Annotated in this window: 44 protein-coding genes and 2 pseudogenes; 17 read left to right on the top strand and 29 right to left on the bottom strand. The window is 58.1% G+C overall.

Annotated elements, in window-relative coordinates; all coding sequences use genetic code 11:
• Positions 1-20: 20 nt before the first annotated feature.
• The 9 genes from NDI89_RS19805 to NDI89_RS19765 all read right to left on the bottom strand — a co-directional run bounded on the left by NDI89_RS19805 (position 21) and on the right by NDI89_RS19765 (position 11972).
• Positions 21-398 (bottom strand): metal-sulfur cluster assembly factor, encoded by a 378-nt coding sequence (locus NDI89_RS19805; RefSeq protein WP_277524160.1) that lies wholly within the window; start codon positions 396-398, stop codon positions 21-23.
• Complete coding sequence (locus NDI89_RS19800; protein WP_277524158.1) at positions 398-1489, bottom strand: amidohydrolase family protein; 1092 nt, start codon at positions 1487-1489, stop codon at positions 398-400. The genes NDI89_RS19805 and NDI89_RS19800 overlap by 1 nt, the downstream gene beginning before the upstream one ends.
• 352 nt (positions 1490-1841) lie before the next feature.
• Complete coding sequence (locus NDI89_RS19795; protein WP_277524155.1) at positions 1842-2990, bottom strand: thiolase family protein; 1149 nt, start codon at positions 2988-2990, stop codon at positions 1842-1844.
• A 490-nt stretch (positions 2991-3480) separates the two neighbouring features.
• Positions 3481-5157, bottom strand: a complete 1677-nt coding sequence (locus tag NDI89_RS19790) for an acetate--CoA ligase (protein WP_277524153.1) — start codon at positions 5155-5157, stop codon at positions 3481-3483.
• Positions 5158-5384: 227 nt separating this feature from the next.
• On the bottom strand, positions 5385-7013 hold the full coding sequence (locus NDI89_RS19785; protein ID WP_277524149.1) for an acetate--CoA ligase: 1629 nt from the start codon (positions 7011-7013) through the stop codon (positions 5385-5387).
• 104 nt (positions 7014-7117) lie between these two features.
• On the bottom strand, positions 7118-8284 hold the full coding sequence (locus tag NDI89_RS19780) for an acyl-CoA dehydrogenase family protein (RefSeq protein ID WP_277524147.1): 1167 nt from the start codon (positions 8282-8284) through the stop codon (positions 7118-7120).
• 116 nt (positions 8285-8400) lie between these two features.
• A complete protein-coding gene (locus NDI89_RS19775; protein WP_277524145.1) occupies positions 8401-9390 on the bottom strand; it encodes an MBL fold metallo-hydrolase in 990 nt (329 codons plus the stop codon).
• A gap of 192 nt (positions 9391-9582) precedes the next feature.
• The gene (locus NDI89_RS19770) at positions 9583-10809 is read right to left on the bottom strand and encodes an acyl-CoA dehydrogenase family protein (RefSeq protein ID WP_277524143.1); all 1227 of its coding nucleotides are present in this window, start codon (positions 10807-10809) and stop codon (positions 9583-9585) included.
• A 164-nt stretch (positions 10810-10973) separates the two neighbouring features.
• A complete protein-coding gene (locus tag NDI89_RS19765) occupies positions 10974-11972 on the bottom strand; it encodes a TIGR04024 family LLM class F420-dependent oxidoreductase (protein ID WP_277524141.1) in 999 nt (332 codons plus the stop codon).
• 65 nt (positions 11973-12037) lie between these two features.
• Here NDI89_RS19765 and NDI89_RS19760 point away from each other — a divergent pair, with 65 nt between their 5' ends.
• The 5 genes from NDI89_RS19760 to NDI89_RS19745 all read left to right on the top strand — a co-directional run bounded on the left by NDI89_RS19760 (position 12038) and on the right by NDI89_RS19745 (position 16403).
• Positions 12038-12205 carry a hypothetical protein gene (locus NDI89_RS19760; RefSeq protein WP_277524140.1) on the top strand — a complete coding sequence of 56 codons (168 nt, stop codon included), beginning with the start codon at positions 12038-12040 and terminating at the stop codon, positions 12203-12205.
• Positions 12206-12370: 165 nt separating this feature from the next.
• Positions 12371-13180 carry an enoyl-CoA hydratase/isomerase family protein gene (locus NDI89_RS19755; protein ID WP_277524139.1) on the top strand — a complete coding sequence of 270 codons (810 nt, stop codon included), beginning with the start codon at positions 12371-12373 and terminating at the stop codon, positions 13178-13180.
• A 133-nt stretch (positions 13181-13313) separates the two neighbouring features.
• Positions 13314-14114 (top strand): enoyl-CoA hydratase/isomerase family protein, encoded by an 801-nt coding sequence (locus NDI89_RS19750; protein ID WP_277524136.1) that lies wholly within the window; start codon positions 13314-13316, stop codon positions 14112-14114.
• A gap of 114 nt (positions 14115-14228) precedes the next feature.
• Positions 14229-14456 carry a DUF7979 domain-containing protein gene (locus NDI89_RS24150; RefSeq protein ID WP_486641768.1) on the top strand — a complete coding sequence of 76 codons (228 nt, stop codon included), beginning with the start codon at positions 14229-14231 and terminating at the stop codon, positions 14454-14456.
• 417 nt (positions 14457-14873) lie between these two features.
• Positions 14874-16403, top strand: coding sequence for a class I adenylate-forming enzyme family protein (locus NDI89_RS19745; RefSeq protein WP_277524134.1), 1530 nt, complete (start codon positions 14874-14876; stop codon positions 16401-16403).
• A 159-nt stretch (positions 16404-16562) separates the two neighbouring features.
• Here NDI89_RS19745 and NDI89_RS19740 read toward each other — a convergent pair whose 3' ends face one another.
• The 3 genes from NDI89_RS19740 to NDI89_RS19730 all read right to left on the bottom strand — a co-directional run bounded on the left by NDI89_RS19740 (position 16563) and on the right by NDI89_RS19730 (position 19098).
• A complete protein-coding gene (locus NDI89_RS19740) occupies positions 16563-17450 on the bottom strand; it encodes a 3-hydroxyacyl-CoA dehydrogenase family protein (protein WP_277524132.1) in 888 nt (295 codons plus the stop codon).
• Positions 17451-17557: 107 nt separating this feature from the next.
• A complete protein-coding gene (locus tag NDI89_RS19735) occupies positions 17558-17935 on the bottom strand; it encodes a Zn-ribbon domain-containing OB-fold protein (RefSeq protein ID WP_277524129.1) in 378 nt (125 codons plus the stop codon).
• The gene (locus NDI89_RS19730; protein ID WP_277524127.1) at positions 17932-19098 is read right to left on the bottom strand and encodes a thiolase domain-containing protein; all 1167 of its coding nucleotides are present in this window, start codon (positions 19096-19098) and stop codon (positions 17932-17934) included. Before NDI89_RS19730 ends, NDI89_RS19735 begins: the two co-directional genes overlap by 4 nt.
• Before the next feature lie 168 nt (positions 19099-19266).
• On the opposite strand from NDI89_RS19730, the gene NDI89_RS19725 reads away from it, so the two are divergent.
• From NDI89_RS19725 to NDI89_RS19715, 3 genes are all read left to right on the top strand, one after another.
• Positions 19267-20490, top strand: a complete 1224-nt coding sequence (locus NDI89_RS19725) for an acyl-CoA dehydrogenase family protein (RefSeq protein ID WP_277524124.1) — start codon at positions 19267-19269, stop codon at positions 20488-20490.
• Positions 20491-20602: 112 nt separating this feature from the next.
• Positions 20603-21601, top strand: a complete 999-nt coding sequence (locus NDI89_RS19720) for a TIGR04024 family LLM class F420-dependent oxidoreductase (RefSeq protein WP_277524123.1) — start codon at positions 20603-20605, stop codon at positions 21599-21601.
• A 146-nt stretch (positions 21602-21747) separates the two neighbouring features.
• The gene (locus NDI89_RS19715) at positions 21748-22233 is read left to right on the top strand and encodes an Lrp/AsnC family transcriptional regulator (RefSeq protein WP_277524119.1); all 486 of its coding nucleotides are present in this window, start codon (positions 21748-21750) and stop codon (positions 22231-22233) included.
• 89 nt (positions 22234-22322) lie between these two features.
• Here the strand turns inward: NDI89_RS19715 and NDI89_RS19710 are convergent, their stop codons facing one another.
• The 4 genes and pseudogenes from NDI89_RS19710 to NDI89_RS19700 form a co-directional block, all read right to left on the bottom strand.
• Positions 22323-24176, bottom strand: coding sequence for an archaea-specific SMC-related protein (locus tag NDI89_RS19710; protein WP_277524117.1), 1854 nt, complete (start codon positions 24174-24176; stop codon positions 22323-22325).
• Between the two features lie 2 nt (positions 24177-24178).
• On the bottom strand, positions 24179-24763 hold the full coding sequence (gene rdfA, locus NDI89_RS24090) for a rod-determining factor RdfA (RefSeq protein WP_425607770.1): 585 nt from the start codon (positions 24761-24763) through the stop codon (positions 24179-24181).
• A 189-nt stretch (positions 24764-24952) separates the two neighbouring features.
• Positions 24953-25333 (bottom strand): annotated as a pseudogene (locus tag NDI89_RS19705) (PaaI family thioesterase); the annotation flags it as partial.
• 314 nt (positions 25334-25647) lie between these two features.
• A complete protein-coding gene (locus NDI89_RS19700) occupies positions 25648-26787 on the bottom strand; it encodes a tyrosine-type recombinase/integrase (RefSeq protein ID WP_277524111.1) in 1140 nt (379 codons plus the stop codon).
• 726 nt (positions 26788-27513) lie between these two features.
• Between NDI89_RS19700 and NDI89_RS19695 the strand changes: the two genes are divergently transcribed.
• Entirely contained in the window at positions 27514-27852 is a 339-nt protein-coding gene (locus NDI89_RS19695) for a hypothetical protein (RefSeq protein WP_277524109.1), read from the top strand.
• Positions 27853-27888: 36 nt separating this feature from the next.
• Here NDI89_RS19695 and NDI89_RS19690 read toward each other — a convergent pair whose 3' ends face one another.
• Both NDI89_RS19690 and NDI89_RS19685 read right to left on the bottom strand, forming a co-directional pair.
• A complete protein-coding gene (locus NDI89_RS19690; protein WP_345781979.1) occupies positions 27889-28347 on the bottom strand; it encodes a hypothetical protein in 459 nt (152 codons plus the stop codon).
• 3 nt (positions 28348-28350) lie between these two features.
• Complete coding sequence (locus NDI89_RS19685; RefSeq protein WP_277524105.1) at positions 28351-28890, bottom strand: DUF7342 family protein; 540 nt, start codon at positions 28888-28890, stop codon at positions 28351-28353.
• A 503-nt stretch (positions 28891-29393) separates the two neighbouring features.
• Between NDI89_RS19685 and NDI89_RS19680 the strand changes: the two genes are divergently transcribed.
• Together NDI89_RS19680 and NDI89_RS19675 are read left to right on the top strand one after the other, a co-directional pair.
• The gene (locus tag NDI89_RS19680; RefSeq protein WP_277524104.1) at positions 29394-30596 is read left to right on the top strand and encodes a hypothetical protein; all 1203 of its coding nucleotides are present in this window, start codon (positions 29394-29396) and stop codon (positions 30594-30596) included.
• A gap of 6 nt (positions 30597-30602) precedes the next feature.
• Positions 30603-31781, top strand: a complete 1179-nt coding sequence (locus tag NDI89_RS19675) for a PQQ-binding-like beta-propeller repeat protein (protein ID WP_277524102.1) — start codon at positions 30603-30605, stop codon at positions 31779-31781.
• 323 nt (positions 31782-32104) lie between these two features.
• Here the strand turns inward: NDI89_RS19675 and NDI89_RS19670 are convergent, their stop codons facing one another.
• Together NDI89_RS19670 and NDI89_RS19665 are read right to left on the bottom strand one after the other, a co-directional pair.
• The gene (locus NDI89_RS19670; protein WP_277524100.1) at positions 32105-32530 is read right to left on the bottom strand and encodes a DUF7970 domain-containing protein; all 426 of its coding nucleotides are present in this window, start codon (positions 32528-32530) and stop codon (positions 32105-32107) included.
• On the bottom strand, positions 32527-33396 hold the full coding sequence (locus tag NDI89_RS19665; protein WP_277524098.1) for a ParA family protein: 870 nt from the start codon (positions 33394-33396) through the stop codon (positions 32527-32529). Before NDI89_RS19665 ends, NDI89_RS19670 begins: the two co-directional genes overlap by 4 nt.
• Positions 33397-34172: 776 nt before the next feature.
• On the opposite strand from NDI89_RS19665, the gene NDI89_RS19660 reads away from it, so the two are divergent.
• Positions 34173-35114, top strand: coding sequence for a metallophosphoesterase family protein (locus NDI89_RS19660; RefSeq protein ID WP_277524096.1), 942 nt, complete (start codon positions 34173-34175; stop codon positions 35112-35114).
• A gap of 150 nt (positions 35115-35264) precedes the next feature.
• Positions 35265-35903, top strand: a complete 639-nt coding sequence (locus NDI89_RS19655; protein WP_277524094.1) for a metallophosphoesterase family protein — start codon at positions 35265-35267, stop codon at positions 35901-35903.
• A 29-nt stretch (positions 35904-35932) separates the two neighbouring features.
• Here NDI89_RS19655 and NDI89_RS19650 read toward each other — a convergent pair whose 3' ends face one another.
• Entirely contained in the window at positions 35933-36535 is a 603-nt protein-coding gene (locus NDI89_RS19650) for an IS6 family transposase (protein ID WP_277524090.1), read from the bottom strand.
• 496 nt (positions 36536-37031) lie between these two features.
• Between NDI89_RS19650 and NDI89_RS19645 the strand changes: the two genes are divergently transcribed.
• Positions 37032-37682 (top strand): hypothetical protein, encoded by a 651-nt coding sequence (locus tag NDI89_RS19645; RefSeq protein ID WP_277524088.1) that lies wholly within the window; start codon positions 37032-37034, stop codon positions 37680-37682.
• A gap of 3 nt (positions 37683-37685) precedes the next feature.
• On the opposite strand, the gene NDI89_RS19640 is transcribed toward NDI89_RS19645, so the two are convergent.
• From NDI89_RS19640 to NDI89_RS19630, 3 genes are all read right to left on the bottom strand, one after another.
• Positions 37686-41483 (bottom strand): carboxypeptidase regulatory-like domain-containing protein, encoded by a 3798-nt coding sequence (locus tag NDI89_RS19640; RefSeq protein ID WP_277524086.1) that lies wholly within the window; start codon positions 41481-41483, stop codon positions 37686-37688.
• Between the two features lie 2920 nt (positions 41484-44403).
• A complete protein-coding gene (locus NDI89_RS19635) occupies positions 44404-45831 on the bottom strand; it encodes an orc1/cdc6 family replication initiation protein (RefSeq protein ID WP_277524084.1) in 1428 nt (475 codons plus the stop codon).
• 896 nt (positions 45832-46727) lie between these two features.
• Positions 46728-47051 carry a DUF6788 family protein gene (locus tag NDI89_RS19630; RefSeq protein WP_277524082.1) on the bottom strand — a complete coding sequence of 108 codons (324 nt, stop codon included), beginning with the start codon at positions 47049-47051 and terminating at the stop codon, positions 46728-46730.
• Positions 47052-47224: 173 nt separating this feature from the next.
• Between NDI89_RS19630 and NDI89_RS19625 the strand changes: the two genes are divergently transcribed.
• Positions 47225-48127, top strand: coding sequence for an ADP-ribosylglycohydrolase family protein (locus NDI89_RS19625; RefSeq protein ID WP_277524081.1), 903 nt, complete (start codon positions 47225-47227; stop codon positions 48125-48127).
• Positions 48128-48406: 279 nt separating this feature from the next.
• On the opposite strand, the gene NDI89_RS19620 is transcribed toward NDI89_RS19625, so the two are convergent.
• A complete protein-coding gene (locus tag NDI89_RS19620) occupies positions 48407-49219 on the bottom strand; it encodes an ABC transporter permease (protein WP_277524078.1) in 813 nt (270 codons plus the stop codon).
• On the bottom strand, positions 49216-50241 hold the full coding sequence (locus tag NDI89_RS19615) for an ABC transporter ATP-binding protein (protein ID WP_425607769.1): 1026 nt from the start codon (positions 50239-50241) through the stop codon (positions 49216-49218). Before NDI89_RS19615 ends, NDI89_RS19620 begins: the two co-directional genes overlap by 4 nt.
• A gap of 343 nt (positions 50242-50584) precedes the next feature.
• Here NDI89_RS19615 and NDI89_RS19610 point away from each other — a divergent pair, with 343 nt between their 5' ends.
• Positions 50585-51292, top strand: a complete 708-nt coding sequence (locus NDI89_RS19610) for a class I SAM-dependent methyltransferase (RefSeq protein WP_277524076.1) — start codon at positions 50585-50587, stop codon at positions 51290-51292.
• A gap of 101 nt (positions 51293-51393) precedes the next feature.
• Here the strand turns inward: NDI89_RS19610 and NDI89_RS19605 are convergent, their stop codons facing one another.
• The 3 genes from NDI89_RS19605 to NDI89_RS19595 all read right to left on the bottom strand — a co-directional run bounded on the left by NDI89_RS19605 (position 51394) and on the right by NDI89_RS19595 (position 57454).
• Positions 51394-54603, bottom strand: coding sequence for a PAS domain-containing sensor histidine kinase (locus tag NDI89_RS19605; protein WP_277524074.1), 3210 nt, complete (start codon positions 54601-54603; stop codon positions 51394-51396).
• Positions 54604-54935: 332 nt separating this feature from the next.
• Entirely contained in the window at positions 54936-56447 is a 1512-nt protein-coding gene (locus NDI89_RS19600) for a class I adenylate-forming enzyme family protein (protein ID WP_277524071.1), read from the bottom strand.
• A gap of 230 nt (positions 56448-56677) precedes the next feature.
• The gene (locus NDI89_RS19595) at positions 56678-57454 is read right to left on the bottom strand and encodes an IclR family transcriptional regulator (protein WP_277524069.1); all 777 of its coding nucleotides are present in this window, start codon (positions 57452-57454) and stop codon (positions 56678-56680) included.
• A 149-nt stretch (positions 57455-57603) separates the two neighbouring features.
• Here NDI89_RS19595 and NDI89_RS24085 point away from each other — a divergent pair.
• Positions 57604-57671, top strand: a pseudogene (locus NDI89_RS24085) (IS6 family transposase); the annotation flags it as partial.

Here is a 57671-nt window from a genome sequence, read left to right as displayed (position 1 = left end):
CTCCGCCGACCCTGCCCCCGTCAATCGTCAGCTTGGACGTCCTCTGCTGTCTCGTCGAAGTACTCCGCTTCGCGGGCAGCTTTGCGTTCCCGTCGCTGTTTCTGTGCCTCCTCGGACATCATCCCCGTGTGCCAGTCGACGCCCTCGTCGGTCTCGAGTCTAACGGACGTCACCTCGTCGATAGCGCCGATCCGGTCGTCGATCTCTTCGACGAAGTAGGGGAGTTGCATGCAGAAGGGAGTGGTGAGTCGCATCGAAACGGTGACGTGGCCCTCATCGACGTCTATCTCGTCGAGGAGGCCCATATCGATGATACTGAGGTTCGTTCCGTTGGCCGCACTACACGGATCGATGACCTCGTCCAACCGCTCGCGAATTCGGTTCTCGAGGGAGGACATCACGCCACCTCGGCGTTCGTCGTCGAGTACGGGTCTGCGAGTTCCCTGTCCACCCGCGCATTACTGAATTCGTCGTCCTCGATACGCGTACGGGCCTCGTCGATATCGAGATCGATGAGCGTCGCGTAGTTCTCCCCGAGGATCTTCCGCTTGTGGTCGTCGGTGATCTGGGGGAGTTCGCCCATCATACTGGTGTTCTTGCGGACCGTCTCGGAGAACTCGAAATCACGGAACGCTTCGAGTTGCGGCCGGGGGTGGACGGACATCGCTCCCGAACTCCAGAACAGCCGGTCCATTCCGTCCTCTCCGAGGAAACTGATCAACTCGGCGAGCAACTCGCCGAACCGCCGTTCGTTACCGAGCAGAATCGCCGGCAGTCCCTCCAGATTCACGTAGACGTTCGGGAAGCGAGCGAGCTGCCAGGCGGTCTCCTCGGTGAACGAATAGCCGCCGTGGACGATACTGAACGTGAGATCGGGGAAGCTCTCGGCCGCCTCGTCGACATCACCGGGGTGATACGGGCCCCGCGGGACGGGCCCGAAGGGGATGGCTTTGTGGATGTCGATGAGTTCGATGCCGAGGTCGTGCGCCTTCTCGAAGACGGGAAACGCGACCTCCGGATCACCCATACTCCAGCCTTCGTGATGATCCTCACTCCAGTGGGACGGATAGAGTTTGATCCCGAGCGGATCGAAGTCCCGAACTTGCGCTTCGAGTTCGTCCTCCCACTCGTCTCGGAGCGGATCCACGCAGGCGTAAGAACGGAACCGGTCGGGCCATCGATCCGCGACTTCCCCGGCTTTGTCGTTAGCGACCAGCCCGTCATGGAAGGCGTACATCGGTACTGGATGGAACGTCGCCATGTCCGTGTAACTCTCCTCGAACAGCATGGTCGCCGTCTCTTCGACGCCCCAATCCCGCACGAAGCCCTCCGGGGTGAGGGTGTACTCGTCGGAGACGACGCTCGACACGTTTCCGAAGAGCATCTCCGTGATTCCCTCGGCATGTTGTTTATTGCGGTAGTTCGACGGAGACATGTTGTACGAGTGCGTTACGGCATCGTACACGAACGTCTCCGCAAGGTCTAACATCGGCTCTCCTCCGTATCGTCCTCGAGTTCGCTGTTCACACGCGGACTGGACATGATAGTAACACGTGACACCATGCGAATACATCCTTCACGTGACAATATTAATACCTTTGGACGAGGTTCAGATCGTGATCCGGAAGCGAGTCACGAAGCGGCGAAGACAAGAACCGTGTCCGTCAGGGGAGTGTCCTAAAAACGAGTCATCTATCGACGAACCCATCGATATCGTGGCAGTCCGAACGGTAGTTCCGTTCGAACGAATGCGGTCCCTTGCGGTCACAGAGCCTACCTCAGGCGCACGGCCGTCGCGGTGTGAAAATTCGATGCGAGCTGATGAGCCGGACGGGTAGCAGCTAGACCCGCTCGAGGATCGTCGCGATGCCCTGTCCGAAACCGATACACATCGCAGAGAGAGCGGTATCCTGGTCGGTGCGCTCGAGTTCGTGGGCCAGTTTCGTTAGCAACGCCGCCCCGGTCGCGCCCAATGGGTGACCGTGGGCGATCGCGCCGCCGTTGACGTTGACGTCTTCCCACGACGCACCGGTCTCCTCGAGCCAAGCGGCGACGACCGATGCGAACGCTTCGTTGACTTCGAAGAGGTCGATGTCACTGACCGTCATGTCCGCCTTCTCGAGGACGCCCTCGGTGGCCGGGATGGGTCCTTTCAGCATCGTAACCGGATCGACACCGACGACTTCCGTCTGACGGATGCGGGCCATCGGTTCCCAACCGTGTGCTTCGGCAGTCTCCTCGCTCGCGATAAGCAATGCGGACGAGCCGTCGACGATTCCCGAGGAGTTGCCCGGATGGTGGAACCCTTCACCCTCGTCGCGGAAGGATAGCGGGAGCTCCGAGAGGGTATCCATGTCGGTTCCGGGACGGGGGTGTTCGTCCTGCTCGACGACGACTTCCTCACCGTCGACTTCAGTCTCGACCGGCGTGATCTGATCGTCGTAGCGACCGTCGTCCCAGGCGCGTTTCCAGCGCTGTTGAGAATCGACGGCGATCTCGTCGAGTTCTTCGCGCGTAAAGTCATACTCCTCGGCGATGCGCTCGGCACCCTCGCCCTGATGAGTCCGCTCGTCGAAGTGTTCGAAGTACGTGTCCGTTAGCCCGCCAGCGTCGGAACCCATCGGAACGCGGGTCATGTGTTCGACGCCGCCCGCGATAAGGACATCGTGCTGGCCGGCCATAACGTTCGATGCAGCGAAATTAGCCGCCTGTTGTCCCGAACCGCACATCCGATTGAGTTGCACGCCCGGGACGATATCGCCCCAGCCGGCGACCATCGGTGCGAGTCTGGCGATATTGAGTCCCTGTTCGTCCATCGGCGTCACACAGCCATAGATGACGTCTTCGATCGTCTCCGGCTCGAATCCGTTGCGCTCGCGCAGCGCCTCGAGCGGTTCCGCCGCGAGGTCTTGCGGATGCGTGTCACGGAACGAGCCATCTCGTTTTCCGAACGGGGTACGCACTGCGTCGACGATAACTGCGTTTCTCATGGTACGTGTCTTGGTAACTACGGTGGTGCTAATAGGCTTTGGCCCTGTTCCGGTATATGTAAGTTGTTTTACTTTAGTCGAATGGATACCTTTGTTAGCTCCGTAGGTGAGGGATCTGTGCCACGTGTGCTATCCGGTAACTCCCAACGATCTCGTTGCTTCTCCGGCGAACGGAACCGAAATCTCCGATAGTTAATAACGCCCTTAGTGTGTTATTGCTTTGGTCGCTGTTGGGAATCCAAATGCCTAATATTGTTTAAATACTTATTACATTCGGCGGTCGGGGACGCTTTCTCGGCCGTGACAGAGAGGGTTAGCAACACACCGGGCGTGATAATTACGAGACGACGGGACGTCGAACCTATCGCTCACCCTCCACAGTACCCCTTTAAGAAGAGAAAAGGAGCGACATCATCGGTGAATCGCCTCGGAGCCGCGTGGTTCGAGTGGTCCTCACTCCCGTCTCGTCGGTCCGATCGCGAGCAATCTCTCACGAATCCGCGATGCCGTCCCGCTCGCGGAGGGACTGCCGTCGGACTTTGCCGGTAGATGTCGTCGGCAGCTCGTCGAGAAATTCGATCGTCCTCGGGTATTCGTAGCGGGCGAGACGATCCGCAACGCGATTTTCGAGTTTCTCTTTCAATTCGGGAGTCCGCCATTCATCGTCACTAGTGACCACGAACGCTTTCGGGACGCTCCCCCGATCTTCGTCGGGAACGCCGATCACCGCGGCATCCGTGACGGCGACGTGGCTCGCGATCACTTCCTCGATTTCCTCGGGACTCACTCGATAGCCCGACGTGATGATCACATCGTCCTTGCGGCCTTCGAACGAGAAGAAGCCGTCCTCATCGACCGTTCCGAAATCCTCGGTCAGCAACCAACCATTGCGGACCTTTCGGTCGGTCCGGTCCGGTTTGTTCCAGTACTCTCGGAAGCAAACCGGATTCCCCTCGTATCGAACCGCTATCTCGCCGACCGCTCCCGGTTCGTCGATCGGTTCGGCCGTCTCCGGATCGACGATCGCTACATCGTGGCCCGGCGCTGCGAGACCCATCTTCCCCGGCCGAGGCTCCTTCAGCGAGTGACAGTCTCCGACGACGAGATTCGCCTCCGTCTGTCCATACACCTCTTCGATGGCCGCACCATCGAACGTCTCCCTCGCCCACCTGATAACGCTTTCACCGACCGCCTCACCGCCTGCGGCGACGTGCCGAATCGTCTCCAGTGCGTATCGATCCGCGGGATCGTCGACCTGCATCATCATCCGCAGTGCCGTCGTCGGTGCCCCGAGGTTCGTTATCCCGTATCGCTCGATGAGGCCGAACGCCGATTCGGCGTCGAACCGATCGGTATCGTACGCGACGACCGGCTGGCCGTAGTATAGCGTCGGCATCACGACCGAAAACAGCGATCCGATCCACGACCATTCGACGGGGGTCCAGAACACGCTTTCGTCCGCCGTTCCCGTCTCCATGAAATTCTCGGCAAACATCGGTAAGTGACCGAGCAACAGCCGATGTGCGTGACGCACACCTTTTGGCTCGCCGGTCGTGCCGCTCGTATAGATGATGATCGCGTCGTCGTCGGCGTTCGTTTCCTCCGTTTCGAACTGCTGCGGAGATCGACGCTCGACTGCGTCCCAGGTCGTTTCCGTTGGCACCGGGTCCGCCCCGATGGTCAGCACCGTCTCCAGCGCCTCGAGATCACTACGAATCGACCGGAGGGTATCCACACTGGACCCGTCGACAATACAAGCGACGGCGCGACAGTCGTCGAGTCGGTATGCGAGCGCGTCGTCCCCGAATTGCGTACTGAGCGGGACGGAGACGGCGCCCAGTTTCCACACCGCGATATGGCCGACGGCGGCCTCCGGGCGCTGCCCGAGACAGATCCCAACTCTGTCGCCCGGCGTCACTCCCGCCTCCGAGAGGTAGTTCGCGATGCGATTCGCCTCGATCTGTACATCGCGAAAGGTGAGCGTCCGACGGTCCCCCGCTTCGTCCTCCGCGAAGAACGCGACGCGCCCGCGATTACGGCTCCATCGATCACAGACGTACTCCGCCATATTGAACTGGTCGGGAATCTCCCATTCGAAGGATTCGCGGAGCTGTTCGTAGCTCTCCCAATCACGCTCGTAGAAATGGTATTGGTCGATGTGTGCCATCGTGTACCAAGGACACAAGACGGCCCGTATTAATAGTATCGCCCATCTGGTTACCGTTCTCGGCGCGAAGACAAGCAGCCGCGGCAGGACCTCGAGCGCGATTCATCGAACCGTCCAGTCGGAAATTTTTTCGCGACACTGAGAATTGGAGACTGCGCGTTCAGTGCCTCGGAATCCGTATCGTCGTCTCGAATCAAAAGCACTCGAATCGCTCGATTCCCAGCGACTCACCCCTCGAGAGCGGACCGCTTTATTTTCCCGCTGGCGGTCTTGGGGAGTTCGTCGAGGAATTCGAGCTCACGAGGGTACTCGTGTTTCGAAAGTTCGTCTCGGGCGAACTCCTGAAGTTCATCGGTCAGTCCCTCACTCGGGTCGTAGTCGTCGACGAGGGTAACGTACGCTTTGACGATTTCGCCGCGAGTCTCGTGATCCGTACCGACGACGGCCGCTTCCTCGACCGCGGGATGGTTGAGTAACGTTTCCTCGACCTCCGCCGGACCGATGCGATAGCCGGCGGAGATGATGACGTCGTCCGCGCGACTGACGTACCAGTAATATCCGTCCTCGTCTCGCCGCGCCAGATCGCCGGTTCTGAGCCAGCGGCCGGTGAACGTCTCGAGCGTCGCCTCTGGTCGGCCCCAGTACGATCCGTGCGCGTCCGCATCGCGTTTGACGGCGATTTCACCGACGTCGCCCTGTTCGACTTCGTCGCCGTCCCGGTCCAGTAACGCTACCTCGACCCCTGGGAGGACTTTCCCCATGCTCCCGGGCTTTACCTCCCAGTCGTCGAACGCGTAGTTACAGACCACCATACCGGCCTCCGTTAACCCGTAGGCGTCCTGCGGTGGTGCGCCCAGACCGTCTTCACACCATTCGACGGTATCCTCGTCGAGCGATTCGCCGGCCGAGAGGAGCACGCGGAGATCGATGTCGTACGCCTCGAGATCGATTCCGCCCGCTCGCGACTGCCGGAGGGCCGTGGGCGGTATCATCGCGTTGTCGACGTCCCACGCCTCGAGGGTTTCGAAGAACGCGTTGGGATCGAACTGCCCGCGATAGCAACCGATCGCGGTCCCTCGAATGCCCGACATGACCGTTCCCATGTTGAGCCCGTACGACCACGACGGTGACGCGGCGACCAGATAGACATCGTCGGGGCGAACGTCGGCGACGTATTCCGCGTACGCGTGAAGCTCGATTACCCCACCGTGACTGCTCAATACCCCTTTCGGCGGCCCGGTGGTCCCTGACGTGTACGTCAGCGTGTACGGGTCGTTCGGGTGCGTCTCGACAGGGTCGAACGTCTCGGACCGATCGCGGACCGCGTCGTAGTCGTCCACCGTCACGTCGCCGTCGATCGCTTCGCGTCCGTCGTCGACCGTGACGACGCGCTCGAGCGAGGGGAGACTCCCGTCGACGGTCTCGCAGCCGTCAGCCGTGGTGAACAACGTGGTCGCTCCCGAGTCCTCGAGGCGGTAGTTCAGCGCGTCCGGGCCGAACATCGGTGCGAGCGGGAGATAGATCCGGCCGGCCTTGATCGTCCCGAAGACGACGGCGTATAGCTCGAACTGCGTCGGGAGCATCGCGCCGATTCGGTCGCCGCGTTCGGTGTGTGCGTCCAGGTAATTGCTCACTCGATTCGCGGCGGCGTCGAGTTCAGCGAACGTGTACGTCTCGGTCTCGCCGCTCTCGAAGTCCCGGATTCGAAGCCCGATGTCCGCCGACGATGCGTGCCGACCGAGGGATTCGGTTGCGATATTGAGCGACTCTCTGTCCCCGACGTGGGCGTGTTCGTCCCAGCTCGCGTCCGTCTCGTACTGGTCATACACAGCCTCGTACACACTCTCGTATGTCATATGATACCACGTATACTGAAAGGAGGTATAGTTTTTTCGTCTGTCAGGAAGGACCAGCGCCCACGATCGGGGAACCCATCGGCCGTCCCTGCGGCCCAGTTGGATCAATACGAGCGGGGGAGTCCGAGGTGATGTTCCGCGATGTGGTTCTTCGCCATTTCGTTCGAAACGGGTACAGTTTCCGTCACGCGCGCATTCTGCCAGAGGTCGTAGACCTCGTATTCCTTCGTGAATCCGTTCCCCCCATGGGTCTGAATCGCCTGTGACGCGGCTTCGGTACTGAACTGGCTCGAGAGCAGTTTGGCCGCGTTCGTTTCCATGCTACAGTCCTCGCCACGGTCCCATTTCGCAGCGGCACTGTAGGTGATCTGGCGGGCGGCGAGGAGCTTGGCGTAGCTCTCGGCCAGCGGATGTTGGACCGACTGGTGGGCGCCGATCGGTTGCCCGAACACCTCGCGGTCGTTGGCATACTCGACTGCGAGGTCGACGGCCCGAAGTCCGTCACCGAGCGCACTCGCCGCACCGGCGATCCGTTCGGTATTGAGCGTATCGAACATGAGTCTGAACCCGTCGTCCTCGGTTCCGAGGATGTCGTCTTCATGAACGCGTAAGCCATCGATATTGACTCGATACTGTTCTTCGAACCACGGCACTGCCGTGTCGAGCGTCGACAGCGAGATCGCGTCGCGCTCGGCAGGATCGGAAACGAGGAAGAGTGTTCCGCCGCGAGTCGGATCCGAGGGATCGAGTTCGGAGGTACGCGCGACGAGTAACATCTCGTCGGCGGTTTCAACGCTGCTAATGAAGGTCTTCTCGCCGTGGATCACGAACTCGTCACCGTCCCGTTCGGCCGTCGTCTCGATCGAGAGCGTATTCGTCCCGGCGTTCGGTTCGGTCAACCCCATACAGAACCGGCAGTTTCCGTCGACGATCTCCGGGAGGTATTCGCGCTTTTGGACGTCGGTCCCGTGTCGTTGAATGCTGATACCGCCGAATACCGGCGTCAGAATGAAGATGATGCCCCCTTGTCCACCGGCGCGCGAGAGTTCCTCGATAACGATCGTCATCTCGTGCATTCCCATTCCCTCTCCACCGTACTCCTCGTCGATCGCGACGCCGAGCCAGCCGTTGTCCGCGAGGTCCTGCCAATACGATCCGGGAAAGCGCTTCTGATCGATGTGCTCGCGCCAGTAGTCGGCGTCGTACTCGGCGGCGAGCTCGCGCACCGACCTTCGGATCAAGTCGTGGACTTCCGTCTCGGAAACGGGCATACACTCACCTTCTCACGAGCTGTCATAAAACAAGGCATCGATCGGCACTACCGACGGACCTCTCTCCGTAAGACGGTCTATCTGGTCCGCTGATCACACGGGAGTACGCGAACCGGTCAGGTACTCTCGTAGAATCGAACGCCGTCCTCGAGAACGCTCCGGACATCCCCTCGGTCCTCGAGATATCCGACGAGCCCGACGGTCTCCGCGAAGATTCGACCGATTCCGTGCTCCGTGCCCGCCCTCTCCGTCGCGATCTGAAACGCCGTCGTCCGGTCCGATTCGATCCGCTCGAGGCACCGCTCGAGTTTAGACTCCAGATCGGCGATGGATCGGTCGAGACACGCCTCGTACCGATCGTGTACCGGACCGTGGCCCGGGAACACCCGCTCGAACCGATACGTCTTGAGACGATCTAACGTCGCTCGAAACCGTCGCACGCTGTCCTCGACACCGTCGTCGAAGTTGACGAGTAGCGACGGTGCGCGGAACGGTTCCATCGCCATATCGCCCGAGAAAACGACTCTGTCACCGTCGAGCGTCGTCCCGAAACAGAAGTGACTGAGATGATGTCCCGGAGAATAGATCGGTTCGATTTCGCGCGTCCCGACGGTAAACGACGCATCATCGATCCAGACGTCGACCGCGTCCTCGGGAAGCGACGCGCGCACGGTGCGGTGAGCGGAAAGCAAGCGTTCGCTGGCGGAGTCGAGGTACTCGGGTTCGAGGCCCGCTTCGAGTAGATTCGCTCGGGTCCTCTCGGCGACCGTTTCCATCTCTCGCTCGTATCGATCCCGGAGCTGTCTCGGCGCGTAGACGGTCGGCGACCCGGCCTCGAGCAGCGTCGGCGTCTGGCCGACGTGATCCGTGTGACCGTGCGTGAGCAAGACGTGTTCGATGTCCGACGGACCGTACCCGTGCTCGCTCAGTTCGGCGCGTAGTTCCTCGGAGCCGCGCTCCCCGGGCGTGCCTGCGTCGATGAGAATCGGTTCGTCACCCGAAATCACGTACGCCGCCGCGTGACCCGGCGGCCAATCGACGGTGAACTCCAGCCGGTGGACCGTCGCATCGAGATCGGTCTCAGCGATTCGATTCGGTTCGCTCATGCCAATAGATACGGTGATCCACGATGGATAAGGTTCGATTAGCGGCAAAACCATCCCGTAGAAGCGCCGCCGTACGGCGAGAGGGATCCTGGTCCCGTTTCGGAGATCGCGAGCCGGACGACCGGAGCCGATACGTATCGGCGGGGTCGCGTCCGGGTCAGCACGCTCGAGTTCCTCGCTCCGTCTCCCGGCTTACATTTCCACGCCGTACTGTTTGGCGATCGTGTTGAGCTGAATCTCGTCGGTTCCCTCGACGACCCGTTGGATCCGGGCGCGGTGGAGGCGGTCCATGAATGGGTTTTCCTCGGCGAGGCCGTTGGCTCCGTGAATCTGGACGACGTCGTCGGCGATCTCCCAGAACGCGTTGCTCGCGAACCACTTGAGGATCGATGACTCGGCGATCGCCGGCTCGCCCTGATCGAGTAGCCAGGCGCATTTGAGCCCGACGGTGTCGGCCGCCAGCGCGTTCGCGCGTCCGCGAGCGATCTTGTGCGATATCGCCTGATACTGGCCGATCTGCTCGCCGAACGCTTCGCGTTCGTTCGCGTAGTTCGTGGCCTCGTCGAGCAGCCACTCAGCGTGACCGACCGCCGTCGCACCGATCTCGACGCGACCGAGTCCGAGGAACGACATCGCGTCGTAGAACGCGTTGTCGACGCTCCCGAGGACGCGATCGTCCGAGAGCCGGACGTCGTCGAAGTGGACCTCCGCCTGCATGCCGGTCGCGCCGACGGCGTTGTTCAGGCTCCCGATCTCGTACTCGTCGGACTCGACGATGAAACACGTGATTCCGCCGTGTCGGCCCGCCTCTTCCTGCGGCGTCGTCCTCGCAAAGACCTGAATGAAATCGGCGTACGGCGCGTTCGTGATCCACTGCTTCTGCCCGTTGAGTACCCACTCGTCGCCGTCTCTCTCGGCCCGCGTCTCCATGTTCGGCGAGTCCGACCCCACGCCGGGTTCCGTCTGTCCGAACGCGGTCGTCTTCTCCGCGCGCATCGCCGGCTCGAGATACCGCTCGACTTGTTCGCCCTCCGCCTGAGCGAGGAGCGGCTTCGGACCGCCGGGACCGGCGAGGACGTTCGAAGCCAACGGCACGTCCTGCTTCGCGAGGTGCTTGTTCGCCCGGTACCACGTGACGGCCGACACGTCCTCGCCGCCGACGGCCTCGGGCATATTCATCGCGTAAAAGCCGGCCTCAGCGCTCTTCCGTCGCACCTCACGTCTCGCCTCGAGCACCTCGTCGGTCAGCCGACCGTTCGGTTCGTGTCCGAGCCGGGGGTTCGTCAGCGTCTCACCGAGGTCATCGGCTATCGGTTTCACTTCCTGCTCGACGAACTCCTCGAGGCTCTGGAGGATGAGTTCCGTCTCGTCGTCCGTCCCGAAGGAAACGCCGGGGCTAGTCTCGGCTGATTGTGCCATGTGTACATAGAACAGTATTGGAATATACATATAAATCCCGGCGTTCACATACGCATTCTGATGTGAGAGACATCGGTTCGAAGCAATCAGCTCCGATCGGGACGACACTCCGACGCTGAGTGGGAACACACAGTCCACCGCTTCGGAGGATCGAGACCGATAGACTACGGCGCCATCGCGGTCATGGTCTCGTGTATCTCGTCCGGTTCGGCTCCTCGCGGGAACGAAATATAGATCGCATCGACGCCGTCGATGGACTCGAACCGTTCCAGTTGCATGCAGGCCTCGTCCGGCGTGCCGGCAGCGCCCATCTGATCGCGTAACTCCGCCCGCACGCGATCCGTGGCATAGTCGCGCTCCCCTCGCTGCCACGCGTCGTGGATCTCGTGCGCAAGTTCGTCGTACCCCTGACGAGCGAGGTTATCGCGGTAAAACGTTCCCATCCCGCCGATATAGAAGGCGATGTGTTGGGCGACGAGTTCGCGGGCGCGCTCACCGTCTTCGAGGGCACAGCAGCTCACGGAGAGCGTGACGCGGAGATCATCGCGATCCCTGTCTCCCAGTTCGACGCCGCGTCGGAGGTCCTCGAGGCGATCGGCGATTCCGCCCCTCGTGTAGTTGACGGCGTGCCAGCCGTCGGCGAAACGACCGGCGAGCTCGACGGCTTTCGGACCGAGTCCGGCAGTGTCGATAGGTGGCGCCGGCTCCGGTGGATCACAGCGCAGCCGAAAGCCGTCCAGCGAGAAGTACTCGCCGTCGTAGGTGACGGTCTCACCGTCCACTACCTGCCGAGCGATTTCGATCGCCTCTCGGGTTCGACGCAGCGGATTGCCGAACTCCATCCCGTGCCAGTTCTCGACGACGAGCGGGCCGCTCGGTCCGAGTCCGAGTCGGAAGCGGCCATCGCTGGCCTCCTGCAGCGTGGCCGCCGTCTGTCCGAGCAGCGCCGGTGATCTGGAGTAGACGTTGGCGATGCTCGTTCCGAGGCCGATTCGATCCGTTCGCTCGGCAGCGGTCGCGAGCGCCGTCACGGCGTCTCGACCCCACGATTCGGGGAACCAGGCGCGATCGTATCCGAGTTCCTCCGCGGCAACCGCCTGATCGACGAGCTGATCGAGCGTCGGCTGTGCACCGACCGGGAGGAATACGTCACGGTCTGTCATACGGTGTTCCGTTAGCCATTCGACGTGATAAAGCTATACCAGGTTCGGTACGCGGTATTCAGTAGGTGACTGCGAACGGCCACGACGATACGGGTCTCGAGCGCTTCGAAGCCGTCGCTTTCGGTTCGGGGATCAAGGAGTCTGGCAACATCGAACCACAGACCGGCCTGCGAGAGGGACGAGAATACGATCGACGGCTGGTCGAACGACTGCTGGAGACGGAGGATTACTAAGAGGAGCGGGGACGTTCGCCGAAGACGACTACAAACGGAGTTCGGGGACGATAGCGGCTGCACTGGTATACTCAGAACCGACCACTCGACGAACGACGGTTCGAATAGCGGGAGTGTACGTCATCCGGGCGGTACAATTAAGGTCGATCTGGTTGACCGTTTGGTATGCGAGAAATTGGCACTGGTCACGTGATCGTAGACATCGACGGCCACCGCGCCGACGTCATATTGAACCGCCCGGACAAGCGAAACGCACTGAACGAGGACGTTCTCTCCGACCTGAAGCAGGCATTCGAGGAGGTCGATGCGAACGAAGAGGTCCGCGCCATCGCACTGCTCGGGGAGGGCCCCGTCTTCTGTGCGGGGATGGACCTCGAGATGATGCGTGATCGCGGCGAACGGGCCCAGCAGGGCGAGTCCCGCGGCGCCGAGAGCGGAGGAAGTCTCCTCGGTGACGTCATCGAGACCATCGATACCGCGCGCGTTCCGACCGTCGTCGGCATCAAGCGCGCCGCACCCGCGGGCGCGTTCGAGCTGTCGCTTCCCGCAGACTTCCGGATTATCTCCGAAGACGCAAAATACGGCGTCATCGAGGTACAGCTCGGTACCTTCCCCCACGGCGGGGCAACGCAACGACTCCCGCGCCTGATCGGGCTGGCGAAAGCGAAAGAACTCGTTCTGAGCGGCGAGTTCATCGACCCCGAAGAGGCGGAAGGAATCGGGCTCGTCAACGAGGTCTGCGACGCGGAAGCGGTCGACGAACGCGCTCGAGCGCTAGCGGACGATCTCGCTGAGAACGCACCGCTGGGGATGGAGCGAGCGCGGGAGGCACTTAACGCCGCTCTGGAGATGCCCCTCGACGACGGGCTCGCGTACGAACGGGCGCTCGGCGAACAGCTCGACGATACCCACGACTACACGGAGGGGTTCACTGCCCGCCTCGAGGGACGCGAGCCGGAGTTCGAGGGACGGTAACTGATCCGGCGACGGCGGGAACCGGCCACTGGTCGTCCGAATCGCCGCAAATCCTGTGTCCGACCGGAACTTCGTCGACCGGCGCTCGTTACTGGTCAGGAGAATTATAACGATGGGACGTATACGTGATACCATGGCACGATCACTGCCGGAGTGTGAGAACTTCGTTCTCGAACGAGACGACGGTATCGTCTCCATCACGATCGACAGTACGACGAAATTCAACTCGCTCAACGACACGATGGGCGACGAACTGCTCGAGATCGCATCGTTTCTCAACGCCGACGACAGCGCGCGATGTGCCGTCATGACGGGATCTGACGGCGTATTCTGTGCCGGCGCCGACGTCGAGAGCTTCGACGAAGACGGTCATCGATCCGATTCCGTGCGAGTCGGCGCATCGATTCTCCACGATGCGATCGTCCAGTTCCACCAGGCGGACGTCCCGCTCGTCACCGGCGTCAACGGCGTCGCGACCGGTGCCGGCCTCGGTATCGCCCTCCTCGGAGATCTCGTCCTGATCAGCGAGGACGCTCGCTTCGAATACGGCTATCCGCGCCTCGGGCTCCCGGGTGACGGCGGTGCGACGTTCCATCTCCCGCGGCTCGTCGGCCTCCGGAAGGCGAAAGACATCGCCTTACTCGACGAGCCGATCTCGCCGGAAGAAGCCGTCGAGTGGGGTCTGGCGACCGAATCCGTTCCGGATGACGAATTCGATGCGCGTCTCGACGAACTGACGCGGCAGCTCGCGGACGGGCCGACGCGAGCGTACGGTGCCGTGAAACAGCTTCTCACGAGGAGTTTCGATCGCTCGCTCGCGGAACAACTCGCCGCGGAGACGGACGCAATCGCGACGGCGGCGGAAACCGACGACCACGCGGAGGGCGTCAGCGCGTTCGTGGCGAACCGGGAGCCGGAGTTCAAAGGCCAGTGAGACCGTCGTCGGACGCTCGGTGAGCGCTGACCACAGTGACCGAATAGGCCACCGACCGCGACGTGCGTCCGTCACGGTCGTGTTCGAACAACCAACGACAATCGTATACGACAAATGACAATGTGGATCAGCCTTTCCCCAGTCGAACGAGTGCCGCATGACTCGCGCGTCTCCCACTACGACCAACTCGCCGACCAGGCGAAAAATCGTCTCTCTCGTTTGCTAGAGGAAGACGAAACCGTGTCTCGGACGCCGGACAGCGTCGGTGCCATGTTGGAGACGTACGAGATCGTAAAATACACCGACTACTATCGGGTCACGGTCACCGAGGAGCGTCCCTGACCCGGCCGGTTCTGTGACGAACTTCTTCGTGGGCGGATTGCACGACAGACAGTGCTTACACTACAATTCGTCCGAACAACGTTTTCGTCTGCACCCCAGCGCGCTCGAATCAGGTCTGCTGCTGTGCTATCGTGTAACAAACAAGCCCGTGGTTTGGCTGGACATATTACGGTTTTCGAAGGGGCCGTCTAATAACACACTTAGGTCGTTATTTACTTGTGCAGGTGATGGATCTCAAACGGGTGCACGAAGGTCTATAAATCGATTCGCTGAGGGTCAGTACTCGGGCGATCCGACGAAGAAAACCGCCCGCAACGATCGAGCTACTGGGGAACGCGGTGAACGTCGAAGTTTGAGGGGTTGAAGCGGTAGTCCATCCGTGAAAAATATTATAATGATACCAGCGAGACTGCGACTATGGACGGATTGACCCTCGGAGACATCGCTGTGACGAATGCGCGAAAATATCCCGAGGACGATTGCCTCGTGACCCTCACCGGCGGCGGTCGAGACGTGATCACGTTCCGCGAGTTCGACGACCGAGTGAACCGAATCGCACGGATGTTCTCGAACCGCGGCGTCTCGGAGGGAGACCGGGTCGCAGTCTACATGCAGAACCACCCGGAGACCATACAGACGTACTACGCCGCGATGAAACTCGGTGCTCTGCCGGTGCCGATCAACCATCGGTTCAAAGACGATGAAGTCAGTTACGTTCTCAGAGACAGCGACGCGGGGTTCTGCGTCTTCGACAGCGACGCGAAAGAGACGATCTCGGCGGTCGCTTCGCAGTCCGAGACGCAAATCGACGAGTACCTGTACCTCGGTGCGGACGTACCCGACTTCGCCGACGGGTTTCACGACGCCTGTGAAGACGTCTCCGACGACCGGGTCGAAGTAGTGCCGAACCGGCTCGACGACGCTGCACTCATGTACACCAGTGGGACGACGGGAAAGCCGAAAGGTTGCGTTCTCACACACGATAACGTCATTCAGAACTCGGTGAACACGGTATACAGCTGTAACTTCGGTGAAAATGAGGACAGGTTCCTCGTCGTCACACCGCTCTTCCATATCGCGGCGTTCGCGCTGTTCAACAACACCTTCTACTGCGGATCGACGACGTATTTGATGAACGATTTCGATCCAGTTCGGGTGATGGACGTCATCGACGCCGAAGCTATCACCGGATCGTTCTTCGTCCCGATGATGAGTCGCGCACTGCTGAACGTCAATGGGTTCGACGACTACGATATCAGTTCGTTCGAACATTACATGACTGGTGCGGCACCGTCCGGAGAGGAGCTCAAAGAGGAAATCATCGATTCGTTCGACGCGAACCTGTACGAGGTGTTCGGTCAGACCGAGATGTCTCCCGTTACCTGTCTACTCGACCCGCAGAACGCGCTCGAGAAGCCCGAGAGTATCGGAAAGCCGATCGTCAACGTCGCGGTCAAAGTGGTCGACGATGACGGCAAAGAGGTCGAACCCGGTGAAATCGGTCGGATCGCGTACCGCGGGCCGACTGCGTTCGAAAAGTACCTCGGAATGCCCGAAAAGACCCGGGAAGTATTCGACGATGAGGGCTATTTCGTCTCGTCAGATCTCGTACGACGGGACGAGGACGGGTTCCTGTATTTCGTCGGACGACACGATGATATGATCATTTCCGGTGGGGAAAACATCCATCCCGCGGAAATCGAGGAAGTGCTTCACGAACACGCGAGCATTTCCGAGGCAGCCGTCGTCGGCGTTCCAGACGAAGAGTGGACCGAACGGGTGAAGGCGGCCGTGGTCCTCCACGATGGAGAGACGATGGCCGCCGAGGGGGTTGCGGAATACGTCGGTAGTCGTATTGCTGATTTCAAAAAACCCCGCGAGGTAGAGTTTTACGAGGAGCTTCCACGAAATCCGACCGGGAAAATCATCAAAACGAATCTGAAATAGCGTTTACAGAGGTTCCGAGATTTGCGATGCCAAAGACGAAATCTAGGATCACATCTCCAACGGCGAGGGCTCGAATATGCCGGTTGGAAAACAAAAGGGCCCGGATCGACGAAAACGTCGACCGATCAGCGGAAGACGAGAATCCGTTTCTCGCGCCGACTATTCCGTGACGTCCCCTGTGTCACTAACGCCGACGATCTCTCCGTCTTCCCAAACGTAGAATCCCTCGCCAGTCTTCCGGCCGAGTTTTCCGGCCCGAAGCTTCCGTTTCAGCAACTGCGGCGGTTTGAACCGTTCGCCCAGTTCTTCCCGGAGGTACTCCATCACTTCGACGTTGACGTCGACACCAGTGTGGTCGACGAGCTCGATCGGTCCCATCGGGAGATTATACCCCAATCGCATCGTCTCGTCGATGTCCTCGATGCTGGCGACACCTTCCTGTGCCATTCGGATCGCCTCCAGACTGAACATCGCGCCAAGCCGGGACGAAGCGAAGCCGGGGACGTCGGTGACCGTCGTCGGCGTTTTCTCGATACTTTCGACGTAGTGATCTGCGAACTCCTTCGTGTCTCCGCTCGTCTGTTCCGCGACGACGATCTCCACGAGCGGCATGATGTGGGCGGGATTGAAGAAGTGAAGGCCAATACAGCGAGAGGGGTCCTCGAACACGCTGGCGATTTCCGTAACCGACAGCGACGAGGTGTTCGTGGCCATGATTGCGTCGCTGGGCGCGAATTCCTCGGCCTCCTCGAAGACGGCTCGCTTGATCTCGAGCTCTTCCGGAACGGCTTCGATGACGAGATCAGCGTCCTCGACGGCCGTCTCGAGCGAGACCGTTCCGGTGAGCCGCTCGATCGCGTCGTCTTTCTCCGCCGGGGTGATCTTCTCGCGTTCGACTCCGCCCTCGAGATTTTCCTCGATCTGTTCGAGACCGTTTTCGACGAGTTCCTGTTCGACATCGCGAACGATAACTGAGTGTCCACCGAGGGCGCTGACGTGGGCGATACCGTGACCCATAGCGCCAGCTCCCAGGACTGCAACATTCATGTTGTGTCAAACCTCACCACTACCATCCGGCCCCTCGGTAATATAATTACTGTCGCCGGTCGGACCGTCCGGGGATCGCGATACGGGTATCGCGACCGTCGTATAGGCTATCCGAAAAGCGGCGCCGGTGCGTCGTCTGCTTCGATCGATCCCTGGAGGCGAACCGTATCGCCAATCTCGACTGCGCCGTCTATATGCGCCATCACGCGCGCCTCGTCCAGTTCGACGATCGCCACCTGATAGGGATCGTCATCGCTGAACTGTCGCGGCGGGACGGTGATCGTGGTTTCGGAATAGATGGCTCCCGTAGTCGGCAGTTCGACCGTCTCGAGCTCGCGGGATCCACAGTGTGCGCACGCGGCCTTCGGTGCCGCGGTGGCGTGACGGCAATCGCGACACTTCTGTCCGAGGAGGTCACCGTCCCGGAGCGCTCGTTTCCAGGACGCGTACGTCAGATCGCCGTCGACCAGTTCGTCGTCGCTCATGCTCGCGCCTCCATGAGCGTTACGAGGGTCGTTCCGGCGTCGCCGCCGAGATTATGCGCGAGTCCCGTTTCAGCGTCGGTGATCTGTCGGTCGCCGGCCTCGCCTCGAAGCTGCGTTGTTAGTTCGACGATCTGTGCAGTGCCAGTGGCCCCGATGGGGTGGCCTTTCGCTTTCAACCCACCGCTGGGGTTGACCGGTATCTCACCGTCGAGAGCGGTTCGCCCCGCTTCGGCGGCGGGACCGCCCTCGCCGTCGTCAAAGAACCCGAGCGCTTCCGTTGCGAGTATCTCAGCGCCGGTGAAACAGTCGTGGACTTCGGCGAAGTCGACGTCGGCGGCGCTGCGACCGGATTGCTCGTATGCGGACGCCGCCGCATCGCGGGCCGGCTGGGTCGCGGTCAGTGACTCCTTGTCTGCGGCCGGAACGGTACCCGTGGCGTGACCGATCCCTTTGACATCGACCGGTGAATCGAACGAATCGGCCGCATCCGAACTGGTGACGACGACCGCGCTCGCTCCGTCCGAGAAGGGGCAGCAATCCATCAGTCGAAACGGGTCCGCGATCAGTGGCGACTCCAGAACCTCCTCGACGGTCGTTTCTTTCCCGAAGTGCGCGTGGGGATTGTGCTGCCCGTTGGCGTGGTTCTTCACCGCGACGCTGGCGAGTTGCTCCTCGGTCGTCCCGTACTCGTGCATGTGTCGGTTGGTCAGCAACGCGAACACGCCGGGGAAGGTAATTCCCGCAGGTTGCTCGTACTGTTTGTCCGACGCACTAGCGAATATCTCGGTCATCCGCGGCGTATCGAGTCCCGTCTCCGGTGTACATCGCTCCACTCCGCCGACGAGGACAACGTCATGGATTCCGTTCTCTACCGCCTGAACCGCGTGCTTGAACGCGTTCGAGGACGTCGCGCAGGCGTCCTCGAAGCGCTGTGCGGGCACGCCGGTGATCCCCACATGCGTCGCCAGTTTCGGCGCGAGATGGGTCTCGTTTTCGGTCATTCCGCCGAGCGTGTTCCCGAGATAGAACGCATCGATTCTATCGTTCGTCGCCCCTGCATCGTCTAGGGCCTTGAATGCGGCTTCGGCGAACAGTTCCGCAAGCGTCCGTTCGTGGGGGCCGAACGTCGTCATTCCGGCACCTACGACACTCGCTCGTGTCATCGACTCTCACTGTGTGGCGTATGCGTATAAACCCCACCACTGATCATCTCGGCAGGTACATCGTAGTCGACAGCGGCATCGAGTCATCTGATAGACTGATAGTCGGTACACAGCGTGGGGGTAACCCGAAGGTATTTCACTTCTGCAGTCTGTCCGATAATTACCAGTATGAGTTCACCGACTAGCGAAAGCGGAGTCGCTTTCGATACTGACGACGAAACCGAACTGATTCTCGAGAGTCTTGATGGCTTTATCGAACAGGAGATCGAACCGCTCGAAGCTGAGTACGAAGATATCCTGACGAACCCGAGAACCGGCCACGAGGAAGACGGTCTCCTCACGGACGAATATCTCGACGTCATCGAGACGGTTCGCAAGAAGTCCGCGGACGCGGGATTCTATGCAATGAATATGCCCGAAGACGTCGGCGGCTCTGACGTCTCGTACGTGACGTGGTATCGGGCAATCACACACGTTTTCGCCAACGGACGGGGATTGAACCAGCACGTTCTGGCGGGCCCCGAAGGGCCGAAGCCGTTGTTGTTGCTCGGCGACGAGGATCAGCGCGCCGAGTACGTCGAACCGGTAGTCAGGGGGGAGAAGTCAACGGCATTCGCACAGACCGAACCGACCGCAGGGTCGGACTCCCCGGCAATGCAGACGACCGCGGAGCGAGACGGTGACGAGTGGGTTCTCAACGGACAGAAGCAGTGGATTACGAACGCCCCGTACGCCGATTTCGCGCAGGTATTCGCGAGGACTTCGTCGCGAGACGAGGCCGGCCGGTACGGCGGGATCACCTGCTTCATCGTCGAATCGGACGAGTGGGAACTCGGTTCGCTCAACAATACCCCCGCCGAGATCGGTCAACAGGCGGAGCTTCGATTTGATGACGTTCGGTTGCCGGCGGATCGCGTCCTCGGTGATGTCGGACAGGCGTTTTACGAGGCGATGGACTTCCTCTCTATCGGACGATTAGAGCTCGGCGCACAGGCCGTTGGGCTCGCGGAGTACGTGCTGGAACGAGCCACCGAGTACGCCCGGGAACGCGAAGCGTTCGGCCAGCAGATCGGCAACTTCCAGCAAATCTCGTCGAAGGTCGCTCGAGGCCGTGCAAAACAGTATGCAGCCGATTCCGCGGGCCTCCGCTGTGCGTGGAAGCTAGATCGAGACGAGTCAGTTGTCGAGGACATCTCGATCTTCAATTGGTTCGCAACGCAGACCTACTGGGACGCCGCGGATTCCGCCGTCCAAATCCACGGCGGCAACGGCCTCAGCGAAGAGTATGGGTTCATGGATCACCTCAATTACGCACGCCTCCTCCGTATCGTCGAAGGGACCGACGAGCTACAACTCAACACGATCGCAAAGCAGAACGGACTGTTGGAATGAGCGAGGCGAACCCGTCACAGTGCGTTCAGTTGAAGCCATTTAGATTGCAATTGGCGAGCAACGTTCGAGTCCGTCGTGTACTTTTATTATTGATGGAAAACACGGGACAACCATGACCGATAGGGACGTCTTTCTGCCGGTCGGCGCACAGCCAACGCTCGAGGACATCGTCGATCAGGCGGTCGCCGCCGAGGAGTTGGGATACGACCGCGTCTGGTTCCCGGAAACCTGGGGGCGAGACGCCGTCACGGCGATGGCAACCACTGCTGAACGGACCGATGAAATCGGGATCGGATCGAGCATCGCGAATATCTACTCCAGATCGCCGGCGCTGCTCGGGCAGACGGCCGCGACGCTGCAGGAGGCCAGTGACGGTCGGTTTCGCCTCGGCGTCGGTCCGAGCGGGCCCCTCGTCGTCGAGAACTGGCACGGAATCGAATTCGGCAATCCGCTGCGTCGAACGCGAGAAACGATCGAGATCGTCCAGCGGGTTCTCTCCGGTGAGACGGTCTCCTACGACTGCGAGTACTTCTCGCTGGATGGCTTCCGACTCCGCTGTGACCCACCGGAGCCGGCGCCACCGGTCGACGCGGCGGGGCTCGGCCCGAAAGCCGTCGAACTCGCCGGACGATTTGCCGACGGCTGGCACGCCGTCAACTACACCAGAGACGGCCTCAGAGAGCGACTCGACGACCTCCGACGCGGAGCTGAGTTGAGTGGTAGAGACTCCAGCGACCTCCGGGTGACGCTCGCTGTGGGCTGCTGTGCTCTCGAGGACGGCGAACGCGCCCGCGAACTCGTCGCTCAACACATCGCCTTCTATATCGGCGGCATGGGGACGTTCTATCGCGACAACCTCGCACGGCAGGGGTACGAGGAGGTCGCCCACGAGATCTACGAGACCTGGCAGGAGGGGGAGAAAGAGCGTGCCACGACGCTCGTACGGAAGGAGTTGCGCGACCAGATGGGGGCCGCAGGAACGCCGGCGGAGGCTCGCGACCAACTGCAGGAATTCGTCGATCTCAACGGACTGGACGCCGTCAACGTCTCGTTCCCACGGGGTGCCGGACCTGAGGAAGTACGCGAGACGATGACCGCCTTAGCGCCGTAGCCGATACACCGGTCGATCGCGACTCTGGTTCTGCCAACCGATCCGTGGTGATCAACCGATCGGGTACCGCTTGGGACAACTCGGTAGGCGATATCGATCGGTGACCATCTAGAGATTTTAATAGTTGGTACACACAGTGTTCGACTATGGCGGATCACTCTGACGATGACCTCCTCGAAATAGACGAGATCGATCGACGGATCCTCGAAATACTCGCGAACGATCCACGGAGCCCGTATGCGGATATCGCTGATGAGTTAACCGAATACGATATCGATCTGAGCAGCGAAGGCGTCCGCCGGCGTGTGACATCGCTGCTCGAGAATATGACGAGTTTCTTTTTACCCCGGCCGGAACGCAACAGCTGGGAAATCGTCCTCGTCACAGCCAGAACCGCCGACGAGGCGAATTCGAAACGAGACGTCTTCGAGGAGATGTCGAACATGGACTTCTGGTTCGTCGCCGAAGGGTTCGGTACCGTCGACCTGTACGGAATCGCCACCGCGAAATCGAACGCCGAGATCGACGACCTCCTCGTCCAGATGCAGGCGCTCGACTCGGTGACTGAAATCGATCACTTCATCGAAACGGACCGCGCCGTGAATATCAGGAACTACCTGCCCGTTTACTGATACCGTCTTAGATTTCTAGCATTCGGGTTACACTGGCCAAAAGTTACCGGTATCGGAATAACGAAAGCGAGATAGTTTTAAATATCGAATCAATTTTGTACTGGTGGATTGAACGTCACGGTATCAAACGCGGTATCGACGGTCGATTCCGGATGAACCGTCGCGATCAGATACTCGGTTTCGTCGGCGAAGTAATCGACCAACCGGCGAGTCCGTTCCGCGTCGAACGCACCCAGTGAGTCTAGAACCAGTACCGGTGTCACCGCGTCGACATCGTACGTGACGAATCCGGCGAGTGCGAGGACGAGTCCGATCATTTCTCGCTCACTCTCAGCGAGATGTTCGATCGAGTCGGATCGTGTTCGGCCGTCGACTTCCCGAGCGATCACGAGTTCGAACTCGCCGTCGAGCCAGACACGTTCGATGCGTTCGAATTCGAGCGCGTCCAGCAGCTCGTCCATCGTCTCGTTGAACACGTCTCGGAGTTCGTCTTCAAGGTTTTCGATCCGGTCGGTTAAAGCGGTGATCTCGTCGGAGAGTTGGTCGATCTTCTCGCGTTTGCGTTCCAGTTCTTCGCGGGTTTCGCGGAGGGAATCGATGGTCTCCTCGAGTCGTGTGATCTCCCGTCGAAGCGTCTCTATTTCGACTCGTGTCTCTTCGATGTCGTCGGTGAGCTCCGACTGTTCAGAGCGCTGGTCGGCCGCCTGATCGGCGATTTCGTCGTCGAGTTCGGAGAGTCGATCCCGAATCGACTCTAGCTGGTCACGTCGTTCCTCGAGGGAGTCACGACGGTTCGTTAGCTTCTGCTCAACGTCCCGTTTCTCCGCTTCGAGCTGCTGTATTTCCGTTTTCGAGCGTTGAACTTCCTCGATCTGTTCGGTAAGCGCCTCGATCTCCGGTTCTCTTTCGCGCTTTCGGCGTTTGTCCTCCGTGACGAGTGTCGTCAGCTCCTCGAGCGTTTCCTCGAGTTCCTCGACCGGTGCTGATCGGCCACACGTCCAGCAGGTCACTTCGTCGCCCATCAATCCCGTTTCGCGGCCGAGTACGCCCGCAAACTCGGAATCGACCATTTCACGATTCGCGGTGAGGACCGACTGCAGTACGTCGAGACGCTTCGTCACATCGTCGAGTTCGGAGCGAGCGGACTCGCGTTGCTGTTTGAGGGATTCGATATCGTTCTCATCGACGGCGTCACGAGCCTCCTCGAGCTCGTCTTCGATCTCGTCGCGTCGCCCCTCGAGGCGATTGATAGCAGCTTCGAGCTGTTTTATTTGAGTTTCACACTCGGTTTCGTCCGATCGTAGATCGGCTCGTTCGTCTCGCAATTCCTGGACGACGTCGTCGGTGTCGGCATCGGTGGTGTCCTGCTCATCGTATAGTTCCTCAAGGGTCGACTCGAGTTCGTCGAGTCGGTTGCGCTTCTCCGTCAGTTCCCGTTCTCGGTCCCCGAGGCGCTCGTCGACGTCACCGGCCGACTCGATCTCCGTCGTGAGCTCCCGCTTTCGAGCCATCTTCGACGCTCGTTCCTCTTCGAGCGCTTCGATGTCCATCGGCTCTTTCAGGAGCGATTCGATGTCTTCGTTCCGAGCGACGGCGCTTCTGAGCGAATTCGTCTCCAACAGACCCGCGAACCGCTCGAGGAGCGTGATCTCCTCGGGATCCGTGATCCACGCCTCGCCTGCCGTCTCGATACCGGCGTCGGTCCGTCGAGCGGTTCGCTCGACGCGTTTATTCTCGGAGGAAAGCACCGCGCGAGCCTCGTCGGCCCCGCTTCGGATCGGAACCGTCGTACTTCCGAGTGCGAAGAGCAGTCCCTTGAGGAACGAGCTCTTGTTCGCGGCGTTTGGACCCTGAATGAACGTGGGGCCTGCAGTAATCGATAGCTCTTCGTGTTCGATGCCGCCGATATTCTCTAATTCGAGGTGAAGTGTTCGGTCAGTCATGGTTACTCATCGCAACGACAGATGTATTCGCGACGGATCGCCCGATCGAAAGGAACGCGGGCGTGACAGTTCTCGCATTCGAGTTCGACAGTAACTGAAATACTCACGTCGCCGCCGGCGGTGAGCCGTCCCTTGTTTCGGAGCGATCGGACTGCCTCTTCGATTTTCGTGGTCGCATGGTCCCGTGAGATCTCGATCGCATTCCGTTCCCAGTCCCCGCTCGACAGATCGACATCGGACTCGAGACACTCCTTCAGATGCGTTCGGATCACACCGTACGAAACGAAATCGTCCCGTAATGTATTAATCGGAATCCCTGCATTTTCTAATTCTGTTGCGACCTCCGCTGCGACCGCTTCGTCCGACTGCAACCGATCGTATTTGGACTCTGCTTCATCACCGAGCGTCGAAAGGCCCGCACGATCCATCTCGCGGCGCAACATGAGAGTATTGAACCACTCAGCGAGTTGTCGATATCCCTTCCGCTGAGAGGCGTCTGCTTGCCACTGCTCGAGTAGTTGCTCCTCGTAGCGCTCCATTCCGTACTCGTCTAATACTCGGCAGACTTTACATCCATACTCGCTCATCGAGCGTATATTTTCACGCGCTATAAATAAGAACGGTGGTTCAGATCCTTGAATGATTTTCGGTAATCCATGTCTCAACCGATAATATCGTCATAAAACTGCGCGCACAGGACTGATCTGGTTTCGTCACTCTCTTTCATCATGCCCTTTCGACCAGGGACTCTCATCGGTCGAATCTGTCGATGATCGCCCAACCTTGTAGACGCCACGAGCGGTCGCCACGTGGGTATCGTCCCCATCGTGAACATCGATATCAACCGTGGCAACCTGGCCTCCATTTCGAACGACCGTCGCGATCGCTTGGAGATCGCTGCGTGCCGGTGCTAGGTAATCGATGCGCATATCGACTGTTGGGCAGATTTCTTCGGCGGCAGAAACAATCGCCATCCCGCCAACATGGTCCGCCAGCGCGTAGGTCACACCGCCGTGTGCGATTTCGGTGTGGGGGTTCGACGAGAGTTCATCGCGAAACGGAAGTCGTGCTTCGGCATATCCCTCCTCCGCTTCGATCAATTCAATCCCAAGGAGTTGTGCGAACGGATTTGAGTCCGTAATTGTGAATGGATCCATCAGGTTCGATCTCAACGTTGAGATAAAAAGCATCTGGGTCAAAGAGAGGCGGTATTCAGGTCAGGAATGAACTACCCACCTACTTCGCTCGTCCTGCGGACTCGCTCGTTGAGGAGAGGTTTCTGAATTAAAACATTATGCGTGGGGTTTCTGAGCGTCAATGTCGAAAATCGCTAGCTTTAACGGTTGTATGGACCAGATCTAATTAGTCATTCATAGAGGTTAAACTGGTTACGAGAGTGAGTTCCTTGACCTACTGGGCCGAGGTAAAGCTTGATACCAGTACAGAGTGTTCCGTCTCCTACACCACCAGATCATGAATCGTGTTCAGTAAACGCATCACCTGCATCTTTGGCCATTTCTTTCGCTTCGATATGAGAGTAGGAGTCCCGGACTACCTCCTCACTATTGTCTAAGAGACGGGCAGCAGCAGTAAAACCGCGTTGTCGAACCATCACCTCACCGGCACCACGTCGGCCACCGTGTGGGGCGAGATACCCGTGTTTCCCCTCGAGTTCGAGATCTGCGTCCTCACAGAGCCGTCGCATGATCCGACGAGCGCCATCAGTGTTGATCGAGGGAGGTGCCAGTTCGTACTCCCGAAGGGCCTCAAACACCTCGAGCTGGCCGGTGAGATCGTCGACGACCGGCTCGATTCTTTCTTCTGACCATCCGTGTTCGTTCCGGAGTCCAGTCCGAAGGGTCTCGTAGAGCGTCGGAAGGTGAAACGTCGGAAATACGGGCCAGTCATCGGCAGCGGGATCGAGCAAATCTTTGTATCGTCGCATAGGATTTATGGCCTGCTCAGTCAGCGAACGATCGGACCAGTCTTGTTTCTTCGAGAGGACGGTCATCTTCCGGTCCTCGAAAGAAACATCATCCCACCGAAGCCCAGTACGGCGATCGTCTTTCGGGTCTGCGAAAATTTCGCCCCCGCGAACACCGGAGTAGCACAGGACGTAGACGAGCGCCCGGTCGCGGAACTCTCTAATCGCATCCAGCCCTTTTTCCTCGGCAGCATCGTGAGCACGTGCATCGACGTGACGTGTGATCAACAGTCGATGTTCATCGGTCCAGGCCTGCTGATCCCCGGATCGACGTCCGTCGTTCTCCGGAAGCGGTTCCTTTGCGACGTTGCGCTGTGCGTAATTCGCTTCGAGGAGCCCTTCCCGAACGCACCAGCCGACGTAGGCGCTGACCTGTGCGTAATACGTCTGAACCGTTCCCGGCGCGAGATCCCGTCCCGTGAGCTCACGGGCGTACCGTCGGAACGTTCGTTCGTCCAAGTCGTCGAACGTTTCCCCCGACTGAGAATCTTCCTCGAGCCACTCGAGGAAGTCCTCGACGCAGCGCTCGAGGTTTCGTCGGTAGTTCCCACTTCTCTCGCCACCTTTCGATTTCGATCGAAGGAACTCCTCGAGCGGGTCGGCGACCGCCGCCGAATCGGAATTCACGGCCGATCACCCTCGAGAGCCGATTTCTTGCTGGATTCCATCGTTCGTGATTCACAGAGGGAGTGGACACTCATAAAACCACACTTGATTATTGAGCTAATCAAGTGTGATTGGGTATCGGGCCTATTGTAACAATAACACCGGATAGAAGCCACAAAACGGCCGAATTCTAATCAATAAACTAAATATCGCTATACAAAATTGTGGGGCGGGGTTGAGACTACAGCAGGTATAGCGAGGCTGTAATGCGCGGTTTCAGCCGAACCGGGGAGCGGAAACTGCTTCAGACGCTCTCCAAACGGGCGTTCTTGTTGGTTTGGTAACTGACTCGGAGATTTCTGAGAGCCCGGATAGTGTAGCCACTCAGACGCCGCGCTACCACGATATAGTTCCCCCACTACCTGATTCCTGTTTCCTTTTTCGGCAGCGTGTTATCAGCCCCAGAGATCTCGAGTAGTTGTGACAGTGCAATCAATCACCACGCTATTTTGATTTAGCACCGAAAATACCAATATGGCCAGCGTATTTGTAGGGATACCACTAATGGAGCGAGATGACTTCGATGAGGCAGCTCCCTGTGAAATCGTGCCCAAGACGACACCGAAGGGAACATATTCGGCATTCCTGCCTGACTCACTTTCTCTACCTGAGTTCGTATTTCAATGCACGACGCTCGGAGTACGTTGATCACCTACTGGCAGTCAGTCAGCGTGGTGAGTGGGAAGAGTGGTTGCTGTTCTTTCTGCGTGGTGTGCAGTCACAGATAACGAGGCTCATCAACGAGCGAACTTAACGGTCGATCTTCGAGAGGACTACCAACAGCGCTACCAGAGCGAGCGATCGGGGAATATCCTCCAACTGGTCATGCAACTGTTCGAAGATCCATACCTCGACGTGAACACAGCAGCCGACTGGTTGGATGTCGAATACAGTACGGAGAATCGACTCGTTGGACAGCTCGAAGAAGACGGGATACTCGAAGAACTCACTAGGAAAAAGCGCAATCGTTTTTACCGTGCAAGCGAAGTCTTCGAGATCATTAACAAACCAATCGACCAGCTTTAGATTATAGCGCACGTTCTCGAGGTGTCTCGTCGGGGGTCATGATTCCTCGTTCGCGTATTGGTACGTCGGACGAACATCCTCGAGGAGCTCGTCGACCATTTCCCAGAGGATCAGGGAGGGAGTTTCGTGTTCGAATGTAATTCCCCAGCGGTTCTCCTCATCGGCGGCAGAGTATTGGAAATGCGCCCGCCCGAGAGCGGGATGGTCCTCATCTTGGTGCCAGCCAGCGTGAAACCCCGTATTTGGGTCAGTGTAATTGACTCGAAACCAATCATGAGGGTCCTGCCGATACCACTTGACAGTCAGTTCTGGCGAATCAGGGCCTGTCGGGGGGTCAAGGCGGACCGGATCGAAACTCGCTCGCAGCTGCTTGGCCTCGATATCGTCGGGAACGTATTCGACCAAACTGATTTGTGGCATACGGTCGAGGACGTCATGTTTCAGCAGGGCGTAGAGATTCGCGTTCGGGTCGCTACCCGGATGCGGGACCGACATCCGTTAGCTGTTGGCCTCAGTCGACTCTGACGTCGGAGCGAGAAAATCCCATTCACGGATGGCGAACCCGACAATTTTGATGCGCCGCTGGAGGTGCTCCCACTCGCATGCGATCTCACGACGACGATTTTCCTCGTCGGCATCCAGAGTCTCGTCAGCGAGCGTCCCGCGAAGCTGGTTCGGTGACTCGACATTAAATTCGTCCCCCCAGTCCCGTATCTGTGCCTTCATTTCGGCGAGGCGGTCCGTGAGCTCCTCGACGGTGTGACCGCTGTCCCGTAGCCGCATTGCCTCCTGCATCGCTTGGCGGCGGTAATCAGGGTAATACGTCGTATGGGTGCCGCTTTCGTCACGATGGAGAATGCCATCGTCGACGAGCCGTTCGAGGACGCGTTTGGTCGGCTCGTGTGACCAGCCCGCCTCGGAAGCGATCCAGTTGGCTGTCCGTGGCTCAGATAGTTGCCGAACAACCATCCGAACACGGTCTTCGCCCGTAGTCTGGCGTTTCATCAGGCCCTCGGAGTTCGATCCATCTTCGGTCATGCAATTCAGTTCGTGCTCTATCTTAATATAGGTTGAGGTAATTAGTCCTATATCGAAATTATTGGCTCGCCATCTCCTCGACTTTGGCTGAGGTGGGCCAGAGCAAACTCTGAGACCGGTTTTGGCGGTATTGGCGGCTTTACCCAAGGGAAGCAGCATCGTAAGATGGTTCCACGATTCGTGCTTACCGGGCGGCGACGGGGTGGACGTCGATCGAATCGACTGGCGAGTAGAATTAAGTCAATACTACCGTGAACCCACGGTGAAAGTATCGATGCAGGAAGTCCCTGAAAACCCCTGTGGCGTGTGTATGTCGCGTTTCTCGGCGTCCTCTTCGTCGGTAGGCTCTATTGAGTGTATGTGTTCGCGGCGCGCGAAGACTGTTGTCAGTCTCAGGGGGGAATAAAGTCCTTCTAGGTCGAGATTTTTGCACATCCCTGATATCCAATATATTATAGCTATTAGAATAAAATATAAGTATTAGCTATTCGAATGTGTCTACTGTGGTTGAACACTCACAATCACGAAGATTGACGAATCGACGTAAGTTCATCAGTAGTGCAGCGCTCTCTGGTTCTTTACTGGCGAGTGGTGCTGGACTCGTCGGCGCCTCATCGGAGTCGCTGAATGCACACACGATCCAGATTCGACGCAATATCGGTGACCCGCTTGCAGAGGAAGAAATTGAACGCAAACGGACCGAGGCAATTGAACAATGGCAACAACAGAGACGGCTTTCAGACCCGAACCTCGTCTTCTCGCTCCCTTCAACGAATGAGGTCAGCGGTGAGATCTACGCTTATAATTTCGAGATCACCCCGAACGGGACTCCTGTCCAACATACCGGACGAATGGTCCGTGATCCAGTTCAGGGAGAAGAAAAAGATTACTACCTCTCAAAGAACAAACTCAACCAAGACATCACTACCCTCCACAGCGAGGCCGATCGCAAAGCGAATAGAGACTTGACCTACCAAACCGATACTCCCGTGACTGTGTCCGATCTGACGACCCAGTCTCAAGATGACCCAACAATTGAGAAAGACGTAGAGAACTGGTCGGTGGTAGGGAACGACTCGTCCTCCGTATGGAGGCGGCCTGCGGGTATCATTCGATATGAATTAATACACAGGGAGAACACCAATACTGGACACCATGCGATGCAGATGGAACATGATATGGAAGCTGGCCATCAAAAACATGAAAAAGGACGTTGGGAAGACGGTAAATTCTGGCGGAATCGGAAAGAAAAGGTGTTCAACGATTGGGGAAGTGGACAGCTGAACGCAGAGTACGAGGCTGACGTTCCCCATAACGATCCCGACGAGAGTATTGACAGTAGATCATACAGTTTCTCTGCTGGATTTCCATCCGGAGTAAATGGATCGATCGGCTATACATATTCACAAGACGCAATCGACGTCACGAACAAAACGAGTTCGTCGATCGAGAAGTGTCAGTGGGACATGGAGTGCTTCGGCGACGACGTCCAAGATCACCGAGCATACTGGGAACCAATGAGTGTCTGCTGGTGTAATCTGGAGGAGATCCCGCGATGTCCCAACGCAAACATCACGGCGCTTTCTGCAAAATTCGATGCCACGTGGCGGAATCCGTACGCAGAACCTGACTGTGATTGGCCAATCGGCTGCGAAGCCTACGAAACCGTGACCCACGACAAAACATTCGAACTCAAATACTGCTAACACCATATGACGGAGGTTTCGAAGCGTCGGTTGCTCGCCGCGTGCTCGACAATAGCGGTGGGTAGTGCCGGGTGTGTCGATTTCGATTCCCGTTCCGACTCCCAGATTGACACTGTGTCGGCTACTGGCGACGGGCTTGAGAAGTGTTCCTCCGTTACGGGCGACTGGCTGACCTTTCAGGGAGACCACCGAAATACTGGCCATTCCAGTACCGTTGGACCGATCAGGTCCGATCCCACACGGACAACCATCGCCGCTGACGTCTACACGCGACATACTGACTTCGTTCCCCTCGTCACAGCGACAGGCATCGTGACCGTAACCCGGAACGGTCTCGCCTTGGTCGACCCCGCATCTGGCGAGCGACTCTGGGAGTATACTCCCAACGGGCCCATCAGGCACACTCCAACGATCGGATGTGGTGCCGTCTACGTGCAGAGTCTCCACAAAAAGCACTGCATTGATCTTGCGAGCGGTGAACTGTACTGGAGACAGAATACGGGCTCTGCAGGCCGAACTGGCTCGTTCGTGATGGATAGCGAACGGTTGTTCACCTGGCCTGGCATCCGGGTGTACGACCTCACGACCGGTACCCGTCGACAGCGACGCTTTGTCAACTCCGGCGTCCAGGGGCTGGCACTCGATGAGAACGCCCTCTATGCGATGATCGCAGCGAACGATCAAGGGCGGCTCGAAGCTTTCGACCCTGCGACGGGCAAGCGCCAGTGGCGAAACGATACTGTTGGGGAGTCATACAGACCGCCAGTGGTCGCCCACGGGCACGCGTACAGTGCTTCGACTAACGGAATCGTCACGGCAGTAGACATTACGAGCGGAGAGACAGCGTGGCAACACGACCTCGCTCTCGACGAGCTGTCCAGCATGGTCGGCGTCTACGAGGACGAGACAGTATACGTTCCGACTGGGACTGTCAAGAAAGTCGTCGCACTCAACGCGGAGACAGGCAAACCTCGCTGGCAAACACCAGTAGCAGGCGGTGCCTTCTATGCTCCAATCGTCGGGGACGAACTACTGTATGTTCCCACGGGCGGGACGTTAGCGGCAATCGACCGACGAACAGGTGTTAAACAGTGGGAGATCGATACGGTCATGAACGCAGAACTGGCCGCATCAAGCGAGGGACTCTACGCAGTCAACGGATCGGATCTTGTCCGGTTCTCTTGACCGGTGTCGGTACCTCCCTAGTCCCACATACATCTGAGATTCTTATCTAAGACAGACATCTAAGACAGATCTACTCCCAATAAAATGTTGCTTGACTCCGAGGACGAGTCGCTCACGCGGTTCAATCGGTTAATTTGCTCTCAAGGGTGGTGCAAGAGTGGGTTCAAACCCGGCTATAATGGATCTCAGGGCAGCCGGGGTTCGTGATGTCCGATATTGAGATGACAACTGAGAACCGCTTGAGGCTAACCATGAGATACCCAGCCTGCTCTCAGTGGAGAGTCCGTGAGATAGTATCTCGAGCGACTTGACCCAGAGGCAGTTTAATCGAAATCGTAGCCCCATTCTCGAAGCTGATCGGCGACCTCGTCGATCTGCTCGAGGCCAACCAAGAGGGCAGCTTCACGAAGATCAGCTTTTTTTACTGATTCTCCAAGTACGTTACCGACGTCCGTCCGAGCCTCACGCTGCCGATCGAGCGTCGACTGCTGCAGGTGGAGCTGCACTGTCTTTGCGCGCCCGTCGGTAATACTGTCGCGCTCGTAGATCCAGGGGAGGCCGTTGCCGACTGACGGTGACTCAGTGCGATCGGTGTCTCGGCGCTGGTCACGGTTCACACTGGACTCGGCACGGGGCTCCGTATCGTCCGTCGGTGACGGTTCAGGGTCACTGGGGTCATCGTTGTCATCGTCGCTGTCACCGCTATTGCTGAACGGATCCCCAGCACTCCCGCTCTTGAACCCGGTCATGCATCCACCTCGAGCGTGCCGGGTTCTGGCGGGTTCGGTGCCTCGACGTCAGACTCGTCCTCGAGATAGCGTGCGATCCGATCGTACTGGGCCAGCGTCTCGATCTCGTAGTCACGTTGACGACTACGGTGCTCTTGGACATACTGGAACGCCGAACACTGCTTTCGCCAGCATCCCTCGAGCATCGATGTTCGGTCACCGATGATTTCGGGCGTGGGGAACTCGATCGCGTCGATGACGTCGCGCTGGTCGTTCGTATTCTTGAAGCCATTTGGCACGGCAGCCAGCACGCCCACCTCGATGTTCAGCTTGTCGGCGAAGTTCGTCGCGAGCTCCTCGAGGCCTTCGACGGAGGCCTCGCCCTTCGCCGACGGTTCGACTGGGATCACCAAGTTGCGCGTCGCGTAGATCGCGTTGTAGAGGTGGTCAGACTCGGTCGCCGGCGGATCGCAGATCAAGACGTCGTAGTGATCCGCGATACCAGCGTCTGCGAGGACACGCTGGAGCTGTGCGTAGATGTTGTACGCGTCACCGAAGTCCTCAGCCTTCTTTTGTTCCCGAGCGAGGTGATCCGAGAGATCCGAGAGCATGTTGTGCTCCGGGATGATATCGACACCCCCCGCAGTTCGGACGAGGCTCTCGAAGGGTCCCTTCGGTGCGTTGACCATGTGCCGGACGAGGTTGTCCGCGTCGCTATTTGCTCGATCATCGTCGACGCCGAACAGTCGACTGAGATCGCCGTCCTGCGGATCTAGCGGGACGACCAGCGGTTTGAGGCCGGCACGAGCGTGCGCGGCCGCCAAATTTGCTGTCAGTGATGTTTTTCCGACGCCACCTGCTTCGGAGTAGACCGTGTATGAGAGCATACTATCTCCGAGGAGTTACTGAGATATGAAAGTTCGCAAGACAAGGTATGTAAGAACGACAGGTGAGTAAGATATCTTAGACACTAATCTAAGATTCTTAGATGAGAACCCCAGATAACATATTCAGCTTGTTTAGCCCCCTAACGTGCAGGTTCTGGGGTGGACCACCAGTAAGAAATACATCAAAGATAGATATTTAAGTCAGACACCTATGTGACGTAGATAAGACTCTTAGATAAGGATCTTAGATTAGAACTATAGATTCTGGTCTCATCAAAGATGTGTACAACCTGTACCCGCTCTAGGGGAGAATCTCAGCTCGGAATGAACAACACTGCCAACTCGATCGAGCTGACCGTTTGTTAGGTATCATCTAGCAATTATAACGCCCTCGAGTCAGGTTCGCGTCGGAGTGCAATTCTAATTCGAATCAGTCGCTGCGACCATAGAACGAGTGATCCCCCGGCATGACAGGTACAAACCACTCCAATCTCGTTTTTGTATCCTTATCGAAGCACTACACCCTTGCTTTGGGGAAGGATTGACTACCTCACGGTCTCAAAGCATCATATGGTCTACCTCATCTCTGGGCTTAACTTCGATACCACGATCATCGTCAAACTCGGTAACCACATTCGAGAGTCCGTCAAAGCAAGGAGAGCTTCCCATATAGAATATCGGTATCATTTCGTCTTGCCGACAGAATATGGCGAACACGGTAGCCGCCTCAAGCGAGGCAAGAACAGTAAGAATTGGCAGGGATCCGTTTCAGGGGCATGACTGGCGACTCACCCACTGTCGACCGGTCGATTCATCTTCTCGTTGTCGGTGATATACACCTCCGTCCGACCGGCGAGTCCTTTCCCGTCACCGAGCTCCCTGTCACGGAACACGATCTCGTCGTTTCGATCGGCGACGTCATCGACGAAAACCGGGACCACGCAAAGTCCCCTGCGGCCGGCGACTCATACGAGGAGCGGGGTCGGGAGTTTTTCGAATACCTCGACACCTGCGAAGTACCTGTCGTAGCCATTCCTGGCAACCATGACCCGGTCGCCTGCACGCAACGATTGACCGACGGACTCGACTCCGTTACGCCGCTCCATCGAGCGTCTACCGATATCGGTACCAGAAATACGGACTATCACGTCGTCGGGTGGGGGTGTAAACAGTTCGACTTCCCGTCAGCACTTTTGACACCCGATTACCCGGACATACCGCTCGACGACAAAACACCTGAGACACCCGATACCGTAGCCCAAACGGTTCTCGAAGCTGCAGGTCGATACATCACGGGCTCTCTGACCCGTTCAGAACTGGCCGACCAGCTCGGTATCAAGGGAACAGATGCTGAGGATCACTTCCGAACGTCACTTGCGATGCTCGAGGAACGCTTCGAAGAGATAGTCGCGACGATTCGAGATGTGCCACAACCAGTCCTCTTGGCCAGCCACGTCTCTCCGTTCGCCGTTCCGTTCGACCGTCGTAAGCCACACGCTCATGACGGCGAGTACCACTTCGGGTCTCTCGGACTTCGACTCGCATTGATGGAGACAGGACCAGTAGCTTGCATCAGCGGCCACACCCATCAACAAGGTTTCTCCGTGGTCGAGACCGCGAACGGTCATACGTACGTCTACAACCCCGGTGCACCCGGCGTCGCAAGCGTGACGGTCGATGATACTGGGACCGTCCGAGTCGACGAACTGTTGTTGTGATGTGTTGACATCTGTCCGCTGTGTGCGTAGCAGTGGGGCAGAGTCCGTACCGGTTCACGAAACAATACCAAAAAGATACAGAGCAATCTTCGAGGCATCAGTTCTTAAAGATCAATAGATCTTTTTCATGTTAACATATGATTCATACTAATGCGTCTTCTCGTCTTTGGAGATACTCACCTCAAACCAAGCGGGAAATCTCTATCATACGAACAGTTAGAACTACCGCCGAATACGGATTGTATCGTCACCGTCGGCGATGTCGTCCACAGGACGACGTCCGAATCTATAGCTGCAGGAAAGGAGTTCATGAGTTCCCTCGATGATCTGGGAGTCCCGGTATACACTGTTCCGGGAAACCACGATCCGTTTCCGGATCACCGGTCCATGGTCGACGGACTCCCCTCTACGGAGGTGCTCCACGATACCGTCATCGAACTGCAAGGTGTCGATCTCGTCGGGTGGGGTTGTGGCCAGTTCGACGCCGAACCCGAAGTCAAATGTCGGGCGTTCGAGTCGCTCGACCCGCGAAACAAAAGTGAGGGTCGGCGTCACGCCGCCGATCGAAATGCCGCCCGACTCGAAGACGCCCTCTACGACTACATCACAGACGAAATCGGCGAAAACGGGGTCGCACACGAACTTGACATCAGTAAAACAGAACGCAAAGTGCTTGCAGACCAGTTGGCGGAGCTCGACCAGGTATTCGACCAACTCGATCGGCTGCTCGAGAGGGCGTCATCGCCGACACTACTTCTTACTCACGTGCCCCCGTATGGTCGTGTTTAGTTTGTAGCATTGTGCCAGACTGCGAAGGCTTAGAGCCAGGATTCAGCTGTTGACGGTTGTGCGTGACTGAAACAGTTTGAGAACGAAGAGGTACGACGTTTTATCTCGCGAAAGACACGTTCAGCAGCGTTCCGATTTCCATGTTTTTCGAATCGAAATCGGAGCCCAGATCGACGGAGTGCAGTCTGGAGATGTTTTGCTCCATCGACGAGAAACACAGCGTTCTCGACGTCGTGTTTCTCGGTCAGTTCCTGTAAAAACAGCTCTGTAAGAGCGGTCGTAGTTGTCGAAAACAGCCGTATATGGAGCAATTCGTTCGAGTTGGGAGCGACAGCAGCATACAGCCAGTACTGTTGATTGTCGATTCGAATCACCATCTCGTTGAGCGTAACGTGATTCGGTGACGCATCAGTGGCAGGCTGTAGATCACACTTGTGTATCCAATCGTGAACGGCCTTTCGAGATCGCTGGACACCGAACTTCTCTAATTCTCGAACGGTATTCGAAAGCGATAGTCCGGACAGATGGAGTCGAATACCCAACTCCATCAGTTGACGCGGTGTCCGCTCACGCTCCACAAAATCCAAATCAATCCAGCCGCTACTACCGTTGAGGCGTGCGATTTCTGCCATGAACCAGCTGGAAATCAGCACGCCTCACTTTTCACGCTTAACTAAACACCACCCCCCGTATGGGACGAAACTCGACAGGCACCATTCGATCGGGGAACGAACGGCAGACCTCGAGGGGCTACACGCCGGCTCTATCGCGTTGAAGTTGGCTCTTCGCGTACATCGGCCGGCGGTTACCCTTTCGGAGCATTCCCATCTGCGGGAATACGAGATTCTAGCCGACTCCGGGAGTCCCCTCCATATGCTCAATACAGGATACAAAGGGATCGCCACGGTGGAGTACGAGCCGCAAACGCAGGGATTCAGTTATGTAACTTGAACGTTCGGATTGGAAACTCAGCTATGCTAGTGTCGGTGGAATGTATCACTGGGTGACGGCACGTATCCACGACCTGAAATGAGAATATCCGTCCCAGAGTATTTATTCGTTTGAGACAATATGAGACGTATGCGAAGGCGATTGCTCGAGAAGGAGACGACCCGAAGGAGGGTCTGTATGGCTCTTGCGGTTATCGGCGGAACAAGTCTGGCCGGCTGTTCAGACGAGAATCCCGATCAATCAGAGTCATCGAACGAGGACACGACGTCGACGAACTCGGTGAATCCGGCCCAGTTGATCGAGGCGCATTCCGAAGCGGTGGCAGACACGAACTATACGGTATTCATCGAGAAGTACCGGGCCGAGGAGCAGGATCCACGGAAAGGAATCGAGTATCGGTATGATCCCGCCGAAAATCACTCTTGGATTAGCGAGACGTCTATACTCGACGAGCGGTCGTCGAACGCGGATCAATACTTCACTGAATCCACCCAAGAGGTCGCCTTGGGGCTCGACGGAGAGGTCCAGAACCGGAGCGAACTCGCGATCAATAACGGACCGCTATTTATCAATGGTGCCTCCGTATTCGACCGGCTGCTGGTAGGGGCCGAACTTCAGCCACTCGACGGTGGCGACGCCGATCAGTCCACGAGTCGGTATCAGATCACCGGAAATCGGCAGTTCGACGCCGCTGACGGCACAGTCCGAATCGGTGACAACGACATCATCGAGGAACTGGACGTCGAGTGGGAAGTATCCGGGACCACTCTCACCCTTCACTACGAAATGACAGACATTGGATCGACATCGATTGAATCAGTGCTCTAGCGGTCAGTCGACGACGTCGTTAACGTCTGTCCGGAGAGTTTCGAATTCGTCGTCCGTGTACGGCAGGTGATCGTCGAACTCCGAGCCCCGATTTCTCGCACCCGTATACACGATATCCCTCTCCAGATCGAGATTGCGGAAGGCGTCCACGTGAAGTCCCGATTCGCTGATGTCCTCGCCCTGTTCTGCCGCATTGATGACCTGATTTAGCGTGTTTCGCTTCTGTTGTGTCTTGGGTGACGACTCCAGCGTCACTTCGTGAATTTCTTCGACTCCCCACTCGGATTCGCCGTCTCCGAATTCGTCAGGGGATTTCTTCCGCACGAGGAGATTCTCGAACTCCGGGCTGCCGATGCGTTGATTGCCGCTTTTCCAGTTCGGGATGAGATACAGCCCGGGAGGGGCATCGTTGGGTAAGTTCTGGGGTCCCGGCACGACCATCTCGATGTCCCGCTCTCTGAGTAGTTGTGCGGCTCGAATTCGCTCTGCGAGTTCACCTCGCTGGGAAAAGGAGGCCGAAAGACTCCCTTTCGTCCGCCGATTCACGTATTTAACTGCGTTCACCATCCCCTGATACTGGGCGTGGAGGTGTACCGGGACGATCCCGACTTTTCGCGCCGGGTTCTCCGGTCGTCGGAGCGTCGCCAGATCGATCTGTCTCACCTGGAGCGTCGCCTTTGGATGTTCTATCCGTGAGAGCGCCGTCGAGAACTCGTCGGTCGCGCGCGAGAGTCGGGCCGAGCTCTTGGCGACGTCGGTCGCCTTGCCGATGCCTTTCCCGACGGCGAACTCAATCACGAGAGTCGTCGCGACGTAGTATCGATACCAGCCGATCCGAAACGCCCTGAAAAACCGCGTCTCCTCTTCGAACGGGTTGTCTTCTCGCTGGTCGTCTTCCAGGGCCGCTGCCAGTTCGTAGATGAGATATGCGATGATCTCCGGTTCGCTGCTGACGATTTCGTACGCCGTTTCGAGCGCGTCGATGAATTCCCCAAGGTCGAAATTATACAGCGCTGATAGAAAGTCCTCGATTCCCTCGAGGGTATCCCGGAGCGCCGCGATCGACCCTTTGATTTCGCCGTATTGTTCGGGTCGAGAGTGTACCGGACTCAGGGTGATCTCCGAGAGGTCGACGTTGCGGAACACGGCCGATAGAAAGTCGTTTTCCTCCTCGAGGTACTCACCCAGGGTTTCGTCATCGAGCGGTTCCGGCATCTGATTCGTCCGAATCGTCATCGTGCGTTCGATACTCAACCGGAGGGTTCCTCGCTGGATGAGCTCCCCGTTTTCGTCGCGCGTGACGATTTCGTACGGGCCATCTGGCACGAGCGACCCCAGTTCGAATCGACCGAGGTCGTCTGCCCGCGTCGATTCGTCCAGTTCCGGAATCGAAACCTCAGCGTTAGGAATCGTTCGGTGTCCTGATTCGGACAGGACGATCCCGGTGAAATCATCGACCGGATCAAACGTCAGTACTCGTCGATTTTCGCCACCGGTCAGGGATACTGTGGCGTCTTCCTCTTGGTGGCGTTCCTCCGAACTGGCCGTCACATCGTATTCGCCGGTCGGGACGTCGGTGAACCGCACCTCCCCGTTCGGGCCGGTCTCACGAGTATCGTCGAAGTCGTCCGAGACCGCGCGTACTCGAACCCGACTCCCGGACACTGGCTCGCCGCGCATGTCGTCCGTTCGAATCGTGACCGACGCACGCCTGTCGCCGGCGACCTCGAACGCGCTCTCTTCCGTGGATTCCGCGACGACTCGCTCGTCCGCACCGTCTTCGCTCGCCGCCTCGGCGAATAGATGAATATCGTACGTTCCCTCTGGTGCTCCGTCGGGTACTTCCCACTCGAGATTGACGTCGGCCATGAGATCGGGGGCGAAATCGTTTAGCTCGGCTACCTCAGACTCCGCTGAGAACTCCTGTGTTGGCTCCTCGACGGTGAACCCGGTAACGAATCGACGTGATTCGTCGCCCGTGTTCTCGAGGGTTATCGCAGTCGTGACGAGGTCACCGACGGCGTACGGTTCGGATCGCGACGGCAATTCGACCGTGTAGATTTCCGCGTCGATCTCCCCCGAGAGCACCTCGAACGCGTCGTAGACCAGCTCGTCGGCCAGACGGGTGTTCAACTCGTCGGGGTCGCTCTCCTCCCAGACCGAGACCTGCACGTCGTAGCTCCCCTCCGGCGCGTCGTCTTCGACTTCCCACTCGAGGGACATCGCCTCCGTCGCACCCCCCTCGAGCGAGACGGTCGTTCCCGTCGTCTCGTCGTTGTCGTACTCGTCTCCGTCGGGGCCATGGGGCGTGTAACCGACGAAAAAAGTGTTCACGGTCTCGCCCGTATTCTCGATATCGACCGATGCGGTGACGACGTCGCCCGAGTCGAACACCCCCGAATCGACGTCGATGCCAGCGATCGTCGCGTCGATCTCGTCGTCGGTTTCCTCGAGTTCGAACGCGTCGTCGACCCGCTCATCGGCGAGACGCGTGTACAACTCGTCAGGGTCGCGTTCCTCCCAGATCGAGACCTGCACGTCGTAGGTCCCTTCCGGTGCGTCGGGTTCGACCTCCCATTCGAGAGGTATCGACACCGATGTGCCAGCATCGAGTGCTGCACCTCCGCCGGTCGATCCGTCGTTGTCGTACTCGCGCCCGTCGGGGCCATGGACGGTGTAGCCGACGTAGAAGGTGTGGTCGGCGGTTCCCGTGTTCTCGACGTCGACGGTGGTCGTGACGACGTCGCCTTCTGCGTACGTCCCCAGTTCTGGGTTGACGTTGGCAATTGCGGCGTCGATCTCGCTGCGTTCCTCGGCTTCGAGTTCGAACGCTTCGTCCACCCACGCGTCGTCTAATCGCGTGTACAACGCGTCCGGATCGCTCTCTTCCCAGACCGAGACCCGCACGTCGTAGGTCCCCTCTGGCGCGTCGGGTTCGACCTCCCACGCGACGTCGACGTAGTCTTTGCTTCCACCGTCGAGCGCGACGGTGGTCCCGGTGGTCTCGTCGTTGTCGTACGCGCCCCCGTCGGGTCCGTGGACGGTGTAGCCGACGTAAAAGGTGTGGTCGGTGTTTCCCGTGTTCTCGACATCGACGGTGGTCGTGACGACGTCGCCTTCTGCGTACGTTCCCGATTCTGAGTTGACATCGGTGATCGTCGCCTCGAGCTCCTCCTCTTCGAGGTCGAACGCGTTATCGACCCACTCGTCGGCCAGTCGAGTGTACAACGCATTGGGGTCGCTCTCCTTCCAGACCGAGACTTGTACGTCGTAGGACCCCTCTGGCGCGTCGTCTTCGACTTCCCACTCGAGGGTTACTCCATCCCACCCTCCGGCGTCGATAGAGACCGCCGTGCCCGTCGTCTCGTTGTTGTCATAACTGTCACCATCTGGTCCGTGGACGGTGTAGCCGACGTAGAAGGTGTGGTCGGTGTTTCCGGTGTTCTCGACGTCGGCGGTGGTCGTGACGATATCGCCTTCTGTGAACGTCCCCGATTCTGAATTGACATCGGTGATCGTCGCCTCGAGTTCCTCCTCTCTGAGGTCGAACGCATTATCGGCCCACTCGTCGGCCAGTCGAGTGTACAACTCATTGGGGTCGTTCTCCTTCCAGACCGAGACTTGCACGTCGTAGGACCCCTCTGGCGCGTCGTCTTCGACTTCCCACTCGAGGGTTACTACGTCCCACCCCCCGGCGTCGATAGAGACCGGCGTACCTGTTGTCCCGTTGTTGTCATAACTGTCACCATCTGGTCCGTGGACGGTGTAGCCGACGTAGAAGGTGTGATCTTCGTCCCCCACGTTGTCGACCGTTACCGTCGTCGAAACGGTTTCACCAGTTGAATACGAACCAACATCTGGGTCTATCGAACGGATTTCGGCACGTGCCATGCGTTTGGTATCCCCCAATTACCTCTTGACAGTGACTGTCAGTTCCGGATACATATATCTGCTGCGTACATGTATATAGGCATACATTATCTGCCACGACGTAAGCAAATCCACGCTATTCTCGTCGTCGACACGATCGCAACGTTGCCGGCTTCCAGCGGGACCTTCGGTCCCGCCCAGCTGACTCCGACGTGGTTAGAGGTTTCGCGTCATCTCATTACGAGGTAGTAGAGTAGCTATCGATCTGCAAATGGTTCCGTCAGAGTGTTCCTTCTATTCGAATTCTCAAATAACTCATTCATCATCTTCTCGAGCTGAGCAGTGTCAACAAGCGGCTCTGGAGTAGACTGGATCAAATAACGACCGACTTTTCCGTTCGAGACGCCGTAGACGGTGACCTTCGGTGATTAATTGACCTCCCCACGCCCAGAAGGATGAGGAATCCCATGGTGGGATTCCCGCGTCTTCAGGCGCGGGAAGGAGTCAAGTGGTGTGCCGGCACGCCGGCATCGATGCTGCTCTCGATGAATCCGTAGTTATTGCTGAATAGCACGGCTTGCTTCCGACTGTTCTTTAGTAGTCGAACCGAATGTTGCCATCTTTCCAGAGAGTAAGTTTCCCATTATCAGAGAGCGTAGCGATGTCACAAAGACGCCGGTCGATGTACACGTCAGACGATCCAACCCGACAGAGCGTGATGATCCACTGACGTCCTCCCAGGAGTGAAGTCGTGGGGTTCCCGTCACGGACGGGGGGTCCACGAACTGGGGAGGTTCGCGGGTCCGTCAGTCTGCGTGGCGACCCGCGTTCTGGGTCGCGCCAGTACGACCCCCGGGCGAGATAGTGGGCTTCATCTTCCCCAGTTGGGTGCATATCCTTACCTCGACCTCGGCACATAGTATTATCATTCAACACTAGATAAAGATTGCGCGCTTCATCCCACGACTGAAGTCGTGGGCTTTCGCGCTGTATTTCTGTAATCGTCCTGCTGCTCACGCGCCCGGCCGTATTCTGGGATGGTCAGCTCGAACCCGTCCATCGTGCCGACTGATGACTTCACCTCGATCCACGTTTCAGCGTTATCGGTCGGCTGAACATCCGTCAAGAGATCGCTCCCCCCCTCGGCTATCGTCAGGTCAGCACCGTCGATCAGAATGTCTGCCCCAAGGTTGGCATCCCGAATATGGAGGACGCGAACGGCTCCTTCGGGCCCCTCTATTTCGACTCCGGGCACGGCCACGCCATACCGATTGACGGAGGCCCGTGATTGCGAGTCGAGATCGTCGGACTCGCGCGCATACTCAGCGAGTTCCAGAAACGTTGGATCCCAGCACCACGATACGGAAGCCTGCTCATCGCCGAGTGCAGTCCGAAGCTCGTCGACCAGCGAGGTGAGTACGAACTCCTCACCACACAGTCCGACCGCCGGGGCAGTTCGGCCGCCACCCCCTCCCCCACCTTCAGCGCCTCGTCGGGACGTGCTTCTCCTGCCCTCGGAGTGATCCTTCGAAGCGGGTCGGTTTTCAAATGCAGTCCGACTATCGACCGCAGACGGCGCAACCTCAGACTCGAAAGTGGATATGTTAGGGTCAGTATTTCGAGCCCCGCCGCGGGAATCGCCCGGTTTCTGCGCTCGGGATCGTGGTTCGAAATCGTCAGACCCGGAAACCGGTGTCGACTGTCCACCAGAGGAACCACCTCAGTTTGGCAATCCAGCGGAAATGCCGGTACTCGTCGTCGATGAGGTGTCTGTCGTTTCGGACGCTTCCGATGCTGGCTCCGAACCCGAGTCCGACTCGGTGCCAGGGTCCATCCCCTCAGCTGGTGTCTGCGACGCAGACTCATCGAACTCCACGACAGAGGGCGCTTCCGGGTCGGCTTTGTCCGGCTCTGTGGTGGCCGCCCCATCCGACTCGGGGCCCCCTCGTCCGGTGACCAATCTGTCACCGCTTCCTCTTCAGCAGTCGTTTCAGAGTCCTCGGTTGACGGTTCGGGATACGGAACGTGATTGATGTCGTGGTCGTCGAGATAAGCCTCGAGAAGGTCTGGTTCGGTACCGACTGCGCCCGATAGCAGCGATCCCAGTTCGTCTCGTTGCTCCGGGGGGAGCTGCAGTTCGTCTCCGAGCTTCGCTGCCAGGTCGTAGTACGATTCGATCCGTTCCGCCCGGAGTATCAGCCCATTAGCGTGATCTACGTAGGACTGCAACGGGAGGCGCTCGGATATCTTCTGCTCGTTCAGCGAATAGAACCCCTGAAGCTCGGTATGGTGCTCGAGGTGGTATCCGCTAAGCGCAGCAAGGTCGCCCAGTTCGTCATCTCGACTCTCTTCACACGCCCGTAAATGATTTCACTGATCGGGATTGGAGTTCCCTCGCTGCCGCGTTGACTTTCGAATTCGAGGGGCTAACTGAAATGAACGTCGTCGAGACAGACGATGGTGTCCGTCACAAGCGTGTATTGCTTAGATTCGAGTCACTCCTCCGAAGCGACCCAGAATCGTCTTCGAACTGATTGATTCCAATTACTGAGAGGAATCTCAGACTATCGAGAGAATGTGGAGTGAAACACATCGATAGAGGTGTGTGGTGTTCTCAATGCGTGAGAATATGTGAATGAGAGGGATAATCAGCTTGTTATGAATAACTCGGGAAAAATTTCCTCGTAGCGTTTGAAATCATATAGGCCCCCATATACGCCTTCTTAGGCACTAGTATGGCGATTTTCATCCCGATAGAGGTGTGTGGATGCTTAGAGTGGAGAGTGAAATCCGATTTCGTAGCGAGTGAAAGAAACACATCGATAGAGGGGTCCCCGTCAGGTACAGACCCTCACGTCTCGTTACGGAGCTGTGATTTGACGACGGTCGCCACCTCATCTGCAGAGATCATATCGATACGCGAGTCTTCGCGAAGCGTTTCGAGGATCGTCTCGGGACGCTCTCCGAACTGGAACTCGAGGAACATTCCCGAACTCGGGCCGTGGCTCCGGCGTTCGAAATCGACGAGCGAGTACGTCGTCATCTCCTTCATCTTGTTGACGTAGGTCTCCTGGTGGTACTGCTCGGCGTCAATCGCGTCCGTGAGGAACTGATAGACTCGGTACCCGGTCGTACTGCGAGCGGACTCGTCGTCCGTCTCGGAAGCGACTGCTGCCGTCGCGTAGAGACAGAGCTTCTTTTGTGTACTGATACCACGAACGACCTCGAGCACTCGGTTTTTCTCGACTTTGTCCTGAGCTTCGCGGACGTGTTCTTCACGGACGTGCTCGTCGCCCTCTCGTTCTGCGAGCTCACCAGCGACACGCATGAGGTCTATCGCTTTCCGAGCATCGCCATGCGTCTGAGCTGCGAAAGCTGCCGCCAACGGAATGACATCCTCATCGAGAACGTCTTCGAAGAACGCGTCCTGGCGTCGACGAAGGATCGACTGCAGCTGGTTCGCATCGTAGTCGTCGAAATGGACGTCTTCAGGTGTAAACGAGCTCAAGGCTCGACTTCCCACGGACTCCATCATTTTCGTATCGTTGGAGATCGCGACGACGGAGACGTGTGCAGTAAGTTCGTTGTTCGCACCTGCTCGGGACAACTGGTAGAGCAATCGAGAAAACGCCGGCTCCTGCTTGTCTCGTCGACCGACGAGCATGTCCAGTTCGTCGAGGACGAACACCGCTGAATCGAAGTTCTCGTTGACGATACGATAGAGTTCGTCCCACTTTTCTTTGGTCGCCACGCCGTGTTTCGGAACCTCCACCTCGACGAGAGCTTCGTCTGCGGCGCGACTCGCCAGTTCGTAGACTGCAACGCCGAGGGTATCGAGATCCTGGCAATTGACTTCGATCGTCCCGAACCGGATATCCCGCGTCTCACAGATTTCGCTGATATTCTTGCAGACGGCCTTGGTGATGAGCGATTTGCCGGTCCCTGACGGACCATAGAGGAAGAGATTCGGGGGACGGTTGTCACCGAGAGCGACGCGGAGCATCTTGGTCACTTCCTGGAGCTGCTCGTCGCGACCGACGATTCGATCTTCTTCGACGATATGATTCGGATCGAGAAGGGACCGATCACGAATCAGCCCTTCCTGCTGATCGAATTCCAGCAACATATCCTCGATCGATTGAGACTCACCGTCCGCCTTCGATTCGCTCGAGGATGGAGAAGGGTCGGACTCGGTAGAATCAGACGAGGGAAGAGCCTGCTCCGTCGTATCATCCTTCGATGTCCCCGCCTCGTCCCGAGGATCCTCGAAGTCGTCCATACGATGGTCCATACAGTGTGGTAAGAAAAGTGTTGCCACCTCTATCGATGTGTATTTCACAGATTGAGTGGATGGTTTGCATCGATTCCACTCGATTGAGATGGGGAGATGACGATTATCCGAAGGCGAGCGACGATGTGTTATGATTCAGAACGATGGTCACACAGACACCCCTCTATCGATGTGTTTGCTTCCTCGAGGGGGAGGGGGTGTGATTGATCGGGGAAATCACGGGAAAGGTGCGATACTGCCAGATATCACGGCAAGAGCCGTTCTACCAACTGATAACTTGAGTCATATACCTTCTCTTCTTCTAGCTTTCTAGAACGAACACTCACACACCCCTCTATCGAAGTGTTCAATGTGTTCTGAACTGCACTTATTCTGTTGCTCTCAGACGCTCTTGATTCGGTCCTTCTCTTACTACCCCATCTCTCTACTAATCCATCTCTTAGGCGATCACTGCCCAGAATTCTCTCTACTCCAATCGAAATCTCCGTTCTCTCGTCTCTGTTCCTCCTATACCCACAGATAGAACACATCGATAGAGGGGTGTCTGTGTTGTGTGGATACGTCCACTTTCTTTGGGCTCAATCAGAATCACTGATTCGGAGAAAATATCTCGATAATCTCCGGACTCCCGATCGACACATCGATAGAGGTGTCTCTCCTCGCAAATCCTCAGTATTCGTCGTTACTGTTTCTCGCTCAAGCACGGCCTTCTCAAAACAGTCTTTCCTCGATCCACTAACTCGGCCTCGAGGATCGATGAGTATCAGTGGAGTCTGTTTGAATCTCTCAATTCTCGATATGCAAGTGATCTATGCCGACGAACACATCGATAAAGGGGTGTCTCAGAACAATCCAATACAAAATAACGAGTCGATTGCACCTCCCTACTCGTCCGGATTGACTGGACCCTTGTACTTCGATTTGATTTTGTCACCGTCTCGCCACTGCCAGTAGTAGTAGCGGTTGTCGTTGATTTCCTTGGTCGTGATCGTTGCCTTTCCCGGAACATCGTCTGGGAGATCTTCAGGGCGTTCTTCGATCGCCTCTTCGTCGCTCTCCTCTGCAAGCCGAGCCTCGCGCTCGCGATACTCGGCGAGTTCTTCAGCATACTGTGCGACTTGCTGGAGGAGCTTGGGTGAGTAGTCGTCGAGTGTGTCGACGACGTCAGTGGGAAGTTCCGTCGGAGGCGTCGGTGACTCGTAGGACATGGAAATCGGCCAGTATTAACCAACACGGATGCCAAGAGCATAGTTTTGTTGGTTAAGACGAGTTCAGACCTTGTGCCTGTCAGTTCCAGGAGGTCGTTCTGAATCAACCTAGTCATCGCGAGGAGGAGCCACTGGTGAATACACTTTTCCGAACTCTTCACTCTACAAGACCTATGGATCAAGACCGTGCTGAAGGAGTCCTCCTTGGACTCGCCTGTGGTGATGCACTCGGTCGTCCGGTGGAATTCAAAAGCACTGACCGGATCGCAGCTGAGTACGGAACGCTCACTGAAATGGTCGGCAACGGCACGTGGGGACAACCGGCTGGGACGATCACTGACGATACGGAGCAGGCGCTCTGTATCGCTCGTAGTCTCGCCGAACACGACGCATTCGAACCCGCCGATGTCGCCGATCGGTTCGTACAGTGGTACGACAGCGGACCCTTCGACATCGGGAATATGACGCGTCGCTCACTCGAGCAACTGAAGCGAGGTCGCGCCTGGGACGAGGCAGGCCGCCAAGTCTGGGAGACGAGTTCCGAAGGCAGCAACGCCGGCAACGGCAGCGTGATGCGATGTCCGCCGCTTTCGACTGCGTACCACGAGGATCGAGAGACACTCACCCGAGTGAGCCGTCAGTCCTCAGTGATCACCCACGCCGATCCCCGCTGTACATACGGGTGTGCCGTCCTGAACCTCACAATCGCAGGGCTCCTGAACGACGAATCGGAGCCACTCTCGAGCGCACTCGATGCGATCCGAGCGAAAGCTCCCGACGAATTGATTTCGGCGCTCGAGCCGATTGCCAATGGCGACCGACCCGAAACACTGCAGACGTCGGGATACGTCGTGCACACGCTCCAGACGGCACTCGCTGACGCACTCACGGCCGACAGCGCTGAGAGCGCGATTGTTACCGCGGTCAACCGCGGCGGGGATGCCGACACTATCGGTGCGGTCGCCGGCGCCATCGCCGGAGCACGATTCGGTGCAGGTGAGCTTCCGGTGGGCTGGCTGTCATCGATCGACGAACGCGACGAACTGACACAGCTCGCATCACGACTCCAGGAGTAGCACAAGCGGTACTCTTCCATTCAGTGACGGAACCGATACAGCATTGACTAATCGAGACGGGAATGAAATCCGACTTTATTTCCCGCAGTCACCAGTTCTTTCGAGGAGAACGAACTTCCAGTCTATTAACCAACACTGTGGGAAGTCTATGCACCTGTTGGTTAAGACAAAATAACCCGATGAGGGTAGATGAGAATCGATCTGTTTCCGCCGGTTGACAGCTGCCAGCGCCCGGATCCAAAAGCCGAGGGGGAAACTAGCTCGAACCCGATATACCCGTTAATAGTCGCCGAGAACGCCGAGCCGTCTCGCCCGGCGAGTCGCATACTGAAAGACGGCATATCCAAACACGAAGTATCCAGCGGCAGTTCCGAACAGAAGCGCTATTTCAGCGAGTTCGAATTCCCAGAGTCGCAGCCCGTCGATCATTGCACGTTGGAGCAGTGCACTCCCGTGTGCGAGTGGAAGCAGTTTCATCCACCCGAGGTCGAACGCAGGTGCAGAAATGAGCACGATGAACCCGAACTGGAGGAGGTTGAGCCAGTTGCCGATCTGCTTGTAGAGAACGGTAACGCCACCGGCTGCGAGCCCGAGTCCGAGGACCGAAACGATGCTGAGCGTCGCGATGACGACGATCGTGAAGAGATGCAACTCGAGCGTCGTGTCAGTGAGCACGATCATCACCGCCAGAATTATCGTGGACGTAATGAACGTTCGGACGATCTTTGCAACGCCTTTCAACAGCGCGACTGGAGCGAACCCGAACGGCGACATCACGTGGCGCTCGAGGGTCCCCCACTGCACTTCGCTCCCGATATCGTTCGAGATGGAGGAGTACGCACCCACCGACAGCGTCCACAGGAAGTAGCCGACGATGATCCCCTCGATCGAATCGGTGAGCGCTTGCCCGGCGATCATCTGGCCGCCGTAGAAGAGCACGCCGAAAAAGAAAAGCGAGATGATAATACCACCGACGGCGTTGGCGGGATAGCGAACGAAGATCAGATATTCGCGATAGAGAACAGCGCGTGCGAGGTGATAATATCCGGCTTTCCGCGGTGTGACGTCTGTATCCTGCTGGTGCGAACTCATCGGTCCCTCCGTTCGGACGTCAGGTCGACGAACACGTCCTCGAGGTCCGGCTCGACCGTTCGTACGCGCTCGAGCGTTACATCTTCGCTACGGAGCCGGCCCAGTAAATCGTAGAGACCGTCGCTGTCTGTCGTTACCTCGATTTGGGTGCCGTAGTTGCCTGACTCGGTACGAATCGTGTCGAACCGATTTTGGAGAGTCGAAACGATGGTCTCATCGAGATCACGACTCGTGATACGAATACAGTGTCGATCAGACCGGTGAAGAAGCGCATCCACAGTATCGTCTGCGATAATCTCTCCATCGGACATGATGAGAACGCGGTCACACACCGTTTCGACGACGTCCATATCGTGACTGCTGAGAATGACGGTCAGGGCTTCCTCCTCGACGAGACGCCGTAACTCCCGTTGGAGCGTTCGTGAGCTCTCGATATCCAATCCCAGGGTCGGCTCGTCGAGAAAGACGACCTCTGCTCCCCCAGCGAGGACGCTGGCCAGCGATACTTTCTGCTTCATCCCGCGAGATAGTTCGCGGACGGGGACGTCCGCTTTCTCTGCGAGTCCCAACTGCGTTAGAAGTCGTTCGTGGCGGTCACTCACAGAGTCCGGATCGACACCGCTGATCGTGGCGAAATATCGGAGGTTCTCTCGGACGGTCAACCGCCAGTAATCGTTCCGCGCCCCCTCGAGCATCGCATCGACGGACGCGTACGCTTCGCGCGGCCGATCGTAGAGGTCGACACCCTGGATCCGGACGGTCCCCGAATCCGGCAGAACCATCCCGAGGATCGACTTGATGAGCGTTGTCTTCCCCGCACCGTTTGGCCCTAACAACCCTACTATGGACCCGGTTTCGATGTCGAAGGAGACATCGTTCACGGCGGTGACCGCCTCCGCCCCTTCACCGAACCGCTTACTCAGGCCGGTAACGGAAACAGCGATATCGGGACTATCCACAGTCGAAGTGTTGACTCTGGTCGTGTCTTTGTCAACGGTTTCCGCATCCTCAAAGGAGGCCACCTCCGCTACCGACAAGCGACTTGGATATTTTTCACCTAGCTGATCATTCAACGAGCCACCAGCGACTTCGTCACTTCGAGACCTACTGTTCTCTCGCGCGGTCACAATAGTGATTTTAGTGTGCCAGCTACAAAAACACGACCCCGCCGCTGTACTTGATTTCCAGCGGCTACGATAGCAGTGACGACACCTGTATACGGGAGCAAAACAGAACGGACGTGATTCTGAGATCCGCGTATCTTCAGGAGGCAAGTGGTGGGGCCAATCGAGAACGAGTTCGGATTCGAGAAACAATTGGCATCAAGAAGGAAGGCTATTAGCCTCGACGTTGAACTCCTGTGGTATGGGTTCACACAATACTGGCGCCGCCCGTGATCCGGCTGGGGAGCGACCGATGTCGGTCGAAGACATCCGGGAGTCGTACGCGGAGTGTGCTTCCTGGATTGACAGACTCGATTGGCTCGAACGCCGGCTAACTGGCCGCTATCGACGGCGGCTGTTCGGTGATGTCGAGGGACGAGTACTCGATGTCGCCTGCGGGACGGGAACGAATTTCCCGTATCTGCCCTCCACCGTCGACCTAGTCGGGATCGATATCAGTCCGGAGATGTTGGCGACGGCGCGAGACCGGCTCGAGGAGCTCGAGGTCGATGGCACGGTCGAGGAGATGAACGCACAAGCGCTCGATTTCCCCGACGACAGTTTTGATACGGTAATTTCGTCGCTGTCCACCTGCACGTTTCCGGATCCAGTGGCGGCACTCGAGGAGATGGATCGAGTGTGCAAACCTGGTGGGCGGATCTTGCTGTTCGAGCACGGACGAAGTGACGTCGGGCCGGTGGCGCGGTTTCAGGACTGGTCTGCGGATGCACAGTACGCTTCGGCTGGCTGTCGGTGGAACCAGGAGCCGTTAGAGCTCGTTTTGAGCGTCGGATTGCCAGTTCGTGCAGCCAGTACCCACTTCTTGGGGATCTTCACGCTCATCGAGGCCCGTCCGTCACGGGATTCGTTGGTCGATGCTGTTCGTGCTCATCTTCCGAATACTCGTTGATGCCGGCTGTGTCGCTCAGATATTGCACCGCTGTGATCTGTGGCCAGTTTGACCCAATCGGGAAGCGTGCCGCGAAATACCTCTTCAGAGCGGGGAAGCTGTCAAGCAGCCGAAAGTGTGAGCGAGAACGTCGATCCATCGCCGGGTTCGGAGTCAACCCAGATCTCGCCGCCGTGTCGCTCGATGATTCGCTGACAGAGTGCGAGCCCGATGCCAGTTCCCTCGTGTTCCTCGCGACTATGGAGCCGTTGGAACACTTCGAAAATCCGACCCTGATCGTCCGGATCGATCCCGATTCCCTCGTCGTGCACTGAGATGACCCATTTCGATCCGCGTGGCTTGGCAGAGATTTGTATCTGTGGTGGCTCTTCGCCACTGTACTCGATCGCGTTGCTGATCAAATTCTGGAAGACCTGCTGGAGCTGGCTATCGTCGCCGCGGACACGGGGAAGCGATTCCGATGCGATCTCCGCGTGAGTCTCTTCGATCTGTATCTCGAGATTCTCGAGCGTATGGTCGAGAACATCGTCCAAATCGATCGGTTCGAACGGGTCGCCCTCCGTTTCGACTCGGGAATACTGCAGTAATCCGTCGATCATGTCACGCATCCGTTCCGCGCCGTCGACGGCGAATTCGATGAACTCTTCCGCGTCTTCGTCGAGTTCGTCACTGTAGCGGCTCTCGACGAGTTGGAGGTAACTGGTAATCATCCGGAGCGGTTCCTGGAGGTCGTGTGAGGCGGCGTACGCGAAGTGCTCGAGGCGTTCGTTCGACTCCTCGAGCTTGCGCTCGTACTCTCGGCGATCGGTGATATCGCGACCGATTCCAGCGAGCACTCGCTTCCCGTCGGGGTCCTCGAGCGTCGACGCGACGAACTCGTACGGAATATGTCCGCCATCTTTGGTGCGTATTTCCGCTTCGACCTGAGTGGCCCCGGTTTGGAAACCGTCTTCAATAGCGGCCACAATCGCTTCGCGGTCGGCTTCGCCGAAGAATTCCGGGGCATGCATCGACCCTATCTCTCCGTCCGAGAACCCCGTTACGTCGCCGAGACTCTCGTTCCACCGCTGCAGCTCACCGTCCTCGTTGAGGAGGTAAAAGATATCGTCGATGGCGTCCAGAATATCGTCGGTGTACTCTTTGTACCGTTTGAGGTGCCGTTCCCGTTCACGGAGCTTCTGTTCGCGTTCTTTTCGTTCGGTGATGTCCCGAACGACACCGATTTCCTCTCTACCAGTATCGGTTTGCAACGTCGCGAAGGTCCCCTCGGCGGGGACGTGATCTCCTGCTGCCGTGTGGATTTCCGCCTCTATAGTCGCGGATCCCGGTTCGTCGTCGCCAAGTGATAGTCTCTCCTTCGATTGGTCGACCGTACTCTCGTCGACGACGAGCGATGCGTGTGCACCGACGAGTTCGTCTCGATTGTAGCCGGTCAGCTCCGCGTACGCGTCGTTGACCATCGTGAAGTACCCGTCCTCGTCTTTGACGTAGATACCGTCGTTGATGGTCTCGACGATGGTTTCGTACTTCGCCAGTTCTTGTTCGTGCGCTACCCGTTCGGTCACGTCGTGAAAGTAAATCGACAGCCCCGAGTCGGAGGGATAGACGTTGAACTCGAACCAGGCGTCGAGATCGTCCTCGTACACTTCGAAGCTGACTGACTCCTGTGTCTCCATCGCCGTCTGGAACTCGTCCCAGTAGACCCCCTCCGTCGCATCGGGGAACACGTCCCACAGTTCACGACCGAGCAACTGCTCTCTGGACTGGGGTAGGATCTCGGCGGCCTGATCGTTGAGATGGGTGAATCGCCATTCTCTATCGAGCGCGTAGAACGCGTCGGATATCCGATCCAGAATCTCGCTCAACTCGGTTTCGAGCTCCGACTTTCGCTGTTCGAGTTGCCGTTCACGCTCTTTGAGTTCCGTAATATCCTTCGCAGCTGTGACGACGCGCTCGATCGACCCGTCGGAACCGAACAGCGGTGCGGCGTTCACGCGGAACCGTATCTGATCCCCGCTCGGCGGATCGATCGTGAGTTCCTCCTCGAACACGGGGTTCCCGGTCTCCAGAACACGAGCCGCTGGCAGTTCGTCCGAGGCAAGCGGCTCACCGGTCTCGTCGTAGGTTTCCCATTCGGTAGCGTCGTCGGGCCCGCTGATTAACTCCTGTTCCGAGAGGCCGAGGGCGTCTTGGGCCCGCCGATTCGCCATCACCGTTTCCCCGTCCGCGTCCTGTACTGCGATGGCGACTGGCGCTGTTCGCAACAGCTGTTCGGTCTGGTCGTGCTGCCGTCGCAGCTGCTGTTCGCGTTCTCGCCGTTCGGTGATATCGTCGACGGACACGACGACTCTCGGTTCGCCAGTAGCCTCGTCTTCGAGTGGCGCGGCATTGAGCGAGAGCCACCGACGACCGATTTCCGGGAGCTCGACCTGACACCGATAGTCGTACACGGGTTCGCCGGTGTCGGCGACTCGCATCCACGGCCACTCCTCGGTCGGAATGGAGACACCTTCGTCGTCGTAGATTTCCCACGAGTCGACACTGAAGTCGGAGAGTTCCGATTTCGAAGCTCCGATCCGATCGAGCATGCGCCGGTTTGCACGGACGAACTCGCCGTCGGCGGTCAGCACGCAGATACCGATTGGGATGGTCTCGAAGACCTGTTCGGTCAGATCGCGTTCCTGCCGCAGTTGCTGTTCGTACACTCGCCGCTCAGCCATGTCTCGAGTGACCTTCGTGAATCCCCGGAGCGTCCCGTCTTCGTCCTGAATCGCGGTTATCGTGACGCTCGCCCAGAATCGGGTCCCGTCGTCACGGACGCGCCAGCCCTCGTCCTCGACGCGGCCTGCTTCCGCCGCGATTTCGAGGTTCTGTTCGGGGACTCCCTCGGCGATATCGGAATCGGTATAGAACGTCGAAAAGTGTTCGCCGACGATTTCGTCTTCCCGATAGCCCTTGATCCGTTCCGCTCCCTCGTTCCAACTGCTAACGACGCCGTCCGGATCGAGCATGAAGATCGCGTAGTCAGTGACGGCGCTCACGAAAGACGCGAACTCCGCTTTGCTAGACTCCGTAGTCGGTTCCCCGGATTCGGGATACCACCAGACTCGCGTCGCATCGCCGACCAGCCTCGTCTGTAGGTCACTGCTCTCAGCGAACTCTGCCAGACACTGTCGTGCAGTCTGCAGTGGACAGTCGAGATTCGCCGCAACCTCATCGGCGGTGACCGGCATCGATGGCTGCTCGAACCGTGTAAAAACACCCCGAACGTCCTCTCGAGTAATGTCCGGAGTTGAACCGGGGGATCCCATAGACACGTATCTAGGTCTGGTTCTCATAAACGCTTGCCGTTCAGAACGGCTCTCAAAGCAGCTCGGGCTTGAAAAGTGGCACAATAGGCGCTCAAAGTGAACGTACCTCTTCTCAGTACTGGTGGCACTATCGCAAGTACTGACGCGGCAAGCGGCTCGAGGCCCACGCGGACGGGAGCGGACCTCCTCGAAGTCGTTATCGAACTCGAATCCAGTGCGACTCTCGGCTGAAGACGTCGCGCAAGTACCGAGTTTCGAAGAGACGCCGAGACGCTCGAGGTGGTCGGTGACCGGATGTTGATTCGAAAAGCGGACGATAACCCGGTGTAGTTCTACGACACGGACGAGAGTGTCCCGAACATATCTCCGAGGGCTACGCGGTCGATTTTTCCAGTCGCAGTCCGGGGAATGTCGTCAACGAACTCGATTTGTTCCGGAACCTCGTGTTCTCCGAGGCGAGCCCTGCAAACCTCACGGATCCGTGCCTCCGAGACATTGCTGTTACGCGTGACGATGGCCGTAATAACCGCTCCCTGACGATCGTCGAGGACATCGATGATCGCTGCTCCGGTGACGCCGTCGACCTCGTAGAGGACCTCTTCGATTTCGCGCGGGAAGACGTTTGCACAGCCGACGGTGAACATGTCCCCGCGCCGACCGACGACGAAGAGGTGGCCGTCATCGTCGAGATATCCGATGTCTCCCGAACGAAACCACCGCGTTCCGTCTCGCTCGACGAACGCTTCGGTGTCGCGTTGCTGTCGTTCGAATCCGGGCGTTACCGTGTCGCCCCGCCAGAGCAGCTCACCGCGCTCTCCACGGTCGACTCGCTGGCCCGTGTCGATGTCTTCGATTCGAAGGTCGACGACTTCACGAGCGGGTGGACCGACGCTGCCGGGCTTTCGAACGTCTGTGTCTGGCCGATTGAACGCAGCCAGCGGTGTCGTCTCAGTCATTCCGTATCCCTCGAGGACTGTCGCGTCGAGCACTGCCTCAGCATCGTCGAGTTGTCCCGTCGGCATCGGTGCTCCGCCGACGACGACCCGCTCCAGTGACGAGAAATCGTAGTCTTCGACATCGTCATCGGCGATCAGATCGCGCACCATGTTCGGCGTGAGGAACGTGTAGGTAACGTCTCGAGCCTCGATGGTCTCTGCTACGGAAACGGGGTCCCACTCGGGCAGGAGAAAGTTTTCTGCCCCGGCGAGTAGCAGTGGCGTAGTCGTGACGTTGAGACCGGTAACGTGGAAACACTGACTCACTGTCAATCCGATATCGTCCCGCGTCAGGCGGTGATAGCTACGGATCCCCCGTGCATTGGCGATTATGTTGCCGTGCGTGTGGCGGACGCCTTTCGGTCGTCCGGTCGTGCCGCTACTGTAGACGACCGCTGCCGTCTCGTCGCTCCGTCGTGGACACACGGTGTACGTATCTGCCGCCTCCTCGAGCAGCGTTCGAAAATCGTGACCGATACTCCCATCGATGGTTATCGCCGTTTCCACGTCGGCTGCGACCGATTCGAGCGTCTCGTCGGTCACGAGCACCGAACTGTCACTGGTCTCGAGCACGTAGCGGACCTGTTCGTCGTTGAATCGCGTATTGACGGGTACCGGGACGGCGCCGTGCTTCATCGAACCGAGATACGCGGTCAGGAACGGAATCTGATTCCGGAGACAGATAGCGACGCGCTCGCCGGGTTCCACACCGCGCGCCGCTAAGAGGTTCGCCGCCGCGTTGGACGCCGCCGATAGCTCGGCGTACGTTATCCGTCGCTCCGGGTCGCCTACTGCCCACGAGTCCGGTGTTTCCCTCGCGGCGTGATCGATGACGTTCCCGAAGTTCATACGCGGACGAATCACCTGCTGGACTATCCCGTTTTTTGAGGTGAAATAACATGTCGGATTCGGAGACCGAATCAGATCGAGCCGATTGCTTCCGGAGTTCGCCTTCTGGGGTGTTGGTGTAATCGAGCCCCCGTGCCATAATGTGGGACAGTATCGCCGCTGAAGTCAGTGATTGCGGCGGCGTGGTAGGTTCCACTCGAGACCGAGTCGTGCGAAGGGCTGCCGGAGTGTTACTCGGGACCGGCGAAGACGATATCTGCCCTGATGTCGTCGGCACTCTCCGTGATGAGGTCGGGAAGGCTTTCGTCGAGCGCCTCCCGCATCTCGTTGCCGGCGCCGTACGCGGCTACTGCCCCGTAAACGCACTTCTCGGTCACGATGGGTGCGGCGACACCGACCATCCCGCTGATGAGCTCTCCCCGATCGATGGCGTATCCCTGATCCCGTATCGTCGCCATCTCAGACCGGAGGTCGTCCTCGTCGGTCACGGTCAGTTCCGTCCGGGCCGTCAGGTCCTGTCGTTCGACGATCTGCGTGATCCGTTCGGGGGGCAGGTGTGCGAGTATCGCCTTCCCCGGGGCATTAGTGTAAAGTGGTGCACGCATCGGATACGCCTGCTGAGTGGCACGTGTGCCCTCGTCGGGGACCCACTGCGTGGACTGAATCACTGCTGCATCTCCGTTCTCTTCAATGACGAGCTGGCAGTATCGTCCCGACTTCTCGGCGAGCGATTCGACGGTGTCGCGCCCGTGCTGGAACACGGTCCGGGTGTTCCGTGATTCCTGCCCAACGTGGAGGTATTGAGCACCGAGCCGGTAGGATCCCTCCTCTTCGACCAAGTACCCCAGCGTCGCGAGCGTTCGGAGATGGTTGTGCACAGTGCTCTTCGGGAGCGACAATGCGTCTGCGAGTTCCGTCGCCCCCGCTCGACCGCGCTCGCGTAGCTCGTCGACGATCGCGTACGACCGTTTGATCGAGTTTATTGGAACTACCAGGTCCTCGTCCATGGACGGTCGTCGACGGCGACCCTCTTCAATCTGTTCGATAATATGGGACAAAGGCGGGTTCTGATCTAATAACAACGGTTCGGAATAAATGGCAGTGTCTAGTTAGGCCAGCTTGAGAAGTGAGCAGGTCGTAGAGTTTGTTTGGGACAATGCTCGCAGACCTGCTCAGCGAGTGCTACGCGACGGAATTTGATGAATCTTGGGAGCGTGAGCGGAC

Origin of the sequence: Natrinema salsiterrestre (assembly GCF_029502005.1) — an archaeon.
Classification (GTDB): domain Archaea; phylum Halobacteriota; class Halobacteria; order Halobacteriales; family Natrialbaceae; genus Natrinema; species Natrinema salsiterrestre.
Note: the sequence above shows the minus strand (reverse complement) of the source record. Positions and strands in the feature narration are given on the sequence as shown.

Bases quoted from the DNA above. Each gene is read 5' to 3' on its own strand.
- NDI89_RS19805 (WP_277524160.1), bottom strand. From the start codon at position 398: ATGTCCTCCCTCGAGAACCGAATTCGCGAGCGGTTGGACGAGGTCATC.
- NDI89_RS19800 (WP_277524158.1), bottom strand. From the start codon at position 1,489: ATGTTAGACCTTGCGGAGACGTTCGTGTACGATGCCGTAACGCACTCG.
- NDI89_RS19795 (WP_277524155.1), bottom strand. From the start codon at position 2,990: ATGAGAAACGCAGTTATCGTCGACGCAGTGCGTACCCCGTTCGGAAAA.
- NDI89_RS19790 (WP_277524153.1), bottom strand. From the start codon at position 5,157: ATGGCACACATCGACCAATACCATTTCTACGAGCGTGATTGGGAGAGC.
- NDI89_RS19785 (WP_277524149.1), bottom strand. From the start codon at position 7,013: ATGACATACGAGAGTGTGTACGAGGCTGTGTATGACCAGTACGAGACG.
- NDI89_RS19780 (WP_277524147.1), bottom strand. From the start codon at position 8,284: ATGCCCGTTTCCGAGACGGAAGTCCACGACTTGATCCGAAGGTCGGTG.
- NDI89_RS19775 (WP_277524145.1), bottom strand. From the start codon at position 9,390: ATGAGCGAACCGAATCGAATCGCTGAGACCGATCTCGATGCGACGGTC.
- NDI89_RS19770 (WP_277524143.1), bottom strand. From the start codon at position 10,809: ATGGCACAATCAGCCGAGACTAGCCCCGGCGTTTCCTTCGGGACGGAC.
- NDI89_RS19765 (WP_277524141.1), bottom strand. From the start codon at position 11,972: ATGACAGACCGTGACGTATTCCTCCCGGTCGGTGCACAGCCGACGCTC.
- NDI89_RS19755 (WP_277524139.1), top strand. From the start codon at position 12,371: ATGCGAGAAATTGGCACTGGTCACGTGATCGTAGACATCGACGGCCAC.
- NDI89_RS19750 (WP_277524136.1), top strand. From the start codon at position 13,314: ATGGCACGATCACTGCCGGAGTGTGAGAACTTCGTTCTCGAACGAGAC.
- NDI89_RS24150 (WP_486641768.1), top strand. From the start codon at position 14,229: ATGACAATGTGGATCAGCCTTTCCCCAGTCGAACGAGTGCCGCATGAC.
- NDI89_RS19745 (WP_277524134.1), top strand. From the start codon at position 14,874: ATGGACGGATTGACCCTCGGAGACATCGCTGTGACGAATGCGCGAAAA.
- NDI89_RS19740 (WP_277524132.1), bottom strand. From the start codon at position 17,450: ATGAATGTTGCAGTCCTGGGAGCTGGCGCTATGGGTCACGGTATCGCC.
- NDI89_RS19735 (WP_277524129.1), bottom strand. From the start codon at position 17,935: ATGAGCGACGACGAACTGGTCGACGGCGATCTGACGTACGCGTCCTGG.
- NDI89_RS19730 (WP_277524127.1), bottom strand. From the start codon at position 19,098: ATGACACGAGCGAGTGTCGTAGGTGCCGGAATGACGACGTTCGGCCCC.
- NDI89_RS19725 (WP_277524124.1), top strand. From the start codon at position 19,267: ATGAGTTCACCGACTAGCGAAAGCGGAGTCGCTTTCGATACTGACGAC.
- NDI89_RS19720 (WP_277524123.1), top strand. From the start codon at position 20,603: ATGACCGATAGGGACGTCTTTCTGCCGGTCGGCGCACAGCCAACGCTC.
- NDI89_RS19715 (WP_277524119.1), top strand. From the start codon at position 21,748: ATGGCGGATCACTCTGACGATGACCTCCTCGAAATAGACGAGATCGAT.
- NDI89_RS19710 (WP_277524117.1), bottom strand. From the start codon at position 24,176: ATGACTGACCGAACACTTCACCTCGAATTAGAGAATATCGGCGGCATC.
- rdfA (WP_425607770.1), bottom strand. From the start codon at position 24,763: ATGAGCGAGTATGGATGTAAAGTCTGCCGAGTATTAGACGAGTACGGA.
- NDI89_RS19690 (WP_345781979.1), bottom strand. From the start codon at position 28,347: ATGTCGGTCCCGCATCCGGGTAGCGACCCGAACGCGAATCTCTACGCC.
- NDI89_RS19685 (WP_277524105.1), bottom strand. From the start codon at position 28,890: ATGACCGAAGATGGATCGAACTCCGAGGGCCTGATGAAACGCCAGACT.
- NDI89_RS19675 (WP_277524102.1), top strand. From the start codon at position 30,603: ATGACGGAGGTTTCGAAGCGTCGGTTGCTCGCCGCGTGCTCGACAATA.
- NDI89_RS19670 (WP_277524100.1), bottom strand. From the start codon at position 32,530: ATGACCGGGTTCAAGAGCGGGAGTGCTGGGGATCCGTTCAGCAATAGC.
- NDI89_RS19665 (WP_277524098.1), bottom strand. From the start codon at position 33,396: ATGCTCTCATACACGGTCTACTCCGAAGCAGGTGGCGTCGGAAAAACA.
- NDI89_RS19660 (WP_277524096.1), top strand. From the start codon at position 34,173: ATGACTGGCGACTCACCCACTGTCGACCGGTCGATTCATCTTCTCGTT.
- NDI89_RS19655 (WP_277524094.1), top strand. From the start codon at position 35,265: ATGCGTCTTCTCGTCTTTGGAGATACTCACCTCAAACCAAGCGGGAAA.
- NDI89_RS19650 (WP_277524090.1), bottom strand. From the start codon at position 36,535: ATGGCAGAAATCGCACGCCTCAACGGTAGTAGCGGCTGGATTGATTTG.
- NDI89_RS19645 (WP_277524088.1), top strand. From the start codon at position 37,032: ATGGCTCTTGCGGTTATCGGCGGAACAAGTCTGGCCGGCTGTTCAGAC.
- NDI89_RS19635 (WP_277524084.1), bottom strand. From the start codon at position 45,831: ATGGACGACTTCGAGGATCCTCGGGACGAGGCGGGGACATCGAAGGAT.
- NDI89_RS19630 (WP_277524082.1), bottom strand. From the start codon at position 47,051: ATGTCCTACGAGTCACCGACGCCTCCGACGGAACTTCCCACTGACGTC.
- NDI89_RS19625 (WP_277524081.1), top strand. From the start codon at position 47,225: ATGGATCAAGACCGTGCTGAAGGAGTCCTCCTTGGACTCGCCTGTGGT.
- NDI89_RS19620 (WP_277524078.1), bottom strand. From the start codon at position 49,219: ATGAGTTCGCACCAGCAGGATACAGACGTCACACCGCGGAAAGCCGGA.
- NDI89_RS19610 (WP_277524076.1), top strand. From the start codon at position 50,585: ATGGGTTCACACAATACTGGCGCCGCCCGTGATCCGGCTGGGGAGCGA.
- NDI89_RS19605 (WP_277524074.1), bottom strand. From the start codon at position 54,603: ATGGGATCCCCCGGTTCAACTCCGGACATTACTCGAGAGGACGTTCGG.
- NDI89_RS19600 (WP_277524071.1), bottom strand. From the start codon at position 56,447: ATGAACTTCGGGAACGTCATCGATCACGCCGCGAGGGAAACACCGGAC.
- NDI89_RS19595 (WP_277524069.1), bottom strand. From the start codon at position 57,454: ATGGACGAGGACCTGGTAGTTCCAATAAACTCGATCAAACGGTCGTAC.